We start from the raw sequence: 57,671 nt of genomic DNA on the forward strand, positions 1-57,671 counted from the left end.
TCCGGTATTAGCCCCGGTTTCCCGGAGTTATCCCAGTCTTATAGGCAGGTTACCTACGTGTTACTCACCCGTCCGCCGCTAACTTCTTAAGAGCAAGCTCTTAAGTGGTTCGCTCGACTTGCATGTATTAGGCACGCCGCCAGCGTTCATCCTGAGCCAGGATCAAACTCTCCAATAAAGTGTTTGTCTAGCATCATAAATAAAAATTGACGTTTCACGTTGTTTGTTTCGTTTAGTTTTCAAAGTTCAACATCGCGTTTCAGCGACTTTTATAATATAACATAACATTTCATGTTCGTCAACAACTTGTTGTAACATTTTGTTTCGGTGAATTGCTGACTCTGCCTATTATATAGACTTCACTCCTCCTATGCAAGCACTTTTTATAAAAAAAAAGAATAAGGAGAATCTCCTTATTCTTCTGAGCTTTCTTGATCTTCTTGTATGTCTTCTTCATCTTCTTTTTGTGCTTTTGCTACTGTCGCTACTTCTTGGTCGTCCTCTAAACGAATTAAACGAACACCTTGCGTATTACGTCCCATTTGAGAGATTTGGTCAACTGGCATACGAATTAACACACCTGCTGCTGTAATCAGCATAATATCTTCTTCACCATGTACAGACTTAACAGCAATTAACTTACCATTTTTATCTGTAATATTACATGTTTTAAGACCTTTACCACCACGACTTTGTAAACGATATTCCTCAACTGGAGTACGCTTACCATAACCATTCTTCGTAACAATTAAAACATCCATATTTTCTTCCACAATTTCCATGCCGACAACTTGATCGTCATCACCTAATGTAATGGCTTTAACACCCGCTGCATTACGTCCCATTGAACGGACATCTTCTTCATGGAAACGAATTAACATACCATTACTCGTACCAACAATCATATCTTTTTCACCTGTTGTTAAGCGAACAGAGATTAATTCATCTTCTTCACGAAGAGAAATAGCAATTAAACCATTGTTACGAATATTAGCAAATGAGGAAAGCGGCGTTCTTTTTGCAATACCATGTCTTGTTGTAAAGAATAAAAATTGATCATCATTAAATTCTCGGATTGGGATAATCGCATTTACCCATTCACCTTTATCCACTTCTAATAAGTTAATAATCGGTATACCTTTTGCTGTACGACTATATTCAGGAATTTCATAACCCTTCGTTCGGTATACTTTTCCCTTGTTTGTGAAGAATAAAATGTGATCATGAGTAGATGTTGTTAATAAATGTTCTACAAAATCATCATCGTTTGTCCCCATACCTTGGACTCCACGTCCACCACGATTTTGTGTTTTATACGTGGAAGCCGGTAATCGTTTAATATATCCATTATGAGTTAGAGTGATTATAATGTTTTGTTCTGGAATCAAATCTTCATCTTCAATAGCTTCCATGCCGCCAATTGTAATTTCTGTTCTTCTTGTATCATTAAAACGCTCTTTTATTTCTTCTAATTCTTCACGTATAATCTCAAGAACTTTTTCTTCATCTGCTAGGATTGCTTTTAACTCTGCAATCAATGCAAGTAACTCTTGATATTCTTGTTCGATCTTCTCACGTTCTAATCCAGTTAAACGTTGCAAACGCATATCTAAAATCGCTTGCGCTTGTTTCTCACTTAAACCAAAACGCTCCATTAATCCTTGTTTCGCAATTTCTGCTGTCTTCGAATTACGAATTAGAGTAATTACTTCATCAAGATGATCTAACGCGATGCGTAAACCTTCTAAAATATGAGCGCGAGCTTCTGCTTTCTCTAATTCATATGCAGTACGTCTACGGATAACGACCTTCTGATGCTCCAGGTAATGATATAGACATTCTTTTAAATTTAATACTTTTGGTTCTCCATTTACGAGCGATAGCATATTAATACCAAAGCTTGTCTGAAGTGCTGTATGTTTATATAAGTTATTCAATAACACATTTGCATTTACATCTCGTCGTAATTCCATAACGATACGCATACCATTTCGATCTGATTCATCACGTAAATCTGTAATACCATCAATCTTTTTGTCTCGAACAAGCTCCGCAATCTTTTCAATCAACCTTGCTTTATTCACTTGATATGGTAGTTCAGTTACAATAATAGATTGTTTCCCATTTGCCTTCTCTTCGATCTCTACTCTTGCACGAAGAATTACTGTACCACGCCCTGTTTCATACGCTCTTCGAATTCCACTTCGTCCAAGAATTTGACCAGCTGTTGGGAAATCTGGGCCAGGGATATACTCCATTAATTCTGCGATTGTAATCTCTGGATTGTGACTTAACGCTAATACCCCATCAATTACTTCACCAAGCTGATGCGGAGGAATATTCGTTGCCATACCAACAGCAATACCAGTTGCACCATTTACTAATAAATTAGGAAAGCGCGCAGGTAATACAATTGGTTCTCTTTCCGAACCATCATAGTTATCTTGATAATCAATTGTATTTTTTGTGATATCACGCAATAGTTCCATAGAAATCTTGGACATCTTTGCCTCTGTATAACGCATCGCGGCCGCCGAATCACCATCGATAGAACCGAAGTTACCATGTCCATTTACTAGCATATAACGTTGACTAAAGTCTTGGGCCATTCGCACCATTGTCTCATATACAGCTACATCACCATGCGGATGGTACTTACCAATTACTTCACCAACGATACGCGCTGATTTCTTATATGCTTTATCAGCAGTAATCCCTAAATCATTCATTGCATATAAAACCCTGCGATGTACAGGTTTTAGCCCGTCCCGAACATCTGGCAGTGCACGAGATACGATAACGCTCATCGCATAATCTAAAAACGAGGTACGCATTTCTTGGCTAATATTAATTTCTCGAATTCGGCCTTGTTGTTGGTTGTCTGACATCAACCAGCACCTCCTCATTACATTTCCGATCGATATACCATGTTCATTTATACGTAGAAGACAGGAATACTCCGATTCCTGTCATCAATCATTAAATATCAAGGTTTTTCACATATTTTGCATTTTCTTGGATAAAGTTACGACGTGGTTCAACTTTATCACCCATTAAAATTTCAAATGTTTCATCTGCTTCAATTGCATCTTGAAGCGAAACTTGAAGAAGTGAACGTACTTCTGGATCCATTGTTGTTTCCCATAGCTGCGTTGGATTCATTTCTCCAAGACCTTTATAGCGTTGAATACCTGGTTTTGGTTGTTTCGGAATCTCCACTAATATATTTTCAAGTTCTCTATCGTTGTAAGCATACTCAACTCTCTTACCTTGTTGCACTTTATATAATGGCGGCTGTGCAATATATATATAACCGTGCTCAATAATTTGACGCATATAACGGTAGAAGAATGTTAATAATAGGGTACGAATATGAGCGCCGTCGACATCAGCATCCGTCATAATAATAACTTTGTGATAACGCGCCTTTTCAATATCGAAATCTCCACCAATACCAGTTCCAAGCGCAGTAATAATTGTTCGCACCTCATCGTTTGATAAAATTTTATCTAAACGTGCTTTTTCTACATTAATAATTTTTCCTTTAAGTGGTAAAATCGCTTGGAAGTGACGATCACGCCCTTGCTTTGCTGAACCACCCGCGGAATCACCCTCTACGATATAAATTTCACTAATAGAAGGATCTTTAGAAGAACAATCTGCAAGTTTTCCTGGCAAGCTTGATACTTCTAGCGCACTTTTTCTGCGCGTTAACTCACGAGCCTTTTTCGCCGCTACACGTGCACGCGCTGCCATCGTTCCCTTATCTACAATTTTTCGAGCGACATTTGGGTTTTCAAGTAAAAACTTTTCAAGTGCTTCAGAGAAAACTGATTCTGTAATTGTTCTCGCTTCGCTATTTCCGAGTTTCGTTTTCGTTTGCCCTTCAAATTGCGGATTTGGATGTTTAATGGATACAATAGCCGTTAAACCTTCACGAACATCTTCACCCGTTAAATTACTATCAGCATCTTTTAAAATATTATTTTTTCGACCATAATCATTAATAACACGTGTTAATGCTGTTTTAAATCCAACTTCATGCGTACCACCTTCATACGTATGAATATTATTTGTAAATGAATAAATGTTAGTTGTATATCCTTCGTTATATTGAAGTGCAACCTCAACTTGAATTCCATCTTTTGAACCTTCTACATATACCGGTTCCTCATGTATCGGTTCTTTAGAGCGATTTAAATGCTCAACATAAGACTTAATACCGCCTTCATAATGGAATTCTTTCTTTTGTTTATGTTCACGTTTATCTTCAATTGTTAGTTTAATATTACGATTTAAAAACGCTAGTTCTCGTAAACGAGTTGCTAACGTATCAAATTCATATTCCGTAGTTTCAGTAAAAATTTCTGCATCTGGTTTGAAGCGCGTTACTGTTCCTGTATGATCTGTATCCCCAATCACCTTTAAGTCTGCAACTGGAATACCACGTTCATACTTTTGATAATGAATTTGCCCGTCACGATGAACAAATACCTCTAACTCCGTTGATAATGCATTCACGACAGAAGCACCTACACCATGTAAACCGCCAGAAACTTTATAACCGCCGCCGCCAAATTTACCACCCGCATGAAGAACTGTCATAATAACTTCTACTGCGGGGCGACCCATTTTCTCGTGCATCCCAACCGGAATACCACGGCCATTATCTGTTACTGTAATACTATTATCTTCTTCAATAGCTAGATTAATCTCATCACAATATCCTGCTAATGCCTCGTCAATACTATTATCAACAATTTCCCATACAAGATGATGAAGACCTTTTCCGCTCGTTGAACCAATATACATCCCTGGACGTTTTCGAACTGCTTCTAGTCCTTCTAACACCTGTATTTGACTTTCGTCATATGCGTTTTCTTCAATTTGTTTTTGTTCCATTGACACAAAGATCACCTACTTTTCCATTTAGACAGAAGCTATTTATCTTCTTCTCCACAATCCACTGTGCCGTTCGTTACATGAATTGTTTTTGCTTGTTTTAATGTATCATGCTCAATTCCATCAACACTTGTCGTTGTCACAAACGTTTGCACCTTTCCTTGAATTGTATTAAGCAGATGTGATTGCCTGTAATCATCTAGTTCTGATAACACATCATCTAATAAAAGGATTGGATATTCGTTAACTTCTGAATAAATTAATTCGATTTCAGCTAACTTTAGGGAAAGTGCGGTCGTTCGTTGTTGCCCTTGCGAACCAAAGACTTGAACATTTTTACCATTAACGAAGAATTGTAAATCGTCACGATGAGGCCCAATTAAGGTTGTACCACGGAAGAGTTCACGTTGTTTCACAGATTGGAAACTTTCATAGTATACTTCTTTTATTTTCGACAAATCCATGGATTCTGATACATCTATACTTGGTTTATAGACTATTTCTAGTTCCTCAAGTCCTCTGCTAATCCCCCGATGAATTGGAGCGGCCCATTCTTGCAATAAACGTAAAAATTCAAAGCGTTTTTTTAACACTTTTACACCATGTTCAACGAGTTGAACCGTAAACACATCTAGCATAGCTTCATCATTTTTACTGTTTCCTTGCATTTTTTTGAGCAAATGATTACGCTGTGTAAGAACTTTTTGGTATTGACTTAATTCATACAAATATACAGGAGCTATTTGTCCAAGCTCCATATCTAAAAAACGTCTTCGTACTTGAGGACTTCCCTTTACAAGATTTAAATCTTCAGGAGCAAACATAACAACATTCATTACGCCAATATATTGACTCAATTTTTGTTGCTCAAGTTGATTTAACTTTGCCTTTTTCCCTTTTTTGGAAACGTTCAGTTCTAAAGACAAAGAGTTATTTCGCTTTTGCAGTCTCCCTTTTATCTTACCACAATCTTCATCCCATCTGATGAGTTCACGATCGTTAGAAGTTCGATGAGATTTAGCCATCGCTAATACATAAATCGCTTCCATCAAATTTGTTTTTCCTTGCGCATTTTCGCCAATAATTACGTTTACTTTATCTTCGAAGGAGAGATTTAACTGCTCATAATTGCGATAGTTTTGTAAATGTAATTCTGTAATATACAAAGGGATCCCCCTTTATCCTTGAACTTGAAATGTTCCGATCCCCGGAATTTCAACAATATCATTTGTATATAATTTTCGGCCTCGTCTATTTTCAGACTCTTTATTTACATACACTTCATGCTCTTGTAAAAACCATTTTACTGCTCCGCCTGTATCAATCACGTCAGCCAGTTTTAAAAATTGTCCTAATGTAATATATTCTGTCGAAATTTGAATATGTTTCATACAAATCGCTCACTTTCTAAAAGTGTTCATTCTTTCATTGTACTAAATAAACAAGCATTAGGAAAGTAATAGGAAAAAATCAAAAGGGTTACCAGTACATCTACACTAGTAACCCTATCCTTTTAGTACGTACGTACTGGTAAAATTAATTGAATAATGGAATCATCGTTCACTGTACGAATTAAAAATGGTCTCATTGCACCAGTGAAGCTAATTTTAATCTCTGTACTATCTAATGCTTTTAATGCATCCATCATATATTTTGCACTAAAGGAGATTTTTAACTCTTCACCTTCAATTTTCTCGCATTGAACTTCTTCTTCTACTTTTCCGATTTCTGGAGAGTTCGATGAAATTTCTAACATTTGCTCTTCCAAAGTTGATAATTTCACAACATTATTACGTCCGTCTCTTGCTAATAAAGAAGCTCGATCAATTGCTTGTAAAAATTCTTTTGTATTTACAAAAATATCCGTTTTACTATCCGGCGGGATTAGTCTTGTTGTATCAGGATAGTTACCTTCTAACAGTCTAGAGAAGAATAATAAATGTTTCGTCCGGAATAACACTTGATACTCCGTTATAACAATATCTACCATTTCTTCTGATTCATCAAGAATTTTACTTAACTCATTTAAACTTTTTCCTGGAATAACAACATTTGCTTGAAATTCATTCGAAATAGTTTGTCCTGCAATTTTCGCTTTGCGCAGCGCCAAACGATGACTATCTGTTGCAATACAAATCAATTCGCTGTTATATACCTTCCAGTTTACACCTGTCAAGATTGGACGTGTTTCTGATGTAGATACAGCAAAAACAGTTTGACGAATCATATGTTTTAACAGATCTGTTGGAATTTGAAATACATGATGTTCTTCAATCTGTGGTAACAATGGATACTCAGCTGAGTCTAAACCATTTAAGTTAAACTCGGATTTTCCAGATTTTATTTTCGTCATAAAATGACTTTCGACAGAAATTTCAACTGTATCTTTCGGTAATTTTTTTACAATTTCACTAAAATATTTTGCTTGTAAAACAATACTTCCTGATTGTAGGATTTCTACCATTTCTTTTCCATCTTCTTCAATTGGAATAAAGGATTCGATCGATATATTAGCATCGCTACCCGTTAATGTAACACCTTCTTCATTTGCTACGATTTTAATCCCTGTAAGAATCGGAATTGTTGTACGAGAGGAAACAGCTTTCATTACATCTTGTACACTTCTGACAAGATAATCTTTTTGAATTGAAAAATGCATAACGAAAACCTCCGGCAAGTATAAAATTGATTTTATTTAATAATAATAAAAAATTAGTAGTAATAGTAATAGGTCCTGTGGATATGTGGATAACTCATTTAAAATACGGAAAAACAGTCTATCTACATGTGGATAGACTGTGTGTAAGATAGAGAAAGTTATTCACGTTATTCACATCATATTACTTTAAAATATCGTGAATGTCTTCAAGTTGCCTTTGTAATTGTGCATCTGTTTTTAACAGTTTGGAAATTTTTTCGTGTGCATGAATGACTGTAGTATGATCACGACCTCCAAACTCCTCACCGATTTTTGGTAAAGAGGAATCTGTTAGTTCACGAGACAGATACATTGCAATTTGACGAGGAAAAGCGACAGATTTTGTACGCTTTTTCGCTTTAAAATCTTCTAATTTCACTTGAAAAACATCCCCTACAGCCTTTTGGATGTCATAAATTGAAATAATTTTCGGCTTGGAATTTGGAATAATATGCTTTAGTGCTTCAGCAGCTAAATCGGCATTAATATCCTTGTTAATTAAAGATGAATACGCTACAACACGAATTAGGGCACCTTCTAATTCACGGATGTTAGAGTCAATTTGATTTGCGATATAGAGCATAACTTCATTTGGAATATCCAGACCTTCAGCTTTTGCTTTCTTGCGTAAAATCGCAATTCTTGTTTCTAAATCTGGAGGAGTAATATCTGTAATAAGTCCCCATTCAAAGCGTGAACGTAAGCGATCTTCTAATGTAGGAATTTCTTTTGGCGGACGATCGCTTGAAATTACAATTTGTTTACTTTCTTCGTGCAGCGCATTAAATGTATGGAAGAACTCTTCTTGTGTTTGTTCTTTTCCAGCAAGAAATTGAATATCATCTATAAGTAGAACATCGACATTCCGGTATTTATTCCGAAAATCAACGGCCTTATTATCACGGATAGAATTAATAAATTCATTTGTAAATTTTTCAGATGACAGATAAACAACTTTTGCGTTTGGATTATGTTCGATGACATAATGCCCAATTGCATGCATTAAATGCGTTTTTCCGAGCCCAACTCCTCCGTAAATAAATAAAGGATTATATGCTTTAGCCGGCGCCTCTGCTACAGCTAACGAAGCTGCATGGGCAAAGCGATTGCCAGAACCGATTACAAAGGTGTCAAATATATATTTTGGATTGAGCATGCTTTGCGGGAAATGATTAGGTTCATCATGCATTGCTTTATTCTTTTTAACAGGAGGATAGTCGAATTCCTCTTCTGTTTGACTTTGTGGAATGATAAAGCGAATCTCGAGTTCTGCTCCCATTAAATGAATGATCGTTTCCGAGATAAGATCTGAATAGTGGGATTCTAACCAATCACGCGCAAATTCATTTGGAGCTGTAATGGTTAGAACGTCCTTTTTTAAAGAATAAGCTTTTGTAGATTTAAGCCATGTTTCGTAGCTAGGCTTACTCACCTTTTTTTCTAGTTCTTTTAAGGTGCTATTCCATAAATCCGAAATGTTTTCCAAAGTTGTCCCTCCTTTACAAAAGATGATAAGTTAACAACGTGTTTAACGTTTGTACAACATAACAAAACAACACTGTATATTTATACGTAACACTTTTTAAAAGTGAAAAAGCGGTTTAAATATGAAATAGAGTTTTCGACAAAAAAACGCATTGTGGAAAACTCTTTATGCACATGTGATTATACATGTCCACAAGTTATTCACAAATTGTGGATAAATAATAATTGTGGAAAACTTGCCCAAGGTGAAAACACAACTATAATATCAAAAAAATATAGCAATAGCAATGTATTTCAAAAAGTTATCCACAAAATCAATACCTTGTGGAATAAACTTGTCCACAATACGATATACTGTGTAAAAACAAAAAATGATTTGTGGATATAAAAAAGTGTCGAAAAAAATTATCCACAACCGATAGGATGTATTGTGAACAACGCTGTGAATAGGTAGAAAATGAATATTTTATTAAAATTTTGAGAAGCATTGACATTCTCCTACCAAATTAACTATAATTTATAGGACTGTCTTTAACAGTTATTCCTCAGGGAGGTGTCATATAATGAAAAGAACTTATCAACCAAATAAACGTAAGCGCAGCAAAGTACATGGTTTCCGTAGCCGTATGAGCACAGCGAACGGACGTAAAGTTCTAGCAGCTCGTCGTCGTAAAGGTAGAAAAGTATTATCTGCGTAGGCCACTGATCGTTCAGTGGTCTTTTTTCTAGTAATTATGAATTTTCCGCTGGCGAAATACAGGAGTGTTCAATTGATATGAAGAAAAAGAATCGTGTAAAGAAGAATGAGGAATTTCAAGCTGTTTTTCAAAATGGAACATCAAATGCTAATCGTCAATTTGTTGTATACCAATTAGAGAAGCCTGATCAACCGTATTTTCGAATTGGTCTTTCCGTTAGTAAAAAGCTAGGGAATGCGGTTATGCGTAATCGAATTAAACGTATGATTCGTCAAGCTTTTACAGAATTAAAAGATGAGATAGATTCTGGAAAAGATTTTGTTATAATAGCAAGGAAGCCTTGTTCAGACATGGACTATGAACAATTAAAGAAAAGCTTAATTCACGCTCTGCGCCGCTCGGGAGTAAAACTGGCAAAAAGTAGCGAAATAAGAGGAAAATGAATTACACTATATACATATCTAAACAAGGAGGAGCAGGCTGTGAAAAAAAAGATAAGTTTACTGGTCATGCTTATTGCTGTAATGGCAATTTCTGCTGGCTGTAATCAAACAAATCAGCCGATTACACCGCAAAGTACGGGAATTTGGAATGAATATTTCGTATACCCACTTTCTCAGTTAATCACGTATTTTGCAAAATTATTTGGCAATAACTATGGTTTATCGATTGTTGTCACAACTCTTATTATTCGTTTTGCATTATTACCATTAATGATTAAGCAAACGAAGAGTACGAAAGCAATGCAAGCATTACAACCTGAAATGGCAAAGCTAAAAGAGAAATACAGTTCTAAAGATCAAGCGACTCAGCAAAAATTACAAAAAGAAATGATGCAATTGTATCAAACACATGGTGTAAATCCGTTGGCTGGGTGTCTACCAATTTTTATTCAAATGCCAATTTTATTTGCATTTTACCATGCAATTATGAGAACAGCAGAAATTAAACAACATACTTTTTTATGGTTTGATTTAGGTCATGCTGATCCATATTACATTCTTCCAATTGTTGCAGCGATTACGACGTTTATTCAACAAAAGCTCGCAATGGCTGGTACTGCTGGGCAAAATCCACAAATGGCAATGATGATATGGCTTATGCCTATCATGATTTTAGTTTTCGCAATTAATTTCCCAGCTGCATTATCTCTTTATTGGGTAGTAGGTAACATCTTTGGTATTTTACAAACATATTTGATCAAAGGGCCGGATATTAAGGCTAGTAAGGCAGGAGGATCAAGTAAGTGAGTATGATTACTGCTAAAGGACAAACAGTCGAACAGGCAGTGCAAACCGCATTAGAACAATTACAAGTATCAAGAGATAAAGTGGAGATACACATCATTGATGAAGGCAAAAAAGCTTTCCTCGGTTTCATTGGAGGGCGTCCTGCTATTATAGAGGTCATTGTAAAAAAAGATCCTGTCGAGGAAGCGGAACTTTACTTGAGAAGTATCATAAAAGAAATGAATGTTGATGTAACTATTGAAAAAGATGTAAAAGGACGTGACATTCATTTTACACTTTCCGGTAGTGAGGTCGGTGTATTAATTGGAAAAAGAGGACACATACTAAATTCTTTACAATATGTAACAAAGCTTGTTGCGAATCGTAGCACGAAACAATATATTGGTGTAACAATTGACGCTGAAAATTATCGCGATAAACGAAAAGATACGTTAGTGTCACTTGCACTTCGACTAGCAAAGCAAGCTAGCAATACAAAAAAAAGAATTGTGTTAGAACCGATGCCTTCTTTTGAAAGAAAAGTTATACATCAAGCCCTTGCGAATCATCCATATGTGATTACAACATCTGAAGGGGCAGAACCACATCGACATGTTGTCGTATCTCCAAAATAAAGCCAAACTTCCATCCTGAGGGATGTATCTTAAATGGTTGGCTAGTTGAATGAATTAGACTCTTATGGGCAACCTATCTGCTTTGAATCCTTTAGAAGATTGAAGCGGGAGTGTTATTGTCCTTTAGAGCGGGATAAACCGGTAACTCGTTTGAGTGCCGGTTTTTTACTGGATAAAGTGAAACTTCCATCAGTGGGGGTTTTTTTCATTCCCCACTGACGGAAAGCTCTCACCAATCGAGCTTTTACGGGCAGTTATTCTTCAATTATCTTCCTCGCTTCTCTCGGGGGCTTACTGCCCGTTAATGCGGGATAAAATATGAATACAGGAAATTACCTGTGGATAAATAAAACGCACTAAACTTATCCACTGTGTATAAGTTTAGTGCGTTTTATGAGAGGACATAATAAAATAAGTTATTATTCTTTTTTACACAGTTTCGTTATGGTATCCTAATAATTTAGTGAAAGAAAAAATCGTATTGAAATAGAGAGAAATAAGCAAGTGAGGTGAAAGAACATGGAATTTGATACAATTGCTGCAATTTCCACAGCTCTTGGGGAAGGTGCAATTGCCATTGTTCGAGTAAGTGGAGATGATGCGGTAGAGAAGGTAAATCGCATTTTTAAAGGGAAAGATTTAACAACAGTTCCATCTCATACAATTCAGTATGGGCATATTGTAGATTTAGATACAAATAAAGTTATTGAAGAAGTTATGGTTTCAATTATGCGGGCACCAAAGACATTTACGCGTGAAGATATCGTTGAGGTAAATTGTCATGGTGGCCTTGTTTCTGTAAATAAAGTATTACAACTTATCTTATCGCAAGGTGTTCGATTGGCAGAGCCAGGGGAGTTTACAAAGCGTGCTTTTTTAAATGGACGTATTGACTTATCGCAAGCAGAAGCGGTTATGGATTTAATTCGTGCGAAAACAGATCGAGCAATGAATGTTGCGATTAACCAAATGGAAGGGCGTTTATCAAAATTAATTGGTCGCCTGCGTCAAGAAATTTTGGAAACATTAGCTCATGTAGAAGTGAACATTGATTACCCGGAATACGACGATGTAGAAGAAATGACACATGGAGTTTTAATTGAGAAGGCGGAATATGTTCAATCAGAAATTGGGAAGTTATTGCAAACTTCAAAGCAAGGAAAGATTTTGCGTGAAGGAATTGCAACGGCTATTATTGGAAGACCGAATGTTGGAAAGTCATCTTTATTAAACAGTCTTGTGCAAGAAAAGAAAGCGATTGTAACAGATATAGCTGGAACGACCCGGGATGTTATTGAAGAATACGTGAACGTGCGCGGTGTACCTCTTAAACTGATTGATACAGCTGGAATTCGCGAAACAGAGGATATTGTAGAACAAATCGGTGTAGAGCGTTCAAAAGAGATGATGAATAAAGCGGATTTAGTTCTTCTAGTTATAAACTATAGCGAAGTGTTAACAAATGAAGATGAAGAATTATTCCGAGCGGTGCAAGGAAAAGACTTTATTGTCATTGTAAATAAAACAGATTTACCACAGCAAATTGATATGGAACGCGTTACACAATTAGCTGGTTCAGCTCGTGTTATTACAACAGCTTTAATCGAAGAAAAAGGTGTAGATGAGCTAGAGCAGGCAATTGCTGATCTCTTCTTTGAGGGAGCAATTGAGGCAGCAGATATGACATATGTATCGAATGCGCGTCACATTGGGTTGTTAACACAGGCAGAAAAGACGATTGGTGATGCAATTGCGGCTATTCATAGTGGCGTACCGATTGATATGGTGCAAATTGATTTAACAAGAACGTGGGAAATACTTGGTGAAATTACGGGAGACACTGTACACGAAAGTTTAATTGATCAGTTATTCTCTCAATTTTGTTTAGGTAAGTAATCCTAAGGAGGAATGGAAAATGGGATACAACGCTGGTTATTATGATGTTATTGTAATCGGTGCAGGTCATGCGGGGTGTGAGGCTGGTTTAGCGGCAGCTCGTATGGGAGCAAAAACATTAATGTTAACAATTAACTTAGATATGGTTGCGTTTATGCCGTGTAACCCTTCGGTTGGTGGACCTGCAAAGGGAATTGTTGTTCGCGAAATTGATGCGCTCGGCGGTGAAATGGGAAGAAACATTGATAAAACACATATTCAAATGCGTATGTTAAACACAGGAAAAGGTCCAGCCGTACGTGCGCTTCGTGCTCAAGCAGATAAATTTGCGTATCAACATGAATTGAAAAAAACAATTGAAGAAACACCAAATTTAACATTGCGTCAAGCTATGGTTGAGCGCCTAATTGTAGAAGACGGTGTGTGTAAAGGTGTTGTGACACAAACAGGAGCGGAATATACAGCAAAAACAGTTGTTATTACAACAGGTACGTTTTTACGCGGTGAAATTATCGTTGGGGATTTAAAATATTCAAGTGGACCAAATAACCAACAACCATCTGTGAGATTATCAGAGCATTTAGAAGAACTTGGATTTGAACTTGTGCGCTTTAAAACAGGTACGCCTCCGCGTGTAGATAGTAGTACAATTGATTATAGCAAAACAGAAATTCAACCAGGTGATGATACACCACGTGCATTCTCTTTCGAAACAACGAAGTTCATCATGGATCAAATTCCATGTTGGTTAACATATACAAGTGAAGAAACGCATCGTTTAATTGATGGGAATTTACACCGTTCTGCCATGTATTCTGGCATGATTAAAGGAACAGGCCCAAGGTATTGTCCTTCAATTGAAGATAAGGTTGTTCGTTTCCATGATAAACCACGTCATCAAATCTTCTTAGAGCCAGAAGGACGAAATACACAAGAAGTATATGTACAAGGTTTATCAACAAGTCTACCTGAAGACGTACAACGTGAGATGTTAAAGACCATTCCTGGCTTAGAAAACGTAGAAATGATGCGTACGGGATATGCAATCGAATATGATGCGATTGTACCAACGCAACTGTGGCCAACACTTGAAACAAAGAAAATAGAAAATTTATATACAGCAGGACAAATTAATGGAACATCTGGTTACGAAGAAGCTGCAGGTCAAGGTTTAATGGCGGGGATCAATGCGGCGTGTCGTTCATTAGGTAAAAAAGAAGTGATTTTAAATCGTTCAGATGCGTATATTGGTGTTTTAATCGATGATTTAGTAACAAAAGGTACAAATGAGCCATACCGCCTATTAACATCTCGCGCAGAATACCGTTTATTATTACGTCATGATAATGCGGATCTTCGTTTAACAGAAATTGGACATGAAATTGGTTTAATTCCAGAAGAACGTTATGAACGTTTTACAGTAAAAAAAGAGCAAATTGAAAAAGAAAAAGAACGTTTATCAAATATTATTATTAAGCCACGTCCTGAAGTACAAGAGTTAATTCGCGGAGCTGGCGGAAGTGAACTAAAGGATGGTATACGTGCGAGTGATTTATTACGTCGTCCAGAAATGACATATGAGCATATTCAGCTTCTTGTTCCAAGTGAAGAAAAGATTAGTGATGAAGTGACAGAGCAAGTTGAGATTCAGCTTAAATATGAAGGATACATTGAAAAATCTTTACAACAAGTAGATCGTATGAAGCGTATGGAAAGCAAAAAAATCCCAGTTGATATTGATTACGATGCAATTTCTGGAATAGCTTCTGAAGCACGTCAAAAATTAAAGGATGTCCGTCCGCTATCTATGGGGCAAGCATCTCGTATTTCCGGGGTAAATCCAGCTGATATTTCCATTTTACTTGTGTATATAGAACAAGGAAAAATTGCACGAGTATCGAACAAATAAATAGTTAGGAGATATAGCGAGATGAATATAGAACAATTTCAATCTATGCTAGTAGAAAGAGGTATTACTCTTTCTACTAGGCAGTTAGAGCAATTTGAAATCTATTTTGAGACGTTAGTTGAGTGGAATGAAAAAATGAACTTAACAGCAATTACAGAGAAGGAAGAAGTATATTTAAAGCATTTTTTTGATTCTATTACAGCTGCTTTCTATCATGATTTTTCAAAGCCATTATCTGTTTGTGACGTTGGTGCAGGAGCAGGATTTCCTAGCATTCCTTTAAAAATTTGTTTTCCAAATTTAAAAGTCACAATTGTGGATTCCTTACAAAAACGTATTACGTTTTTAAATCATTTGGCAACAAAATTAGAATTAACCGACGTAGCGTTTTGTCATGATCGTGCTGAAACATTTGGAAAAAAAGAAGGCGTACGTGAATCTTTTGATATTGTAATGGCACGCGCTGTGGCTCGTCTCTCTGTCTTAAGTGAATTGTGTTTACCGCTTGCGAAAGTAGGGGGAACATTTATTGCAATGAAAGGTTCCGCCGCAAACGAAGAAATTGAGAATGGCAAATATGCTCTGCAAGTGCTTGGCGGCGAATTGAAAGGAATTGCTACATTCCAATTACCATTTGAGGAAAGTGAACGTAATATCTTATCGATTGAGAAAAAGAGAAAAACACCAAATAAATATCCGCGTAAGCCAGGGACACCGAATAAATTACCTATTGAAAAATAAATCTTATTAGACGTAAGATTAAGTTATACAAAGTGAAACTTCTATCAGTAAATTTGTTTATTATCACTGATGGTTAGTTGAACGACTCGGGCTTTTTACAGGCAGTTATCCACCACCTATCTTTTTTGATTCTCATAATATTGAGGCGGGGGGCATACTGCCCGTTAGAGCGGAAGAAATAAAAACGTAAATGTTTCACATGGAACATTTTTGTATAGAGTATTCAATAGGATTCAAAGGTGGTGGAATATGTATGAGAAACACGTTTTCTCGTTTATTTGGCTTTGGAGATAAAGAGGCTGAATTAGCACTACAAGAAGAAAGCCAAGAAGAAAGCCATGAAGAGATAAAGCAAATTTCGTTAGCAAAAATTGTTCCAAATCGTTATCAGCCACGTACAATTTTTGATGATGCTCGTATTGAAGAGCTTGCTCTTACAATTCATACGCATGGATTAATTCAACCGATTGTTGTTCGTCAGTATGAAGAAGAGAAATATGAGATTATTGCTGGTGAAAGACGTTTTCGAGCTGCAACAAAATTAGGGTGGGAAACTGTCCCTGCTATTGTTAAAAATTTGAATGATACTGAGACTGCTTCTGTTGCACTAATTGAAAATTTACAACGAGAAGAACTTACGGCAATCGAAGAAGCTGTTGCTTATCAAAAGCTAATTGAATTACATAATTTAACACAAGAAGCACTAGCGCAGCGATTAGGTAAAGGGCAATCTACAATTGCGAACAAACTAAGGTTATTAAGGTTGCCGGAAGATGTTAAACAAGCGTTATTAGAGAAGAGTATTACAGAACGTCATGCTCGTGCCCTTATTCCACTTAAAAATGAAGAGCTTCAATTAAAGGTTTTACAAGAAATTATTGAAAAGCAATTTAATGTGAAGCAAACGGAAGATCGAATTGCTAAATTGTTAGAAGAAGCGAAGCCGAAACGAAAAGCAAAGCAAAAAGCAGTAAGCCGCGATATGCGTATTGCAATGAATACAATTCGTCAATCTTTACAAATGGTTGCGAATAGTGGCTTGAATGTGAATTCGGAAGAAGAAGAATTTGATGAATACTATCAAATTACAATTAAAATTCCAAAAAAGAAGTAAGAAAGATAGAAACATAGAAAAAAGACCTCAACCGTTGGAAGAGGTCTTTTTGTTTTGTCACGTATTAATGTAAGACCTGTCTGATGGAAGTTTCACTTTATAAGTACTATATTTTCTTTTAAAATTAAGAAGGAGTTTGTAAATAAATTTTGAAGTTTAATATACAGAAACAAAAGAAACATGATTGTTTCATGTTAAAATAAAAACAATCATTTGTAGAATAAGACTGAAAGGTTGAAAGTAGGTGACATCATGGGGAAAATCATTGCCATTGCTAATCAAAAAGGTGGTGTTGGGAAAACAACAACATCCGTAAATTTAGGAGCTGGATTGGCACAAGTAGGAAAAAAAGTACTTCTTGTTGATATTGATGCACAAGGGAATGCAACGACAGGGGTCGGAATTGAAAAATCAGATTTAAATGAATGTATTTATAATGTGCTTGTAGAAGATACGGATGTTCGTGGGGTTATACAGAGAACAGCAACTGAAAATCTAGATGTGCTTCCCGCTACTATTCAGCTAGCAGGAGCTGAAATAGAACTTGTACCGACAATTTCCCGGGAAGTTCGCTTGCAGCGTGCGCTGCAGCCAATCCGTAATGAGTATGATTATATTATTATTGATTGTCCCCCTTCTTTAGGTTTATTAACCATTAACGCATTAACTGCTGCAGATTCTGTTATTATTCCTGTTCAATGTGAGTATTACGCCTTAGAGGGGTTAAGTCAATTGTTGAATACAGTTCGCCTTGTACAAAAGCATTTAAATAAAAATTTAGCAATTCAAGGTGTTTTACTAACAATGTTGGATGCTCGTACAAACTTAGGATTACAAGTAATTGATGAAGTGAAGAAATATTTCCGAGATAAAGTATATAGTTCGATTATTCCGCGTAATGTACGTTTAAGTGAAGCGCCGAGTCATGGTAAACCAATTATGATGTATGATGCTAGGTCGAGGGGGGCGGAAGTGTATTTAGATTTAGCAAAGGAAGTGATTACAGGTGGCTAAAGGACTAGGAAGAGGAATTAATGCGTTTTTTCCAGATTTGGATGTGAAAGAGGAAGAAACAGTTCAAGAATTGCAAGTAAACGAATTACGTCCTAACCCATATCAGCCGCGTAAATATTTTCACAAGGAAGCAATTCAAGAGTTAGCATCATCCATTAAAGAACATGGAATTTTACAACCGCTTATTGTTCGAAAAAGTATTAAAGGATATGAAATTGTTGCAGGAGAACGAAGATTTCGTGCCGCCAAAGAGGCAAATTTCGAAACAGTTCCTGTTGTTGTTCGAGATTTAAACGAGCAACAAATGATGGAACTTGCGCTACTAGAGAATTTGCAACGTGAAGATTTAACGCCTATTGAGGAGGCGTTAGCGTATCAAATGCTCATGGAACAACTTAAGGTAACACAAGAACAGTTAGCAAAGCGGCTTGGAAAAAGTAGGCCACATATTGCCAACCATATTCGTTTACTATCCCTCCCACCTTTTGTACAAGAGATGATTTCAAATGGAACGATTTCTATGGGGCATGGACGAACATTACTTGCTTTAAAAGATAAAACACAAATCAATAGTTTATTACAACGAATTGAAAAAGAAGGATTAAATGTCCGTCAGTTGGAACAAATTATTCAGCGGATGAATGAATATGTTTCACGTGAAACAAAGAAACAAAAACCAGCAAGAAATATCTTTTTCGAGGAACAAGAAACGGTGTTACGAGAGCGATTTGGAACTGCTGTGAAAATTAAAGAGTCGAAGCAAGAAAAAGGAAAAATTGAAATTCAATTTTTCAATAAAGGTGATTTACAACGTATTTTAGAACTTTTAGCAGGAGAACAATAAAAATAAACCATCTCTACTTATAGATGGTTTATTTTTTTCATTACAGCAAGTTTTTTATCTGTTTCAATAATACTTTCTGCAATGCTAGTAGCCATGTTCATAACAAGGTTTAGCCTAGTGTTTTGCAGTACAAAAAATTCCATAAATCCATTTAAATTTACAATACCGTGGATATGCATATCACCAATTGCAGGGAGTTTTTTATTCATAGCGGCTCCAGGTTTACTAGGTCCTTTTCCAATTGTAATGGAACCAATATTTTGAGATTTTCCTAGACAGGCATCAATAGCGATAATAAAAGGATTTATAAATGTTTTGTGTATTTCTGTAATCGTTTCTTCTAAGTTTAAAGCATGGACTGGTGATTCTAGTGTTCCGTATAAGTGAAAATGTTGAATGTTATAATCTTGTAGTTTTGAACCAACAAGGGGACCTAATGCATCGCCTGTTGATCGGTCTGTCCCAATACAAAGTACAATAAGTGGAGAGTCTTTTTCGATTGGGAGATGAGAGAGCAGAAAACTACTAATTGTTTGATTGCAATTTGCATCATGATACATGACTTGTTCCGAATCTTTTTCAAAAAAAGGTAAGCGAAAACTTCCAATATTCACGAAGCATCCATCCTTTAATAGAATTTATCGAATTCATATGAATTTGATTTTCCTAAAAACGATTGCATGTCATACATTCTTTTGAATGTATGAATTATATTGCGTGTATTGTTAGGGGAACTTCATTATGATGTTATGTAGAGATTGAGAAATATTTTTAATTTTCCCTATTGGTGAGATTGTACTCTGTTGTAAAAAGATGAAGTATGAGTAGAAAGAAATGTACATTTTTGTATCTAGATACTCATAAAATGTGAATGCTTGTAAAGTATGTCGTGTAGCCTAAATAATACTAGTACTAGTATATAAAAAAAGCTGTTATTTTATACCTTATAGAGTGTGAAAAAAAAGCGCATGAAAGAACTTTTTTCGTAAAATATAGGAGAAATTCTGTTACAATAAATAATGAATATGAAGTAGAAAGGTAGGTCGCGATGAAAGGACTTCACGACTTATATACAAAATTGTTAGATGCAGGATTATGGGAAAATATTGGTCTTGGTTTACTACAAATTGCACTTATTTTGCTTGTTTCAAGCATAGTTATTCGAATTGGCAGGGCAATTATCAGTAATGCTTTCAAAATAAAGACAAAATCACCAATTCAAATTTCTGAAAGAAGAACGATGACGTTAGCAAAGTTATTAGAAAATATTTTTACGTATGTTATCTTTTTCGTTGTAATAATCGCTATTTTAGGGGTATTTGGAATTGATACCAAAGGATTATTAGCTGGTGCAGGGGTTGTTGGTTTAGCGGTTGGTTTTGGTGCACAAAACTTAGTCAAAGATGTTATCACTGGATTCTTTATTTTATTAGAGGATCAATTTTCAGTAGGGGACTATGTACGCTTAGGCCAATTTGAAGGAGTTATTCAAGAGATTGGATTACGTACAACGAAAATGAAGAAATGGACAGGTGAAATTCATATTATTCCAAATGGAAATATTAAGGAAGTAACAAATTTCTCTGTTACTAATAGTGTTGCCTTTGTAGATGTATCTATTTCATATGAAAGTGATATCGAACATGCAGAACAAGTTCTTGAAAAGTTATTGGATGAATTACCAACAAGGTATGAGCAAATGGTTGCTCGTCCGCAATTATTAGGTGTACAGAGTTTGGCAGCATCAGAAGTTGTTTTGAGGGTTACAGCTGAAGTAGAACCGATGCAACATTTTGTAGTAGCGAGAGCGCTTCGTAAAGAAATTAAAAATCGCCTTGATTTACATGGTATTGAAATTCCATATCCACGTATGGTTCTATATAACCGTGAAGAGCTGATGAGTGAAAAGGCAAATTAGCAGTGAGAGGAGTTTAGAGAGTGGAGCAAAAGCAATATAACTTGTACGATGTAGTAGAAATGAAAAAAGCTCATCCATGCGGTGAAAATCGTTGGAAGATTATTCGCATGGGAATGGATATTCGTATTAAGTGCGAGGGGTGTGACCATTCGGTACTAATTCCTCGAAGAGAATTTGATCGTAAGGTGAAGAAAATACTTATAAAGCATGAAGAATAGATGAAAAAATAAACAGTGGCTGATGCAGCTGTTTATTTTTTTTCGCTAGTACGATTTGAAAAAACTCGATTGATTTAACTAATAATCAGTGCGGGATAAAGTACCTTCTCTACTTGATACAGTTTCATTTTATGAAACTGTATGAAGCTTGTCATTTTATTCGTTACTATCTATAATGATGGAAGATTGAGACATAGGAGTGAAGAATATGGGATTAACGGCTGGTATCGTTGGATTACCGAACGTAGGTAAGTCAACATTATTTAATGCAATTACACAAGCAGGTGCAGAATCTGCAAACTATCCATTCTGTACAATAGATCCAAACGTTGGAATTGTAGAAGTTCCAGATTATCGTTTAAATAAATTAACAGAACTTGTTGAACCAAAGAAAACAGTGCCAACTGTCTTTGAATTTACGGATATTGCAGGTATTGTAAAAGGCGCGAGTAAAGGTGAAGGATTAGGAAATAAATTCTTATCCCATATTCGTCAGGTAGATGCAATTTGCCAAGTAGTTCGTTGTTTTGAAGATGAAAATATTACACACGTAGCGGGTAAGGTAGATCCGATTTCAGATATTGAAACAATCAACTTAGAGCTTATTTTAGCGGATTTAGAATCTGTTGATAAGCGCATTGATCGCGTGGCAAAATTAGCGAAGCAAAAAGATAAAGATGCTGCATTCGAACACGAAATTTTAGTTCGTTTAAAAGAAGCATTTGAAGAAGGAAAGCCAGCTCGTACAGTTGAATTTACAGAAGAGCAAATGAAAGTAGTAAAAGGTCTTCACTTATTAACAGTAAAAGAAATGTTATATGTAGCAAACGTTGGTGAAGATGATGTAATGGATCCATCTGAAAATGAATATGTACAAATTGTAAAAGAATTTGCTGCAAAAGAAAACTCTCAAGTAATTGTTGTTTGCGCAAAAATTGAATCAGAAATTGCTGAGTTAGATGAAGAAGAAAAGAGAGTCTTCCTTGAAGAACTAGGCATTGCGGAATCTGGTCTAGATCAATTAATTCGTGCAGCGTATGATTTATTAGGGTTGGCTACTTATTTTACAGCGGGTGTACAAGAAGTACGTGCTTGGACATTTAAAACAGGAATGAAGGCACCGCAATGTGCTGGAATCATTCATACAGATTTTGAACGTGGATTTATTCGTGCAGAAACAGTATCTTATGATGATTTAATGGAAAATGGTTCTATGACAGCTGCCAAAGAAGCTGGAAAAGTACGATTAGAAGGAAAAGAATACGTTATGAAAGACGGAGATGTTGTGCACTTCCGCTTTAATGTGTAATTTTTTTATTTCCTAGGAAAAAAATAAAGTATTTAACTTGGCAAATTCATTAGGTTTGCCAAGTTTTTTATGTTTCCGTGAGTTGCTTCCTCTAACTTACTATGATATAATCTAAACTCGTGAGTAATTACTATAAATTAATTGCTCCTTGCCCAGTATGGGCCGTTTAGACCAAAAGGAGGTGAAAGTGTAATGAAAAAGTACGAAATCATGTACATCATTCGTCCAAACATGGAAGAAGAAGCTCAAAAAGCTTTAGTTGAACGTTTTGCAGGCGTTTTAACTGAAAAAGGTGCAGAAATCATTAACACAAAAGATTGGGGTAAGCGTCGTTTAGCTTACGAAATCAACGACTTACGTGACGGTTTCTACATGATCTTAAACGTAAATTCTAATCCAGAAGCGATTAATGAATTCGATCGTTTAGCTAAGATCAGCGAAGATATTATTCGTCACATCGTTGTTAAAAACGAAGAATAATCATTAAGATATATAGGGAGAGTGGTTCGATTGATGAATCGTGTTATACTCGTTGGTCGTTTAACTAAGGACCCTGACTTACGTTACACGCCAAACGGTGTTGCAGTAGCTACTTTCACGTTAGCTGTGAATCGCGCATTTACGAATCAGCAAGGTGAGCGTGAAGCTGACTTTATTAACTGTGTAATATGGCGTAAACAAGCAGAGAACGTGGCGAATTATTTGAAAAAAGGTAGCTTAGCAGGCGTAGATGGACGTCTTCAAACTCGTAATTACGATGGACAAGATGGTAAGCGTGTATATGTAACAGAAGTTCTAGCGGAGAACGTACAATTTTTAGAACCGCGTAATAGCGGTGGTGAGCAACGCGGTTCATTCAATCAGCAACCATCGGGAGCAGGATTCGGAAATCAGGGCTCTCAAAACCCATTTGGTCAATCTGGTAACAATGGCAATAATGCTGGCTTTACTAGAAATGACGATCCATTTGCAAATGTAGGTCAACCAATCGATATTTCGGATGATGACTTACCATTTTAATGGTATAGAACGAATATTTTAAAACAGAATGGAGGGAAATGAACATGGCAGGTGGACGCAAAGGTGGACGTGCGAAACGTCGTAAAGTATGTTTCTTTACATCTAACGGTATCACTAACATCGATTACAAAGATGTAGATTTATTAAAACGCTTCGTTTCTGAGCGCGGTAAAATTTTACCACGTCGTGTAACAGGTACTAGCGCAAAATACCAACGCAAATTAACAGTTGCAATCAAACGTGCTCGTCAAATGGCACTTTTACCATATGTTGGTGAATAATAACGCATGAAATGCACAGTAGAGTGTCACTCTACTGTGCATTTTGCTATTCTTTTCTTTTTTATCCCGCATTAACGGGCAGTGAGGGATGAAGAAAAATCCATTGAAGGAAGTTTCACTTTATAAGAAAGAAGGTGTGGATAATGAAGCGCACACGACTCATTACAGAAGGAGCAGTTTTACTTGCTTTATATGCCGTCTTGCTTCTTGCTTCTCTGTATATGCCCATTTTAGGGATTATATGTATATTTGCATTGCCGTTACCATTTCTTATTTTTACGATAAGATACCCATTAAGTGGTGCTTGTATATTATTAGGGGCAGCGATGCTTGTAACACTTATTGTTAGTTCGCCTCTTAGTATTGTGAATACAATTATGTTCGGAATAACAGGTATTGTATTAGGACATATGTATAAAAAGAAAAAAAGTATTATTGAAATTTTATTAGTAGGGACACTTGTATATCTTGTAAGTTTTGTATTGCTGTATGTTGTCAGCGTGAAGTTTTTTAATATCGATTTTATTAAACAAATGGAAGACATGTTTAAGCAATCCATGGAACAAAGCGAGAAATTTATGAAAATGGCAGGTACATCTGTAAATGAAGGGCAACTAGCTGAATTGAAAAAAGTGGGTAATACAATTCGCCTGCTTGCACCAACTTTACTTGCTATGGGATCACTTTTTTATTCTTGGATTACGATTTTAATTTCTAATCGTGTCTTAAAACGATTAAAGTACACGGCGGAATCTTGGCCGAAATTTCGTGATATACAAATTCCTAAGAATATTGTTTGGTTATACGTCGTTGTTGTTTTACTTTCCTCTTTTACAAAAATAGAAGCGGGATCATATTTAGAAATGGTGTTTTTAAATTTATCGGCAATTTTCTCCTTGTTACTGCTGTTTCAAGGTTTTTCATTCCTTGCTTTTTTTACAAATGCAAAAGGATATAATAAAGCTATTCTAATCTTAGCTTTTGTTGTGGGTTTGTTTGTACCAGTTTTGTTCCCTCTTGTGACAATCTTAGGTATAATTGATTTAGGCTTTTCGTTACGGTCGAAAGTACAGGTAAAATAAGTAGTTGAAAAAAAGTGCTTTTTATAAGCATTTTTTTGTAACGAAACATAGAAATATAAACTTTTATCCTGCACTTAATGGGACTGTAAGACTCTGTAAATGGGGATAAGTCTGGTGGATTTAACTAAATATCAGCAGAGGAATGAAGGCCTAGCTGATAGAAGTTTCACTTTATAGGAGTTGTATATATGCCTGAATTTTATAAGAAACAGCGGTTTTTGTATCCTGTTTATGTATTGGCATTTTTAGCGTTCGTACTCATTACAATTCTTCTCTATTTTCATTGGTTAATGGGGATGATTTCCTTTGTTATCTTTTGTATCGTTTTATTTTTCACTATTAAATATGAGCTTGCATTTCAAAAACGTTTTGAAAAGTATACGAATGATACGATTACAAGAGTTAAAAAGGTAAGTAATGAGGCTTTCAATCAAATGCCGATTGGAATTTTACTATATAATAAGGATTATGGAATCGACTGGGCAAATCCGTATTTATCTTCCTGTTTAGGGCAACATTCGTTAGCTGGATGGCATCTGTATGATTTATCAGAGACCCTACTTTTATTTACAAAAGGCGAAACAGCGAATGATATTGTATCTTTGAATAATAGGAAATTTCGTGTGTTTGCCAGAAAAGAAGAGAAATTAATTTACTTCTTTGATGTGACAGAACAAGCAGAAATCGAGAAAATGTACGAGGACCAAAGAACGGTACTCGCTGTCATCTATTTAGATAATTATGATGAGGTAACGCAAGGGCTAGATGATCAATTGCGTACAAACATTACAAGCCATGTTACATCTTTGTTGACTGAATGGGCTGTGAAACATGGAGCGTATTTGAAACGTGCTTCATCTGAGCGGTTTTTCGTTGTGCTAAATGAAAGTATCTTAGCGCAAATGGAGAAAGGAAAGTTTGATATTTTAGACCAAGTACGTGAAGAAACGTCTAAACGAAATATTCCACTTACATTGAGCATTGGTGTTGGTTCTGGTGATTTATCGCTAGCGGAGCTCGGAGCTATGGCACAATCAGGTCTTGATTTGGCACTTGGACGAGGTGGAGATCAAGTGACAATTAAACAAGCTACAGGGAAAGTAAAGTTTTATGGCGGGAAAACGAACCCGGTCGAAAAACGTACTCGTGTACGTGCACGCGTTATTTCTCATGCTTTAAAAGATCTTGTTTTAGAAAGCAGTAATATTATTATTATGGGGCATCGGGCACCAGATATGGATGCTATCGGAGCGGCAATTGGGATTTTAAAGGTAGCACAACTTAACGAGCGAGAAGGATATATCGTATTGGATGAAAATGATTCTGATAAAGGAATTAAACGTCTAATGGATGAAGTTAAACAGCAAGATGAATTATGGTCTCGATTTATTACACCACAGCAGGCACTTGAATTCGCGAATGATGATTCACTCCTTGTTGTAGTAGATACACATAAACCGTCCATGGTCATGGAAAAAAAGTTGCTTGATAAGATTGAAAATGTAGTTGTAATTGACCATCATCGTCGCGGGGAGGATTTTATTGAAGACCCATTGCTTGTCTATATGGAACCATATGCGTCTTCCACGGCAGAACTTGTAACAGAGCTATTGGAATATCAGCCTAAGCGCTTAAAAATGAATATGCTAGAGGCGACAGCTTTACTCGCGGGTATTATTGTGGATACAAAGAGTTTTACATTCCGCACCGGAGCTCGCACGTTTGATGCAGCCTCTTATCTTCGTTCGCATGGTGCTGATACTGTATTGGTACAAAAGTTATTAAAAGAGGATATGGAGCATTATTTACAGATTGCAAAAACAATCCGAAATGCGTACCTTTATAAAAAGGGTATTGCAATTGCAAAGGTAGATGGTGATGGGTTTTATGATCAAGTATTAATTGCACAATCAGCTGATACATTGCTGACAATGACAGGAATAGTAGCTTCTTTTGTAATTGCACAGCGTAGTGAAACTGTTATTGGTATTAGTGGACGTTCTTTAGGAGAGGTAAATGTACAGCTTATTATGGAGCATTTAGGTGGAGGCGGTCATTTAACAAATGCTGCAACGCAAATGCAAGACATATCAATTGATGACGCAGAAAAAAAACTACAATCTGTTATAAATGAGTATTTAGAGGGAGGAACACAATCATGAAAGTAATTTTTCTAAAGGACGTAAAAGGTAAAGGTAAAAAAGGGGAAATGAAAAACGTACCGGACGGTTATGCAAATAACTTTTTATTAAAACAAGGTCTTGCAGTTGAGGCAACAAATGCAAATATGAAAACATTAGATGCAAAAAAACGCAAAGAAGAAAAAGATGCAGAATTAGAGCTTCAAAAATGCAAAGAGTTGAAAGAAACTCTAGAAAAGTTAACAGTAGAATTAAAAGCAAAATCAGGTGAAGGCGGCCGTTTATTCGGCTCTATTACAAGTAAACAAATTGTAGATGGTTTACAAAAAGCTCATAATATTAAACTTGATAAACGTAAATTTGAAATGGATGATGCAATTCGTGCGTTAGGATATACGAATGTTACTGTGAAATTACATCCGCAAGTAACAGCGACAGTAAAAGTACATGTTACTGAACAATAAACAAAAGATTGAAGAGGAGGTTTGCGCATGAGTGACGTATTTGCTGATCGTACCCCTCCGCATAATATTGAGGCTGAACAAGCCGTTTTAGGGGCTATTTTTCTCGATCAAGAAGCATTAACATCAGCTTCGGAAATGCTAATGCCAGAGGACTTCTATCGAACGGCGCATCAAAAAATTTATCAAATGATGCTTGATCTCTCTGATAAAGGAGAGCCAATTGATTTAATTACTGCAACAGCAGCGCTTGCTGATCAAAATTTGTTAGAAGAAATTGGCGGTGTTTCCTATTTAGCTGAACTAGCGGAAGTTGTACCGACAGCTGCCAATGTCGGATATTATGCGCGCATTATCGCCGAAAAATCGATTTTGCGCCGGCTTATTCGAACAGCAACGCATATTGTGTCGGATGGTTATGAACGAGAAGATGATGTAGAGAGCTTGTTAAATGAAGCAGAGAAAAAAATATTAGAAGTATCTCAGCGCACGAATACAAAAGGATTTCAAAACATTAAAGATGTTCTTGTGACAGCTTACGATAAAATTGAATTACTGCATAATCAAAAAGGAGAAATTACAGGTATTCCAACTGGGTTCACAGAGTTAGATCGTATGACGGCAGGTTTCCAGCGTAATGATTTAATTATTGTAGCAGCGCGTCCATCTGTAGGGAAAACAGCATTTTCTTTAAACATTGCCCAAAATGTTGCTACGAAGACGGATGAAAATGTTGCGATTTTTAGTTTAGAGATGGGGGCTGATCAGCTCGTTATGCGTATGCTTTGTGCAGAAGGAAATATTGATGCGCAGCGTCTTCGTACAGGATCTTTAACTTCAGAAGACTGGGCGAAACTGACGATGGCAATGGGGAGTCTCTCAAATGCAGGTATTTTTATTGATGATACACCGGGGATTCGCGTTAGTGAAATTCGAGCAAAATGCCGTCGCTTAAAACAAGAACACGGTCTTGGAATGATTTTAATCGATTATTTACAGCTTATTCAGGGTAGTGGAAAATCGGGTGAAAACCGTCAACAAGAAGTATCAGAAATTTCTCGTACACTAAAAGGGCTCGCTCGTGAACTGGAAGTTCCAGTAATTGCCTTATCTCAGCTCTCTCGTGGTGTTGAATCTCGTCAAGATAAGCGCCCGATGATGTCTGATATTCGTGAATCAGGAAGTATTGAGCAGGATGCTGATATAGTAGCCTTTTTATATCGTGAAGACTACTATGACCGGGAAACAGAAAACAAAAATACAATTGAAATAATTATTGCTAAGCAGCGTAATGGCCCGGTAGGTTCGGTTGAACTGGCGTTTGTGAAGGAATTTAACAAATTCGTAAACTTAGAACGGCGTTTTGATGAGGGTCATGCACCGTCAGCTTAGTGAGAGTATAAAAAAGAAGCACATTTCTTATAATAAAATGTGTTTCTTTTTTTGTTTATGTAAAATAAGACCAGCATAATAAGAAAAAAGATTTCTTACGAACGAAAGGGATAAAAGTAAAAAAAATGTTCGTTTTTAAATTGACTTCTCTTTGCATTTTGGTACAATTATATTGTTTGAAAAGTTCGTTTGAAAATTGCGGAGGTGCTTAAATAATGTCTTCAGTAGTAGTTGTAGGAACACAGTGGGGCGATGAAGGAAAAGGTAAAATTACTGATTTTCTTTCTGAACATGCGGAAGTAGTTGCAAGATATCAAGGTGGAAATAACGCAGGACATACAATCGTTTTCGGCGGTGTTAAGTATAAATTACACTTAATTCCATCTGGTATTTTCTATAAAGAAAAAATTTGTGTTATCGGAAACGGTATGGTAGTAGATCCGAAAGCATTACTTGAGGAATTAAAATATTTACATGATCGTAATGTAAGCACTGATAATTTACGTATCAGCAACCGTGCGCACGTTATTTTACCTTATCATTTAAAACAAGATGAGTTAGAAGAAGAGCGTAAAGGTGATAATAAAATTGGTACAACGAAAAAAGGTATCGGCCCTGCATACATGGATAAAGCAGCTCGTGTTGGTATTCGTATGGCAGACCTTTTAGATCGTGAAGCATTTAAAGAAAAACTTGAGCGCAACCTTGCGGAAAAAAATCGTTTATTCGAAAAAATGTACGATGCAGAAGGTTTCAATGCTGACGAGATTTTTGAAGAATATTATGAGTATGGACAACAAATTGCACAATACGTATGCGATACATCTGTTGTCTTAAATGACGCATTAGATGAAGGTCGCCGCGTATTATTTGAAGGTGCACAAGGCGTTATGCTTGATATCGACCAAGGTACGTACCCATTCGTTACATCTTCTAACCCAGTAGCTGGTGGTGTAACAATTGGTTCTGGTGTTGGTCCTTCTAAAATTCACCGCGTTGTAGGTGTATGTAAAGCATATACAAGCCGTGTAGGTGATGGTCCATTCCCAACTGAATTACATGATGAAATCGGCAATCAAATTCGTGAAGTTGGTCGTGAATATGGTACAACAACAGGTCGTCCACGCCGTGTTGGTTGGTTCGATAGCGTTGTTGTAAGACATGCTCGTCGCGTTAGTGGTCTTACAGACTTATCTTTAAACTCTATTGACGTATTAACAGGTATTCCAACTTTGAAAATCTGTATTGGATATAAATATAACGGAGAAATTATTGATGAAGTTCCAGCAAACTTAAATATCTTAGCAAAATGTGAGCCAGTATATGAAGAGCTTCCAGGTTGGACAGAAGATATTACAGGTGTAAGAACATTAGCTGATCTTCCTGAAAATGCAAGACATTATGTAGAGCGCGTGTCTCAATTAACAGGTATCCCATTATCTATGTTCTCTGTTGGCCCAGACCGTAACCAAACAAACATTGTTCGTAATGTATACGGCCTATAATCTTGTCTTTTTCTTAAGAATACGGTATATTGAAAAAAGGACTCATGTTCAAATGGGTTCTTTTTTCATGTTTTTATAAAAAAATGAAAAAAAGTATTGCAAAAATAAAATACTTTATGGTATTATAATTCTTGTCGTCACGAAAGCATCATATTGGTGAGTATGAGCCATTAGCTCAGTTGGTAGAGCATCTGACTTTTAATCAGAGGGTCGAAGGTTCGAGTCCTTCATGGCTCACCATTTTATTTTCGTGGCCCGTTGGTCAAGTGGTTAAGACACCGCCCTTTCACGGCGGTAACACGGGTTCGAATCCCGTACGGGTCACTTTTTTATATATTATTTTTGGTCCCGTGGTGTAGTGGTTAACATGCCTGCCTGTCACGCAGGAGATCGCCGGTTCGACCCCGGTCGGGACCGCCACTTTTGTTTAATACCACAATTAGTGGTTTTATATATATGTTTTGGCTCGGTAGCTCAGTCGGTAGAGCAGAGGACTGAAAATCCTCGTGTCGGCGGTTCGATTCCGTCCCGAGCCACTCTCAGGATATTAGGTGGGCCCACTTAATATCCTTTTTATATTGTTCAATTTTACAAATGAGAGTAGTTCTTTTACAATAGAATGAGGGAGCCTCTAGCAGTTGAAGCTAGGGGCTTTTCTGTAAAGAAGGCATTAAACATGCAGGAGGAAACTAAAATGATGGGAAAGAAAATTTTAGTCGTTGATGATGAGAAGCCAATTGCAGATATTTTAAAGTTTAACTTGGAAAAAGAAGGTTTTGAAATTGTGATGGCACACGATGGTGATGAAGCAATTGAAAAAGCAAATGAGGAACAACCGGATATGGTTTTATTAGATATTATGTTACCGGGAAAAGACGGTTTAGAAGTTTGTCGTGAAATACGAAAAAACTATGAAATGCCGATTATTATGCTAACAGCAAAGGATTCTGAAATTGATAAGGTGCTTGGGCTAGAACTTGGTGCAGATGATTATGTAACGAAGCCGTTTAGTACACGTGAGTTATTAGCGCGCGTAAAAGCGAATTTACGTCGTCATCAGCAAGGTGGAACAGCTGAAAAAGAAGAAAATGCAGAGATGATTATTGGTCCAATTGTAATTAATCCAAACGCATATAGTGTAACAAAACGAGAAGAAAGTATTGAGTTAACACATCGGGAATTTGAATTACTTCATTACTTAGCGAAGCATTTAGGACAAGTTATGACACGCGAGCATTTATTACAAACGGTTTGGGGTTATGATTATTTTGGTGATGTACGTACAGTAGATGTAACTGTTCGTCGCTTACGTGAGAAAATTGAGGATAATCCAAGTCATCCGACTTTAATTGTGACAAGACGCGGTGTTGGATATTACTTACGTGATCCAGAGCAGGAGTAATATATGAAGAAAGTTGGTTTTTTTCAGTCTATTCATTTAAAGTTCGTATTAATTTACATGTTATTAATTTTAATGGCGATGCAAATTATTGGGGTATATTTCGTTCGTGAGTTAGAAAAGAATCTTGTGAAAAGTTTTAATGAGTCATTAACACAACGAACAAACTTACTCGCTTACAACTTAAAGCAGGAATTTGCGAAAGAAAGAGATAAAACAAAAGATCCCACTCTTGAACAAGCGATTAAAACGAGTATAGAAGATTTTTCTTCTGATCGAAAAGCTGATATTCAAGAAGTTCGGGTAATTGATGAGAGTAGTCGCGTGTTAGCGACATCACATCAATATAATCAAGGTATTGTCGGAAAAAAAACAACAGATTTATTGGTAAAGCGAGCCTTAGTGCAAGCAAAACCTGCTGAAAAAATGGAAATAGACCGCAGTACAGGAAATCGTGTACAAGTTGTTGCTACTCCTGTTCAAGGAAATAATAAGAAACCTTTTGTAATCTATATCGTTGCTTCTATGGAAGATGTTTATAAACAAATGAAGCTTATTAATCAAATCTTTGCAACGGGAACGGTTATTGCATTGTTGGTAACGGCTGTACTAGGTATCTTATTGGCACAAACCATTACAAGACCAATTTCAGATATGAGAAAGCAAGCCATTGAAATGGCAAAAGGAAATTACTCTCGTAAAGTAAAAGTACATGGTCATGATGAAATTGGTCAGTTAGCATTAGCATTTAATAACTTATCGAAGAAATTGCAGCAAGCTCGTTCTTCTATGGAGAGCGAGAGAAGAAAGCTTTCCTCTGTATTATCCCATATGACAGATGGAGTAATTGCAACAGATCGAAAGGGAGATATTATCTTATTAAATGATCCGGCAGAAAAAATGCTAAATGTTTCACGTGAAACGGCGTTAGATCAATCTATTTTAGAAATATTAGGAATTCAAGAAGAATATACATTAGATAATTTATATGAAGAGCCGGATTCCGTTATATTAGATTTTAGTACAAGAGATGAGCCATATATTTTAAGAGCTAGTTTTTCTGTTATTCAAAAAGAGAATGGAAAAGTAAATGGTTTAATTGCAGTTTTATATGATGTGACGGAACAAGAGCGAATTGATGGGGAACGCCGTGAATTTGTGGCAAACGTTTCGCATGAACTTCGTACACCATTAACAACGATGCGAAGCTATTTAGAAGCACTGGGTGAGGGGGCTTGGCAAGATCCGAATATTGCACCGCAATTCTTACAGGTAACACAAGAAGAAACGGAGCGAATGATTCGACTGGTCAATGCATTATTACAGCTGTCAAAACTAGATAGTACAGAATATCGTTTAATGAAAGAATGGGTGGACTTTACACAGTTCTTTAGTAATATCATTGACCGTTTTGAGATGTCAAAAGAACAAAATGTATCTTTTAATCGTTCATTTTCTAAGAAATCACGTTTTCTTGAAATCGATGAAGATAAAATTACACAAGTTCTTTATAATATTATTTCAAATGCATTAAAGTATTCTCCAGAAGGTGGAACAGTGACATATCGGTTACGAGAAAGGGAAGATATGTTAGAAATAAGCATTAGCGACCAAGGGATGGGAATTCCAAAGGAGAACGTTGATAAGATTTTTGAACGTTTCTATCGCGTTGATAAAGCGCGTTCGCGTAAGTTGGGCGGAACGGGATTAGGTCTAGCAATTGCCAAGGAAATGATCCAAGCTCATGGCGGTTCTATTTGGGCAAAAAGTGAAGAAGGAAAAGGAACAACCATTTATTTCACGCTTCCAATGGAAAAGGAAGAAGAGGATGACTGGGAATGAATATTGAGAACTTAAAATCAGTCTTGCTGGTTAACTTGGTTGTTATTAGTGTATTTCTTACTTTTAATTTATGGACCTATGTACCCGATTCTAGTAAGTTGCAAAATGCAAAATATTTACAAGATAATACAGAGATGGAACAAAAGAGTCTTACGAATGTAATTTTTCCTTCCGTAGTTCTTTTTCATAAAGAGAATACACATCTTGGAAGTGAAGATATAGACAGTATTGATCCATTGTATAAATTACTTGAGAGAGGAGAATTGTATGATTTTAGGGATATATCAAATGATATCCCAAAACATCAATTCCTCTCCTTTGTTCGTGGTAAAGATAAGATTGAAATGATTTTTCCTACACATATACCTTTGGATTCTATGAAAGACGTTTTTACAATTAAAGAAAAAGTCCCAGAGTCATATAGTTTTAATCGTATACTTATTGATCTTCAAGGAAGGCGGGATGGTAATATTCCTGTATATTTCATTTCGTATGAAAATCGCAAAGTATATCATATGGTATTAAAAGGAATTTCGCTTAAAGAGCTTGAAACAGCACGTGATCAATTTGCAGCTAAAGCAAGGGACTACTCTCAATACACATTAAGTGATACGAGAGAGATATTTTTGCCAGATACGAAAACTGATAAGCAGAGTATGGTGTATTTAACAAGTAATATATCTGAGGATATATTTATAAATGCATTATTTACAGATCCTCGTTATGTAAAAAAAATGTCCGATGATCAAGAAGACACATATACAGATGGAATTCGTCTTATGCAAGTATTAAAGAAAAAGCAAATGTTGCAGTACACAAATTCAGCTATATCAGACCAATCACATATATTTGGAAGTACGCTTGTTCAACGCAGCTTTGATTTTATTAATAGTCATGGTGGTTTAACAGATTCTTATCGTTTTGATTATATGAATTCTAAAAAAGGAAAAACAACGTATCGTTTATATGTTGATAGCTTACCTGTATTTAATGAAAGTGGTATGGCAACATTGGAACAAGTATGGGGTGTAAATGAATTAATTTCGTATAAGCGTCCATTGTTTAAGTTATCGGAAGTAAAGTATGGCGATGATCAAACAATTTCTCTTCCAGATGGTAAGACGGTGATACAATCTTTAGAGAAAAATAAAAACATAGATATGAAATTAATTCAAGATATTCGTTTAGGATATAAGCTTACATCAGAGCCAGGAGCAGGGTCGAACGGAAAAAACATTGCTGCAGTAAATTTAAAACCTATTTGGTATGTGGTATATGGTGAAGATGATAAAGTTTTAGAATGGAGCGTGGAGAAAGGGGGAGAGCTCATTGGATTGGAATAGGATTAAAACAATTTTTATTGTTACCTTTTTCATTTTAGATCTCTTCCTTGTTTTTCAGTTCGTTCAAAAACAAGATAGTGATCAACTTGATTATATGACGGAAACGAATATTGAAGAACAATTGAAAGCGGATAAAATTACATCTGAGGATTTGCCGAAAGAACCGACGAAAGATACGTATATTATGGCAAAAAATAAGAGTTTCTCTAATGAAGATATACATTCTTTAAAAAATCAAACGGTGTTTTTACAAGATTCTAATACCATTGTAAGTAAGCTTAAAGAGCCATTTTGGAATGCAAAAGCAACAACAAGTGATAATTATAGTGAATTTCTGCGTTCTTATGTAATTGATGGACAAAAATACAGTGCTGCAGGAAAAGCGGAAGGATCGAAAGTGTATTTTTTTCAAAAATATAAGGATAAGCCGCTATTTTATAATCAACATGGTATGATTGTTGCTGAACTAAATGAAAAGAAAGAAATTATATCGTATACGCAAACAATGCTATATGAATTTAAAGAGATGGGAGACCAAAATAAAGAGTTAGATATTATTTCTGCTCGAAATGCATTAGAAACGTTGTATACGAATACGAAAAATGAATTGAAGCAAGGGAGTCATATAAAAGGGGCAAAATTAGGATATGCAACGGTGGTAGCTCCTTCTTCCTCAAATATACAAGTTCTTGTTCCGACCTGGAATTTGTATACAGATAAAATGGATTACTTTGTAAATGCAATAGAAGGACAAATTATTAAATTGGGCAAGGACAATGAACAATGGAGTGAAGGCAAATGAGTTTGCATTTTAGTGTACTTGCAAGTGGCAGTACGGGAAATGCGCTGTATGTAGGGACAGAACGCCAAAAATTATTAGTAGATGCAGGGCTAAGCGGAAAAGCAACAGAAGCTTTGTTTCAGCAAGCTGAAATAGATATAAATAACATATCTGGCATTCTTGTCACACATGAACATAGCGACCATATTAAAGGACTAGGTGTGTTAGCACGTAAGTATCATTTGCCTGTTTATGCGAATGAGAAAACATGGAACGCGATGGAACATTTAATCGGTAATATTCCAACGGAGCAAAAATTTATTTTCTCAATTGGAGATGTTAAAACGTTTGGAGATATTGAAGTGGAATCATTTGGTGTTTCACATGACGCTGCTGAGCCAATGTTTTATGCGTTTCATCATAATGGAAGGAAGTTAGTGGTTATTACAGATACGGGATACGTTAGCGACCGAATGAAAGGAATTATTAAGGGAGCTAATGCTTTTGTATTTGAAAGTAATCATGACGTTGAAATGCTACGAATGGGACGTTATCCATGGAGCATTAAACGAAGAATTTTGAGTGATGTAGGACATGTTTCTAATGAAGATGCAGCTCTTGCGATGACTGATGTAATTACGGATGAAACGAAGCATATTTATTTGGCTCACCTTAGTTTAGACAATAATATGAAAGAACTTGCCCGTATGTCTGTTGAACAAGTACTTGAAGAAAAAGGACTTGCTGTAGGAGAAGCATTTCAGCTGCACGATACAGATCCAAAAACGCCAACTAAAATTCAATACGTATAATTCTTCATTTTGGTAAACAATAAAGGAGAATATAGATGCTTTCGGAAGGCTAGGTGAGCATAAATGTCCTTTATTGATGAAGAAGATTTACAGATGAAACGAAAAAGAAAACAAAAGCATAAACACATTTTCGTTTCTGGTGTAGCAGGAACTATCATTGGTGCTACATTATTTGCTTTTGCGATTCCAACGTTTTCAAAACTTGGTTGGACTACAATACGAGAAACAGAAGCAAGTGAAGAGAAACAGTATATAGCGCAGTCTACTCCTCAAGTTGTGAATACAGGAGATGGCTTTGTTAAAGCTGTTGATCGTGCTTCAGAAGCAGTTGTTGGTGTTATTAATATCCAGCGCGATAATTTTTCAGAAGCAGATTCAGAAGCAGGAACAGGGTCTGGTGTAATTTACAAGAAAGCAAATGGACATGCATACATTGTGACAAACAATCATGTTGTAGCAGGAGCAAATCGTATTGAAGTAAGTTTGAGTGATGGAACAAAAATTCCTGGAAAGATTTTAGGAACCGATGTTGTAACAGATTTAGCTGTCTTACAAATTGATGAAAAATATGCGAAAAAGGTCATTGAACTTGGTGATTCTACGAAAGTAAAACGTGGTGAAGCTGCGCTTGCAATTGGGAACCCTCTTGGTTTAGAATTTTCAGGTACTGTAACGCAAGGGATTATTTCAGCAAATGAACGCATTGTACCGGTTGATTTAGATCAAGATGGGCATTATGATTGGCAAGTGGAAGTATTGCAAACAGATGCAGCCATTAATCCAGGTAATAGTGGCGGGGCTCTTGTAAATGAAGCAGGGCAGCTTATTGGAATCAACTCCATGAAAATTGCTGCAAAAGAGGTAGAGGGAATTGGACTTGCAATTCCTATCACAAGAGCTGTTCCAGTTATGAATGAGATTGAAAAGTATGGGAAAGTAAGAAGACCTTACGTTGGAGTTGAATTAAGATCTTTAAATGAAATTCCAAATTATTATTGGGATAAAACCTTACATCTTCCATCTAATATAACAGAAGGTGTATGTATTTTAGATGTGAAAAGCCCATCTCCTGGTGTGGATGCAGGTTTACACGAATATGACGTCATTGTAGCAGTGGATGGAAAAGCAGTTCAAGATATTATTGCATTCCGAAAAATCTTATACAATAAGAAAATTAATGATAAAATGACAGTCACATTTTATCGTGGTGCAAAACGAGAAACAACAACTGTAAAATTAGGCAGTCAGCAGTATTAAAACAGGAGGCAGCCCCTCCTGTTTTCTGTTGTGGATAAGTGAGGTGAAATTATGAAATTACCTTGTTGTTTAGAACATGTGGAACTAGCGTTAGATATTATTGTGGATGAATGTGAAGTGCCACCGTTTATCCACACTGTGGATAATAAAGATAATGAGCAAAAAACGTGTGAATTTTGTCAAAATAAGGCGACATATGTTGTATCGAACACAGATTCCCACACAATATGTGGATGATGAATGTGGATATGTGGATAACTTCTGTGGATAATGTGTTTGTAAGGTGGGGAATATATGTGAATATCTTAATTATCTCAATCGGAAAATTAAAAGAAAAATATTTAAAACAGGGCATTGAAGAGTATTTAAAACGATTATCGGCCTATGCAAAAGTGGAGATTGTTGAGTTACCAGATGAAAAAGCACCGGAAAACTTAAGTGAAGCCGAAATGCAAATGGTGAAAGAAAAAGAAGGAATTCGTATCTTAGATAGAATTTCTGATGATATGCATGTAATTGCATTAGCAATTGAAGGGAAACAAAAATCATCAGAAGAGTTTGCTGCAAGCTTAGACCGCCTTGCTACATATGGAAAGAGTAAAGTGGCATTTGTTATTGGGGGATCGCTTGGGCTAAGCCAAGAAGTAATGAAGCGCTCTAATGAGTCATTGTCGTTTTCAAAAATGACGCTGCCTCATCAGTTGATGCGCTTGGTACTGGTAGAGCAGGTGTATAGAGCGTTTCGAATTAATCGTAATGAACCGTATCATAAATAGATGCAATTTTACTGGCTTTATAATGATTTTGAAGGACAAATTTATTTTATTAAGATAGGATCACTTTTCATTAGCCCGCTTTAAGCGGGCTTTTTTAATACTAAGAAAGCCTTAAGGTTTATATAAAAAGTTTGTTTAGATTTGATTAGTATCATTATCTTAGATGAATAAAAAGAACAGTTCAATGTTTTTGATACTTTTTCTCTGTATGTTGGTGAACAGATATATATTTTGATTTTTCAGGCGATACTATTTCCGATTAATACACTAACTCTAAAATCGTATGAATATCAGCCATTGCCGATTTAGAGCTAGGGTTACAAATTAATCTGAGCCATATTTTTGATATCGTTCTATTCTTTTCTTTTTTACTATCGACAATGAATGTAATGAGGTTTTCTTTTAAGGCAGTGTTCTTTATAAGGAGATTTGCTTTCTCTATCAAATCGAGGATATTTAACCGATTATCATCATTATAAAGTTTAATAACATCTAAATGATCACTAAAAGATAGATGATCATGATCTTTTATACGCATATCTACTACTAGAGTGTTTTTGAGTTGAATTTCTTCATTAAAATAACTTTGATCTATTACGTAGATCGGTAAACTCTTTTCTACCACTTTTAGGGATAATCTACCTTTCCTTTTTTTGATTGTTAAGCGTAGCCTTTTCATATAATTAAATGCATAGATTGTCCATTCTGTAAATAATGCCAGTAACAAGCTCGCAAATGGAATAATCATAAAAGGCTTTAAAATAAAATCAATTGGATTAAAAGTTATATTCCATAAATGAATATTTAAAAAATTTAGAATGGCAAATGGCATGATAAGATTTAGGATGATATAAAGAATGATTGAGTATTCTTTCCAACTATTTTTACCTAAAATATTAATCAAATTAACCATCTCCTTTTTTAGTAAGTCCGTTCATCAATTGTCTCCATTTTAACATAAAAGAACTTATTTTCTATAAAAACTATTAATCAAATTCTTTCATATATAGATAAGAATCTACATTCAATTTACATAATAGGATTGATTTTGTCTAAGTATGATTATTAGTATCGAATAAAGAGATTTACATATTTAGTAAAGCTCTCCGTGAGGCTTTCCACAGGCTCGATTGAAAACGATGTTCCTAATAAATCTCAACAAGCTCGAGTAGCCATTGTAAACAATAATACTGTCAATGCTACCGTTCGGGTTAAGGTATTCTCTTTGGATGGACTGAACATTTTAATCTTTGACAGGGGAAACCTCATTCTCTCCCCAGATTCATCAATTGAGAGCGTGGTAAGTGAAATTGGGGGGGAAGCGAATGGGAGATTCAATGCTCCAGTAATAAAGGTAAGGTGTTTTTCGACATTTTTGGTCAAGATGCGAACCAACGCTTTAATGTAAACCATCGGATAGTGCATGCCGAGATGAACATTACTTAAGCTGGGATGAAGACAAAACAGCGTGAGAAGGAAAGCCGGAAAGAAAGGCTTTCCTTTTTCTACATATACGCGTACTATGTCAAACAATTTTTTTAAAAATGGCTAGGGGAATCTTTTGCTGTACAACAAATCGTTTAGTCAGATGATTTTCTTTTAGTAGTGGTGAACATCCTTTAGTAGGGCTCATGAAGTTTCCAAAATGTGGCGCTGGTATGGTTCTGGGCAGAACGCAATCAAGTCTAAGTACAATATCTAAACAACAACGTCAAACACTTGAGCAAAACTATCCAAAATGGAAAAGTAAAGACATTACAGGCGTTGAGTTTATGGGAATGTTAGAGCTTAAGAAGAATTCCTTTTACAAAATCATTGGGGAGTATGAAAAAGCTTTGTAGGCACTCAAAAAGGGTGTCTATTGGGCATGTTATCACCAATAAAAAAAGTTTATTAAGCCAAATATGCCATAGCTCTTCCCTCCCCACAAGCTGGCATAATATTTAAGTTAGGAGGTTGTTCAAATAGAAATCCCCATAAAATAATATGGGGATTTAGTCTAAATACATATAAATACTTTAAGTTCAAAATCAACTATGTTCTTAGGTGATGTTCGCTGAACCATACCATAAGTAAATGTAAGGATATCTACTGAATGAAAGGGAGAAGAGAAATCAGGAATAATGATTTCTCTTTTTTTTGTTGTGAGACTTAAAAAAGAATAAAAAATTGAACTCTTTTAGGTGATTGCTAAAAAATTTGTAACTAAATTTGAATATTGAATTCAATCATCATCGCATCGGTTTTGTTTACTGTCATTTGTTTTTACGGTGTTTATGACAGTCAAAACATTGAGAAAAGGAATTATCACTGCATTGTTCTGGAATGCGTTCACATGGATTAAAGGTAGAATTAGTTAGAACCTCGTACGGTCTCATCATATCGTGATCTTCGTGTTCAAGAATGTGGCAGTGCCACGGATAGGTTCCAGTAAATGGACCAAAACGTGCAATAATTCGAGTAACTTCCCCGGGATTGGCACGAACAGTATCTTTCCATCCTCTCTCGTTTGGATCGGGTGGTATTGGTGGCCCGACTTTGAGGTTGGAACCATTTGGATCGCCAGTAAATACAGCACGATTCAAAATTTGAAAATTGACGAGGTGCAAGTGAATCGGGTGAGTGTCCAGTGTAGTATTATACAGCTCCCAAATTTCTATGGTTCCATTATATGGGGTTTCTGTAATGGGCTGATCCCACTCTAGGTTGTTTAATAATAGTTTTGGCCGCCCAAAATCATCGGTAGCTTCAACTAAAGTGTTTTTTCGTATGGTTATAGCATCCTGGGGATTCAGGTGTTCTAAACAGCTTAACTTTTGTGGGATTTGGCTTTTGTCAGGTTTGCGGCATGTTTGTTTGACGCGAAATTGCATGATCTGTCTGAGATCTTCAGAAGGACTATCACCGTTAGGGAACGGGGTTGATGCGTCATTTGTTAAGATAATACTTTGACCATTATGGTTTGAAAAATCGACAATGACATCGGCACGTTCAGCAGGTGCAAGGATGAGTTGAGATACTTTGATAGGTTTTTCTAAAAGTCCTCCGTCTGTGCCAATTTGGACAAAACTTTGACCAGAGCTCAACTGTATACGATAAAAACGAGAATTGGAGCCATTTAGGATGCGGAACCGGTATTTCCGTGGCTCAACCTCAAGATAAGGCCATACTTTTCCGTTGACTAAGATTGTACTACCAAAAAACTCTGGGACAATTGATGGATTTGGTAATGTAGGATCTGCTGGTGGGGGCGGTTGTGGTGCTGGCGGTGGCATATTTCCTGGCTGGGATGGATAGAATAGTTCACCATTAGCATAGAACGAACGATCTTGGATGACCAGCGGAATTTCAAATTTCCCACTAGGAAGACACAATTTTTTCTCTTCTTCATCTCTGAGAAGATAGAAGCCCGCAAGGCCTGCGTAAACGTTCAAACGAGTGATTCCAAGGGCGTGATCATGATACCAAAGTGTTGTAGGACGTTGACAGTTTGGATAGTAGTAGACTTTATTCACGAATGTCGGTCCAACGTTTTGAAAATCTCTTGTGAACCATGCCTCTGGATATCCGTCACTTTCTGGACGAACCCGACCTCCATGTAAATGGACAACCGTCCTAACAGGAGGTTTGTCTGGTTGCGCACCATGAACGGTTTGATCAACGGGCAGCAGGTGTTCAAAAGGCAATTTATTTTTCCATTGTACAAAAATAGGGTGATTTCTTTCTACTTCGAATGTAGGGCCAGGGTACATACCGTTGTAACCCCAGACGGTAGTTGGCGGCAAATCGCGATGTAATTTTTGTTTGACTTGCTCCATCGCTACTTCATAGAAGGGGATTCCATCACGGGTACCTTCTGGTTTTAAGACAGAAGGTATTGGTAATGCATCTACAAATTTTTTTAAAGACAATTAACTGCCTCCTTTTTAAAGAATCAAATATTGTTTATTATATATAATATGAATTTAATTGAAGTGGGTATAGACGAACTTCTAATAGGAAATGAGTGAAAAAGGCCTGAATTGTAAAAAAATAAAGAGTTTGGAACTATTTCCAAACCCTTTTTAGATTTAAGCCTTCTTGAATATAACCCCACACTGAAACTGGGCTCATTATCATCTGGTAAATTAGAATATAAGCTAGAAACCCTAAATTATTTTTTCTTATTTTTAAATCAAGATTTTTAAAAATGCGTTTTTGATATCGATACATAAAATAATTTTGTAAAATAGTTAAAGGTAGGACAAATAAGGTTGTAGGGCCAACAATCCAATAGTGTCCAAAAAATGCAAGAATAAGACCTGGCAACCAACAGAAAGTATACACTGTATCTAAATACGGCATAATAATATTACATCCTGTGAGATAGCGTACGTAAGAAATAGGATGTTCCCATGGTTTTATTAATTTTAAGCCCTCTATCATTCCTCTTGCCCATCTGCTTCTTTGTCTGCAAAAATGCTTCAATGATTCTGGCACATCAGTAAAAGCGACAGCAAGCGGCTCAAAATAAACTCTCCAATTATTGGATAAAAACTTCCATGTTAATACAATATCTTCCCCAATGGCGTCTGGCCATCCTCCTACTGCACGAACGGAATCTGTTTTATAAAGGGAAAAAGCTCCTTGTGCTACTAGAGTGCCTTGAAAAAGCCCTTGTAATCGTTTAACGCTGGCAATTCCCAAAAAATAGTCCCATTCTTGAATTTTTGCTAAAAAACCACCACGACTATTGCGAACAAGTACACTTCCAGCAACTGCACATACGTCTTGAGGGGCTGACATCATTCGGGCAACAATATATCGAATGGCTGATTTATGTAGTAAAGTATCTGCATCTAATGTAATTACAAGGTCTGTCTTTACATGTGAGAGACCAGTATTCAAGGCATGGTTTTTGCCAGGAGTAGATTCATGAACAATTGTTACATCTAAATTAAATTTTTTACCTGCAACCTTAGCCATTTCTGCGGTTTTATCTGTAGAATTATTATCAATTACAATAATATTTACCTTTCCTTGATAATCCTGATTTGCAATATAGCGAATCGTATCAAGAATTCCTTTTTCTTCGTTCCAACATGCTATAAGTATAGTAATGGGGTTTATTGGATTAGGCTCTTTTAATGGGGGCTGTCTATCAAGTAATAAACTAGACACCATAAACGCGTTCATATAACCAGGTATATAGGCAATTCCTGCAATAATAAGAATAGCAAATGGGACAGTTATGAAGAAACCCAAGTCTTTTACCCACGGTATGGAAAACCAAATAGATAAACACATCCATATGAACGCTACAATATGACTGATATAAAATTTATTTTTTATTGGAATATACAAATTTTTCGTTTTCTTAGGTTTTATATTTCGTAGAGTTTCCTCATTTGTCACTGGATTCATTTTATTTTCTCCTCTATCGATTTTATTTGAATAAATGTTTTATTCAAGATATATATTGTTTGAATATTGAGTATTATGGATGTTTATTGTAATTGTATCAAGTTATTGCCAATATTTCCATATTCATTCTCTCTTATTGTTTATATATCATATGAGAAGATGACATTAGAATTCAATAGGTGTAAGATATTTAAATTGTTTTGGATTTACTAAGTAACTTAGACGAAGGAGATAGGTGGGGGGGAAAAAACTCCCACTATGGGGAGTTTCATTTTATCAGATTTATTATTTTTTATTTCCAAAAGGTAGTCCAGATATGTAGCCAACTCCTCCGGTCTCCTGAATGCCTATACCTTGTTTCATTGCTTCTTCTAATTTAGTTTTGTCGACGGCTGTAATTTGTTTGCCCTCAAGGTCTTCACCTGGATGCTGATAGTTACTTAAGATATAACGGAAGCCGTTAGCATCGTCAACTGCTCTTAATCCTGTTGCTTCTGCGCCAGCAGTAACTGAAAGAATTCTTGATAGTTGCTTAGTTTTAACGTTATAAGCCCATACAAAGTTATTTGTGTGCATAGAGCTGTCTTCTCCAATGAATAGCGTGTTTAAATCGTTTGAGAAGGTTAAGTTATCAGGATTTGCTACCTTGTCTGGTGCAGCTGTATTTCCGTAGGCATCTGGAGCTTTCAAATCTTCCCCAATAATAAGTCCTTTCATACTAGCAGGTACGAATTCGCTCTCGATATGACGACCGCTGTTATCTTTTTGCCCTTCGTTTAAGTCTATCTGCCAAGTTACTCCAGAATTAATGGCAGGTAGTTGAATATCGTCTTGAATGCTGCCTTCTTGTTTTTGCATGCTTCCATTTTGATAAGACATTGCAATATACGCTTTTTTATCTTTCTCATTGACAGCGATTCCTTCCATTTTATTAAATTCAGATGTTGCACCTAATATAGCGCCATATCTGCGAGATTCTAGGAATGCAGCTGCTTTTTCCATTCCAGGTTTTACTTTAATGTACTCGACATTTTTATTTGCTGATGTTTTGATCGCTGTATAGCCAGCAGTAGGTTGAGTTGCTGTATCAAAAATATCACTGAACTTAACGCCTTTATCAATAATAGCTTTTATTTCCTTATCGGTTGAATGCCCCAACTTAATCCATTCTAAGTTTCCTGCACCGCCATTTTCAGTACTTGTTTGTTTAAATTTAGCTGCGTATAGCGTTCCTGCAGAAAAATCTTTCTTTTTATCTGCCACATACATAAACATCATCGTATTTCCGCCATCATCACCAAATATTGCTGTTTTATCATCAGGTAAAACTTGCATTAGTTCATGAGAAAATCTTCCCGTACTATAATGCTTAACAACAGAAGGTTCTCCTTGTGCATTGACGGAGATTTCAGGAATCCAGCCATAAAAGTAAGGGTTTGCTTTAGATTTATCACCAAAGTAGTAGTTAGCAAAGTTAGTAACAGCTTTATAAGAACTGGATGTAGGATCTTCAAATGAGCGTGCGTCAGGTTCATATTCTTCTGAACCAAGGTGAGTGTTCCAATCCGTTGTAGTTCCATTACATGGAGTCCAGAGACCATTTACGTTTGAAAAATCAATTTTTTTGGCGTTATTAACGGTTAATTCGCCAGTTTTTTTATTTTGATCAACTTGTGTAAGAGTCATAGATGCCGGTAGACCAGAAATTGAGTTTCCTGCATTATCTATTGAATCATATTCATAATGAGAGATGATGTAAGACTTTCCCGCGATCGTAATAAAACTATTGGAGTCAGGTGCATCAGAAATAAAATAAGAAGGCTTGTCTGGAACACTTTTATCGACAATTGGATTCCCTTTCACGTCAATAGGTGTGCCCGCTGGGATCATTTCACCTTTATTTTTTACAATTTTATCTTTGGATAAAAAAAGAGAGTTATAATCAAGAGGAGTTTCTTTCACACTTCCGTCTTTATAGGTGATTTTTACCTTAGCCTCTGAATAAGTTTTGACCATGTTTTCAATAGTAGTTGGAGCTTTCATAGAAGTAAATTCTACACGCTCTATTTGGTTGTGTTTTTGGGACTTAGAATTGTGATCAAAATCGGATGCAAAAGCCGGAATTGCAGCGGAAGCCATTATAGCCATAGAAAGACCAACTGAAACTGCTTTTTTCATAATGATTTGATTCCTCCTAATATTTTTAATAATTTTATTACAACATTAAATTATTAAGAGGGTATTAAGAAATATCTTGTAGTGTTGAGGATTTATTAAAATAACAATAAATTTATATAATGATTAATTGGACCTTCTAATAAATCATTTAAGGAGAAACGTTGAGATTTCAATTTATTAAAGCCACCGAGGAAATAGGTGGCTTTTTTAGTAGTTCACGAATTAAAAATAAATAGAATTAGGAATTCTTCATTTCATCCACTATTTTTTCTGCTAAACGTCGATACATGTTACTCATGGTTACGAAAGATGTAAGCAATAAGAACTTCTCAAAATTTTCATTTTCGAAGATAGCTGCTTCTGCTTTCACTTCGTCTACTCGATTGTTTACATCATTTTTAAAGTTTTTGATATTTGTTTCTGTTAGATGGAGGTAACTTTTATACAGAGCATCTAGTTCAAAATCGTCTTCGTGTACTAATTTTTCATTAATTTCAACTAATGAACTTTTTATGTCGTTAATAGAAAGTGCCCCTTTTAACTGATAAATTAAACTAATTAAGATTATATGCTCTTTAGAGTATTTTTTATTTTTAATAGGAAAAAACAGTTTTCCTTTTGCATAGTTGTTAATCATGGTTTTCGTTAGAACTTTTTCATCTTCATTTCTAGTTGTCATGTTGTAGCTATTTTCAAATAGCTGAACGACTTGATCTACATATAAATCTACGTTGGGGATATCCTCAAGTGTAATTTTTTGTTCTAAATGTAATGTTTCTAGTAAATCTTTTATATTTTCCATATGAAACCCTCACTTTTATAGGAATGATGTAAATTTTTATGCCGATATGCTCACCTCAAGGTTATGAGAAAACAAGGTGAGGGTGGCTGCTGGCATGTGCTAATTATCAGTAGGTGATAAAAGACGCTCACTGATGAAAGTTTCGCTTTATTAGTGATTATAACTTTCTGTGGTTATTCCTGTATATTTAATTATAGTATTATGAAACATATTTCTTGTAAATGTTGACCTTTAGGAATGATCACTATATAATTACATGTAGTTATCAAAACTACGTGTGATTATATAGGGGGTTGTTAATGTGAATTCTTATGTGAGAGAACCGGTTAATGCATTTACGCATTTTGGAGGTGCAATTTTATCATTTGTCGCACTTCTTGCCATGTTAGTGAAAGTTTCTATAGAAATGCCGTCTGTCACTACAGTTTCAGCGGTAATTTTGTTTGGAATGGGGATGATGATCCTCTACACTGCATCCACTGTATACCACATGGTTGTTGCAAATGATCGTGTTATTTATTTTTTTAGAAAACTGGATCATTCCATGATTTTTATGTTAATCGCAGGTACATATGCACCTTTTTGTTTAATTACGTTACAAGCTGACAAAGGTTTGCTATTGTTCATATTGGTGTACGCAACTGCTGTATGCGGAATTATTTTTAAAATGTTTTGGTTTAGCTGTCCTAGGTGGTTATCGACATCTATTTATCTTTTAATGGGATGGCTGATTATATTCTTTTTTGCTCCATTATCAGAAAATCTCAGTACAAATGGCCTCTTGCTATTGATATTGGGAGGGGTATTTTATACGATTGGCGGAGTTATTTATGGTGCAAAACCGAAATGGTTAGAATTTAAATATATGGGCCACCATGAAATTTTTCATATTTTTGTGTTACTCGGTAGCCTTGCTCACTTTTTATGTGTTTACTTCTATGTAATTTAGTATTTGGATAGGAATAAAGGTTAAGAAGCGATAAGAAACTTTACAGCTTAATGAATTTTTGTGTATAGAGTAGATGGATAAACTCACAAATATTGCGTAGAAAACTCCTATCCAAGGAAAAAAGGTAGGAGTTTTTTCGTTAAAAAAGAGCTATATTTTTATCCCGTATTAACGGGCAGTAAGACCCCCACTGATAGAAGTGCCATCTGATTGTAATGATTTTATAAATAAAGGTATTTTGTGGATTATATACTATTTTTTTTATCATTTATTTTTATACCGAATGCTGTTATTATATTGATATCGTTTTCATAATTTTAATGCATACCCTTTTGGAAGCGTTTAAATGGAAAATTATATGTACTTCAAATGTATTGTCTGTTGTAAGTTTTTCTAAATACAAGCAGTTCCTCTGCTACATGTTATTGGAGAAGAGGAATTGCTTTTTGTTGTTAAAACTATAAAAAATGAATGTATAATGTGAGGAGGTATCATTGTGAAAAACTGTTTTGTTTTTCACAAGAATATATATGGGTGATGTTGGATTATTGCTTTCCGGTGCAGTGCTTTTTTTAAATAGCCTTGTAATGCTAGGAAAAGCGGAAGAAAAGAGTATTGGTGTTTTTAATTTATTTGTAGGGATACTACAAATTATTATTCCTTTCTATTTAATTGTAGTTTCCGATCAAAGTAATTGGACAGTGTATTTATATGCAGCTACTTTTTTATTTGGTCTAACTTATTTATATGTAGGAGTTACTTTCATTGCCGGATTGAAGGGTGATGGTTTAGGCTGGTTTTCTCTTTGGGTAGCGATTATTGCGCTATTCTACATGATTGTAGCGATCGTACATTTTCACGATATCGTTAATGCGTTAACTTGGTTCATGTGGGCATTTTTATGGTTCTTGTTCTTTGTTTCTAATGTACAGAAAAAGAACATCAATCATTATATTGGAAAAATAGCTTTTGTACAGTCATGGGTTACGTTAACTTGCCCTGCTCTTCTTTCCCTTATAGGTGTATGGGAAACTTCTTATGTATATAATTTATGGATATGTATATCGATTCTTTCGATTATATATTTCTGTGTTTGTACGTTTAAGTTGAAAGGAAATGTAAACACTGTTCATAAAAATATAGATACGCACACGAGTTATTAGTCAATAGCTTTAAGTGAGCACTTTATAACCCTCCTACGAATTAATGAGTGTAAAATATTAATTCATAGGAGGGATTTTCTATTCCTTTTCTCAATTTTGTTTTAATTGCGGAAAATTCTAATTATTCCACGCTATCTTTACTATTTAAAAAGAAAAGACTTACAATAGATGAGGCGATATTTACTAATATTTAAAATTATGGGACGAAGGATGGATAAAATGAAAAAGATAATTTCTCGCTGTTTGTTAACTACAGCGTGTGTAATTGGATTTTCACAAACCCCTGCTTTTGCAGCGGAAAAAAATGAAGTTCCTAAATTACAAATACCAGTAATGAGTGACACACATATTTCTGGTGCAAATCAAGCTGATAATTTTGCTAAGGCATTACAGGAGTATAAGGAATTAGCTCCTAACTATAAAGCCTTGGCTGTTGTTGGTGATCTAACAGATCAGGGACTTGATTCGCAGTATGATGAATTTAATAGAATTTTAAATATGAATATGAACCCAAATGCGGAAAAGGTGCTTTCAATTGGGAATCATGAGTTATTTGAAATGAGATTTTGGCCTAAGCCTTGGATTACAAATAAAACATTAACAGATCGATTTGTTAATAAAACAGGCATGCCGGGTGTTTATTATGATAAATGGATAGAAGGGTATCATTTTATTTCACTTGGCGGAGAGGAAATGAACGAGAATGATTATGCAATCATTTCTGATGCACAGTACAGCTGGTTAGAAAAAACATTGCCAGTCCAAGCTGACCCGAAAAAGCCAATATTTGTTTTTTTACATCAACCTATTGATGATACAGTATATGGTAGCGATGAGTGGGGCGGTGGCCTAAGAGACGGTAGATTAGCTAATTTATTAAAAAAATATCCGCAAGTAATTTTATTCTCTGGTCATTTACATTATATGGCTGATCATGCAAAAACGGCATATCAAGATGGATTCACGATGGTGAATACAAGTGCAATTGCCTATACTGTGTATGAAGGTGGGTATGGCCCAGATAAATCTTCACAAGGACTACTTGTTAATGTTTATGATGATAAAGTAGAAATAAAAGCAAGAGAGTTTAGTAATCATACATGGGTTAACTCGTATACGATAAAAGTACCTTATGAGAAAACCATTGATGATACGGAAAAGCCTTCTTTCCAAAGTAATGCGAATATAAAAGTTGAAAATATAGTCGGGGATGAAATGACGATTTCGTGGGATCCTGCAATTGATAATACGCAAATTGATAAATACTACATTAAACAAGACGGTAAGAAGATACAAACTACATATGTGAAGTTTTGGGATAAAAACGCAAAAAATAACAGGGTTTCGGCAACCATTCCAAATATAAAGCCTAATACGAATTATCAATTTGAAATTGTAGCAGTAGATGCATGGGGCAATGAATCTAGTAATTCTTTAACTATTCAAGGTACGGCAACAAAACAAGCAGGCTGGATACAAAGGGATGGAAAATGGTATTACTTAGATGAAGTCACTGGTGAAAAGAAAACAGGTTGGGTTCAATCTGACGGAAAATGGTACTACTTAGATAAAGATGGAGTTATGCAAACAGGCTGGGTTGAACAAACTTGGAAGTGGTATTATTTCGGACAAGATGGAGCGATGCAAACGGGTTGGATTCAATCTAATGGAAAATGGTATTATGCCACGGATACAGGTATGATGCAAACAGGGTGGCTTAATCTGAATGGGAAATGGTACTATCTTGCAGAGAACGGAGCAATGCAAACGGGTGTACTTTCATATGGAAGTTCTAAGTATTATTTAGATAAAGATGGAGTTATGCAAACAGGCTGGGTAAAAGAAGGGAACATGAGATACTACCTAGACAGCAATGGAATCATGCAAACAGGTTGGATGCAAGACGGTAATACGAAATATTACTTAGATAGTAGCGGAGTAGCGAAAACAGGTTGGTTGTTGCTTGAAAACAAATGGTATTACCTAGACAGTAATGGAGCAGTGCAAACAGGTTGGTTACAAAGCGGAAATACATGGTATTACTTAGATAAAGACGGAGCAATGAAAACAGGTTGGTTACAAAGCGGAAATACATGGTACTATCTAGATAAAGATGGAGCGATGAAAACAGGTTGGTTACAAAGTGGAAATACATGGTACTACCTAGATAGTAATGGAGCAATGAAAACAGGTTGGTTGCAAAGCGGAAACAGTTGGTATTATTTAGATAGTAATGGGGTCATGCAAACAGGTTGGTTAGAGATAAACGGAAAATATTATTACTTTGATCATACAGGTGTATGGCGCCCTTAAAAAGTATCTTAATAGTTTAGAAGATATTATGTAAGAGAGAAAAGAATGAATAGCATTCTTTTCTCCTTTTATTTCAAATTGATGATATTAAGATTTTCAGCTTTTGATTATGGTTTTGTTATTCATTACAATTCGGAAGAAGGAATATCGGGTAAAGGATCAGGAATGTTATTTCGTGTTCTAGAATTTCATATGAATGAGCCTTTTATAAGGATAACAAACTATTGGTAGAAACAGATTTCTATTAATAGTTTGTTTTTTTATGTTACATTGATTTAGATAATATCTTTTTAATTGAAATTTACCAGTAAAACTTTTTGTTCAGTTTACAAGAATGCGTTCTGAAAGTACCTTTTATATTGTAAAATGAAATTAGTATGAATTATAAGGACAGGAGAGGTTAAGCTTCGATTATGCAAATAAAAAACCTGTTTCAAAGTAAAGGATTTCAGAGGTTAGCTATATTAGGGTTACTTGTGCTTGTTTTATATGGATTGAAAAGTATGTTTAATTTAATCTTAATTACATTTATTTTTACGTATTTAATGGACCGGTTTCAAAAATTTATTTCTCGTAAACTGGAACATTTTTTACCGATTAATAGAAAAATGATTATTGCATTTCTATATATAGCATTAGTTAGTGGGATTGTTATCACATTATACAAATATGTACCAGTTCTAATGATACAAATTACACAGCTCGTGTATCAGTTTAATGTATTTGTACGAAATCCACCTGATAATGAAGTAATTAGATATTTAGTTTCTACAATTGATCATATAGAATTATCGAAGTATGTGAATCAAGGTGTGAACATCATTTATAGTTCGTTAGCAAACGTTGGGAAAGTAAGCTTGCAAGTTTTACTTTCACTCATTTTAAGCTTATTTTTCTTGCTAGAGAAATCAAGAATTGTTGCGTTTACATCAAAGTTTAAAGACAGTAAATTAGCTGTTTTTCATAATGAAATTGAGTATTTTGGAAGAAAATTTGCTCGCTCATTTGGAAAAGTGATTGAAGCACAATTTCTTATTGCTATTGTAAATTGTGTGTTGTCTGTTATCGGGCTTTGGATTTTAGGTTTTCCACAGTTGCTCGGATTAGCTTTAATGATTTTCTTACTTGGTCTGATTCCTGTTGCGGGTGTCATTATTTCACTATTTCCTCTTTGTGTGATTGCTTACAATATTGGTGGTATTGTATATGTCGTATACATTTTAATTATGGTGACAATCATTCATGCAATTGAAAGTTATTTCTTAAATCCAAAGTTTATGTCAGAGAAAACAAATTTACCTATTTTTTATACATTTATGATTTTAATTTTCTCTGAACATTTCTTAGGGGTTTGGGGATTAATTATAGGGATTCCAGTCTTTATGTTTTTACTAGATGTGTTAGAAGTAACGAGTGATGAAAAAGAAGAGTCTGTAAATAAGGAATAAATAACTGTTAAAAAAGCATCTGTTCTTGATGCTTTTTTTAATCCCACTATTCACGGGCTGAGAAAACAAAGAAAATAGGTGTGGGATAACTGCTGGCATGTGTCCGATTGATAGAAGTTTTTTATCATTGGGGAAGGAAAAACCTCCCTAATGAGGGAAGTTTCACTTTATAATTTATACTTTGATATGCCATACTGTAAGAAAAAGATAGTGGGGTGTAGAAATGACTGTAAACGAGAAATATAAACTTGCAACATTTGCTGGGGGATGTTTTTGGTGTATGGTGTCGCCATTTGAAGAGATGGACGGCATTATAAAGGTTGTATCTGGGTATACAGGTGGTCATAAGGAAAATCCAACGTATAAAGAAGTTTGCTCAGAGACAACGGGACATTATGAAGCTGTACAAATTACTTTTGATCCGAATCGTATGCCATATGAACAATTACTGCATTTATATTGGCAACAAATTGATCCAACAGATGTTGGAGGTCAATTTCATGATCGTGGACAATCTTATGAAACAGTCATTTTTTATCATAGTGAAGAGCAGCGTGAAAAGGCTGAAGCATCAAAGCTTGATTTAGAGAAAAGTGGGCGATTTTCAAAGCCAATTGTTACGAAAATTTTACCGGCTGCAACATTCTATCTTGCTGAAGAATATCATCAAGATTATCATAAAAAAAATTCGTTTCGATATGCATTATATCGTCAAGGATCTGGGCGTGATGCATTTATAAAAAAATATTGGCCAAAGGACAATTCTCATCTAAAAGAAGGATTAACAGAGATGCAATTTTATGTTACGCAGGAAAATGGGACAGAACCGCCTTTTCAAAATGAATATTGGAACCATAAAGAAGAAGGTATTTACGTTGATGTTGTTTCAGGAGAGCCTTTATTTAGTTCATTAGATAAATTTGATAGTGGTTGTGGATGGCCAAGCTTTACAAAACCGATGTTATCAGCAAGTATAAAAGAGAAAATAGATGTAAGCCATAATATGACGAGAACGGAAGTGCGCAGCAAAGATGCAGATTCACACTTAGGACATGTATTCCCGGATGGACCAGGACCAAATGGTCTACGCTATTGCATTAACTCTGCTGCACTGCGCTTTATCCCTAAAGAGGATTTAGAAAAAGAAGGATACGGAGATTTTCTAATTTTATTTGGAAATAAAAAATAATCTCATTTTGAGGTTATTTTTTTATTTAATTTTATCCCGCTATTCGAGGGCAGTAAGACCCCCACTGACGGAATTTCACTTTATAGAGGTTACGGTTTAGTTTCTGTATAGAATTCATAATTAAAGGGGAAAAATTACATTTTTATATGTTAAATTTTTCATAATTTTGATATTATAGTTAAGCTGAAGAGGGAGAAGAACATGATAAAAAAAGTGTTAGGAATATTATTATCAGCTACGTTTATTATTCCAACTATTTCTTATGCACAAACAGATGTAAAGGCTTCTACAGGTCAAAGGATATAGTTGTTCAAGCGGCAGTTCAGAAAACAGGTTGGCAACAAGAAAATGGCTATTGATATTATTACGGAGCAGATGGCAAGAAGAAAAAAGGCTGGTTTTATGATGAAAAGAATACGTACTATTTAGATGAATATACTGGTGCGCGTGAAACAGGCTGGATACAACTAAATGGTAATTGGTATTATTTGGATGGTTCTGGAGCAAGACAAAAAGGATGGAAATATATCGGGGGTAGCTAGTACTATTTCAATAGATATGATGGGTCGATGGAATCAAATACATATATTGATGGATACTATTTAGGATCTACTGGTGCAATGCAGTAAGAATGATAGTAGAGAACACCAATGAAAGATTTTCATGAGTGTTTTTACATATGTAATGATGGAAGGAAGATATCAACAACCACCTGTTTTCTTTATACCAGTAAGAAAACAGGTGGTTAGTATTAGTAAGATAGTAATATTATTTTTTAGATGCGAATATCTTTGGTATCAATTGGTGAATAACGTATATACCATAGCTTTGAATAATGAAAAAGCTAGGGATGATGAAATAACGGTATCTTGTTTGTACTTCGATTAGGAAATGAACGCATACATATCCAATAATGAGAAGCAAGAACAAGGTATATTGAAGGTTTTTTTCGTTCTGTACAAGCAAAGATAGTAATCCGACCACGCCGAACAGCATAGTAGCAACGTATATGTATTTCTCATATTCCATAGATTTATCTTTTAACTTCTCTTTATTTAACTGGCCTAAGCTCCAGTAACCAGAAGCATCAATATCTCCCCACATATAAGAAAACTTATCTCCAAAGAGCTCTAATACTTTTTCCTTATCTGCAAGTCGTTTTTTAATGATTTTCTTTTCTTCTGCTTTTCGTTCTTCACCTATCTCTAGGTTCATAACATGGTTTGCATCTTCAGTGGAGTATGTTCCTTTTGTTTCGTGATTAAATCCTAATACAAATTTCCAAAGGGGATCACGATTTGATAAAGGATATTTTGTAATTCCTGCTGCTATAAAAGATGCGATTATAAGATAATGAACAGTATAGAATATGATAATAACACCAGTTAGTTTTTTTGTAGTGCTGAGCATGGTTTGTTTATCTTTTCCAAGAAGGCCATCGAGGAAGAAGTAAATTGCGACTGCTAATAAAATGAGCATACCTAGAGGACGCATTAAATCACCAAAGGATAGGATAATACCTATGAAAATCCACATATACTTACTGCTTAATCCTCTTGTTATCAATAAGTAGAAGCCTAAATAAAATAGAAACGTGGCAAGATGTTGGTTTGTTAATATAGAACTCATCATGATGCTCGGAATATAGAAGGCATATAAAATTCCAGCGATACGCCCAGACCACTCATTAAAAATTTTTGATGTAATGCTGTATACAAATAGTGTAGTTCCTGTGCAATACAAGATATTTAAAAATTTTAAGATGAACGTACTGTCACCAAATAATTTTATAATGAAAGCTTCATACATTGTGAATCCAAGTTGATACACCCATGTGGTATAGTAGGAAGAATTTGTAAAACTGAAATCACCTTTAGCAGCTTGTATAGCACTTTCATACATGACCGCAAAGTCGGATTCGATGGGTGTAGGAACTTTAATAATCCAAATAAATCGAATCGTAAAAGCACAAACTGTTAGTAAAAGAATAAAAGTAAATCGCGAGAGAAATTTATTAGCGAGGTAACTTAATAAGACGAGTAGAATCATAATAAATATAATAATTGGTCCACTTATAAGAGTTCTAATTTGTAAAATTTCTTTTATAGCCCAATAAGAGTTCCATATAGCAAAGGAAAAAATAATAAGACACAATACAATTAAAAATTTTCCTAATAAATGGCTTAATCGACTCCATTGTATATTTAACATAGATTTTTTGACACTCCTTATCGTTGTGAGTTTCTAAGTTAAATCCATTACTTACATTTTTAGCGATATGTGTAAAAGAATATATCATACATAAGGATACTGTTTTTCAATAAATAGGTAAAACGTCATGAAATCATACTATTTTTTACTTCTGTTTTTGCTTTATGCTTGTAAAGTAAAATTTCTATTGTTGAGAGAATTACCGCTCATTATTAGTAAGATAAACATGAAAATAGGCTGTTAAGAAGAAACTCTTAACAACCTACGCATATAGTAAATTTCAATTAAGATTATTTGTGTACTTATGGAACGAGTTTGTTTAAAACAGGAATCTTTTTCAAAATCCATGCAATCAGGGTACTTATGACTAATGTAATGATTACCTTACAAGGAATGGAGAAGATTGGGTGCATTGCATTTCCAATAGATTGGAATAAATTTTTTTCAAATACTATGAGTACTAGCATATGAGCTAAATAAATTCCAAAGCTTGTGTTATTAATAATATTTCCGATAAAAGAAAGCTGCTCTTTTTTACGGGATAACTCATATTTTCCAAATAAGAATAGCCCAACTGTTACTAAAAATACATTAGGTGAGAAGTATTCATACCAATATTCATTCAGTTGTCCGCCAGCTTTTCTTGTATAATAATAGGTTAATACAAATGTAGCAACTAGTCCGAGCAGACTGCCTACATAAGATAACTTTCTCCATTTTGGTGTAATTTCATAATTTGCTAAATAATATCCTAAGATAAAATAACCTACATAATTTGATACATAATATAGTTCAACGTTAAAGCTATAACCAAAGAAATAGTTCATCCATTTTACAATAATAGATGCATAAAACCAAAGAAGTAAAAAATAGTGAATATCTTTTTTTGAAGCGTGCTGTATAAAGATTTTTACTAATGGTGCAATCAAGTATAAACCAAGTATCATATAAAGGAACCAAAGGTGATAGCTAATTCCATTTTTCAGGAATGCCTTAATGAATGTCTTGATAGAAAGATCAAAAGCACCTTGGGAATACCAATATAAAAAATAAATAATACTCCATCCTATTAATGGAATGAAAACTTTGCTAATACGTTTTGATAGGAATTGGGTATATGCGATTTCTTTAGAACTACTTAATAATAATGTTCCGCTAATCATGACAAACATAGGAACTGCGAAGCGTGAGAAACTTTCAAATAAATTACCAGATAACCAGTATGATCGCCCGTCGTATAAATTAGCAGATACGGTTGAAGATGAAACATGTATTGTTACAACAGCTATTGTAGCAATAACTCGCAACCAATC

At 35.4% G+C, this 57,671-nt stretch carries 49 protein-coding genes, 4 tRNA genes, 1 rRNA gene and 1 pseudogene (1 of these 55 running past the window's edge); 40 read left to right on the top strand and 15 right to left on the bottom strand.

What is annotated here, in order from left to right:
* From ACFQZ1_RS01195 to dnaA, 7 genes are all read right to left on the bottom strand, one after another.
* Window positions 1-178, bottom strand: a 16S ribosomal RNA gene (locus tag ACFQZ1_RS01195); the annotation flags it as partial.
* A 235-nt stretch (window positions 179-413) separates the two neighbouring features.
* Window positions 414-2,888, bottom strand: coding sequence for a DNA gyrase subunit A (gyrA, locus tag ACFQZ1_RS01200; RefSeq protein WP_377880280.1), 2,475 nt, complete (start codon window positions 2,886-2,888; stop codon window positions 414-416).
* Window positions 2,889-2,979: 91 nt separating this feature from the next.
* Entirely contained in the window at window positions 2,980-4,902 is a 1,923-nt protein-coding gene (gene gyrB / locus ACFQZ1_RS01205; protein ID WP_377880281.1) for a DNA topoisomerase (ATP-hydrolyzing) subunit B, read from the bottom strand.
* 38 nt (window positions 4,903-4,940) lie between these two features.
* The gene (gene recF, locus ACFQZ1_RS01210; RefSeq protein ID WP_377880282.1) at window positions 4,941-6,068 is read right to left on the bottom strand and encodes a DNA replication/repair protein RecF; all 1,128 of its coding nucleotides are present in this window, start codon (window positions 6,066-6,068) and stop codon (window positions 4,941-4,943) included.
* 12 nt (window positions 6,069-6,080) lie between these two features.
* Window positions 6,081-6,293 carry a S4 domain-containing protein YaaA gene (gene yaaA, locus ACFQZ1_RS01215; RefSeq protein WP_377880283.1) on the bottom strand — a complete coding sequence of 71 codons (213 nt, stop codon included), beginning with the start codon at window positions 6,291-6,293 and terminating at the stop codon, window positions 6,081-6,083.
* A gap of 122 nt (window positions 6,294-6,415) precedes the next feature.
* Window positions 6,416-7,561: a DNA polymerase III subunit beta gene (dnaN, locus tag ACFQZ1_RS01220; protein WP_377880284.1), complete on the bottom strand. Its 1,146-nt coding sequence runs from the start codon at window positions 7,559-7,561 to the stop codon at window positions 6,416-6,418.
* A 181-nt stretch (window positions 7,562-7,742) separates the two neighbouring features.
* Window positions 7,743-9,086 (bottom strand): chromosomal replication initiator protein DnaA, encoded by a 1,344-nt coding sequence (gene dnaA / locus ACFQZ1_RS01225; RefSeq protein ID WP_377880285.1) that lies wholly within the window; start codon window positions 9,084-9,086, stop codon window positions 7,743-7,745.
* Window positions 9,087-9,648: 562 nt separating this feature from the next.
* On the opposite strand from dnaA, the gene rpmH reads away from it, so the two are divergent.
* The 10 genes from rpmH (at window position 9,649) to ACFQZ1_RS01275 (ending at window position 19,165) form a co-directional block, all read left to right on the top strand.
* Window positions 9,649-9,783, top strand: a complete 135-nt coding sequence (gene rpmH / locus ACFQZ1_RS01230) for a 50S ribosomal protein L34 (protein WP_000831901.1) — start codon at window positions 9,649-9,651, stop codon at window positions 9,781-9,783.
* Window positions 9,784-9,860: 77 nt separating this feature from the next.
* Entirely contained in the window at window positions 9,861-10,226 is a 366-nt protein-coding gene (gene rnpA, locus ACFQZ1_RS01235) for a ribonuclease P protein component (RefSeq protein WP_377880286.1), read from the top strand.
* Window positions 10,227-10,265: 39 nt separating this feature from the next.
* Window positions 10,266-11,033, top strand: a complete 768-nt coding sequence (gene spoIIIJ / locus ACFQZ1_RS01240; protein ID WP_377880287.1) for a YidC family membrane integrase SpoIIIJ — start codon at window positions 10,266-10,268, stop codon at window positions 11,031-11,033.
* Window positions 11,030-11,647 (top strand): RNA-binding cell elongation regulator Jag/EloR, encoded by a 618-nt coding sequence (gene jag / locus ACFQZ1_RS01245; protein WP_377880289.1) that lies wholly within the window; start codon window positions 11,030-11,032, stop codon window positions 11,645-11,647. Before spoIIIJ ends, jag begins: the two co-directional genes overlap by 4 nt.
* 519 nt (window positions 11,648-12,166) lie before the next feature.
* Window positions 12,167-13,543, top strand: a complete 1,377-nt coding sequence (mnmE, locus tag ACFQZ1_RS01250; RefSeq protein WP_377880290.1) for a tRNA uridine-5-carboxymethylaminomethyl(34) synthesis GTPase MnmE — start codon at window positions 12,167-12,169, stop codon at window positions 13,541-13,543.
* A 19-nt stretch (window positions 13,544-13,562) separates the two neighbouring features.
* Window positions 13,563-15,452 carry a tRNA uridine-5-carboxymethylaminomethyl(34) synthesis enzyme MnmG gene (gene mnmG, locus ACFQZ1_RS01255; protein ID WP_377880292.1) on the top strand — a complete coding sequence of 630 codons (1,890 nt, stop codon included), beginning with the start codon at window positions 13,563-13,565 and terminating at the stop codon, window positions 15,450-15,452.
* Window positions 15,453-15,473: 21 nt separating this feature from the next.
* Entirely contained in the window at window positions 15,474-16,193 is a 720-nt protein-coding gene (gene rsmG / locus ACFQZ1_RS01260) for a 16S rRNA (guanine(527)-N(7))-methyltransferase RsmG (RefSeq protein WP_377880294.1), read from the top strand.
* 253 nt (window positions 16,194-16,446) lie between these two features.
* Window positions 16,447-17,307, top strand: coding sequence for a nucleoid occlusion protein (gene noc, locus ACFQZ1_RS01265; RefSeq protein WP_377880295.1), 861 nt, complete (start codon window positions 16,447-16,449; stop codon window positions 17,305-17,307).
* Window positions 17,308-17,559: 252 nt separating this feature from the next.
* Window positions 17,560-18,321, top strand: a complete 762-nt coding sequence (gene soj, locus ACFQZ1_RS01270; protein ID WP_377880297.1) for a sporulation initiation inhibitor protein Soj — start codon at window positions 17,560-17,562, stop codon at window positions 18,319-18,321.
* On the top strand, window positions 18,314-19,165 hold the full coding sequence (locus tag ACFQZ1_RS01275; protein WP_377880298.1) for a ParB/RepB/Spo0J family partition protein: 852 nt from the start codon (window positions 18,314-18,316) through the stop codon (window positions 19,163-19,165). Before soj ends, ACFQZ1_RS01275 begins: the two co-directional genes overlap by 8 nt.
* A 17-nt stretch (window positions 19,166-19,182) precedes the next feature.
* Here the strand turns inward: ACFQZ1_RS01275 and yyaC are convergent, their stop codons facing one another.
* Window positions 19,183-19,779 carry a spore protease YyaC gene (gene yyaC / locus ACFQZ1_RS01280; protein ID WP_377880299.1) on the bottom strand — a complete coding sequence of 199 codons (597 nt, stop codon included), beginning with the start codon at window positions 19,777-19,779 and terminating at the stop codon, window positions 19,183-19,185.
* 434 nt (window positions 19,780-20,213) lie between these two features.
* Between yyaC and ACFQZ1_RS01285 the strand changes: the two genes are divergently transcribed.
* The 23 genes from ACFQZ1_RS01285 to rlmH all read left to right on the top strand — a co-directional run bounded on the left by ACFQZ1_RS01285 (window position 20,214) and on the right by rlmH (window position 38,702).
* Complete coding sequence (locus tag ACFQZ1_RS01285) at window positions 20,214-21,083, top strand: mechanosensitive ion channel family protein (protein WP_377880300.1); 870 nt, start codon at window positions 20,214-20,216, stop codon at window positions 21,081-21,083.
* A 20-nt stretch (window positions 21,084-21,103) separates the two neighbouring features.
* Window positions 21,104-21,301, top strand: coding sequence for a DUF951 domain-containing protein (locus tag ACFQZ1_RS01290; RefSeq protein ID WP_377880301.1), 198 nt, complete (start codon window positions 21,104-21,106; stop codon window positions 21,299-21,301).
* 208 nt (window positions 21,302-21,509) lie between these two features.
* A complete protein-coding gene (gene ychF / locus ACFQZ1_RS01295; protein WP_377880302.1) occupies window positions 21,510-22,610 on the top strand; it encodes a redox-regulated ATPase YchF in 1,101 nt (366 codons plus the stop codon).
* A gap of 192 nt (window positions 22,611-22,802) precedes the next feature.
* The gene (gene rpsF / locus ACFQZ1_RS01300) at window positions 22,803-23,090 is read left to right on the top strand and encodes a 30S ribosomal protein S6 (protein WP_377880303.1); all 288 of its coding nucleotides are present in this window, start codon (window positions 22,803-22,805) and stop codon (window positions 23,088-23,090) included.
* 30 nt (window positions 23,091-23,120) lie between these two features.
* Window positions 23,121-23,630, top strand: a complete 510-nt coding sequence (ssb, locus tag ACFQZ1_RS01305) for a single-stranded DNA-binding protein (protein WP_154710359.1) — start codon at window positions 23,121-23,123, stop codon at window positions 23,628-23,630.
* A 44-nt stretch (window positions 23,631-23,674) separates the two neighbouring features.
* On the top strand, window positions 23,675-23,911 hold the full coding sequence (rpsR, locus tag ACFQZ1_RS01310; protein ID WP_098310141.1) for a 30S ribosomal protein S18: 237 nt from the start codon (window positions 23,675-23,677) through the stop codon (window positions 23,909-23,911).
* 143 nt (window positions 23,912-24,054) lie between these two features.
* Window positions 24,055-24,993 (top strand): YybS family protein, encoded by a 939-nt coding sequence (locus tag ACFQZ1_RS01315; protein ID WP_377880304.1) that lies wholly within the window; start codon window positions 24,055-24,057, stop codon window positions 24,991-24,993.
* Window positions 24,994-25,181: 188 nt separating this feature from the next.
* Complete coding sequence (locus ACFQZ1_RS01320; protein ID WP_377880305.1) at window positions 25,182-27,155, top strand: DHH family phosphoesterase; 1,974 nt, start codon at window positions 25,182-25,184, stop codon at window positions 27,153-27,155.
* On the top strand, window positions 27,152-27,598 hold the full coding sequence (rplI, locus tag ACFQZ1_RS01325) for a 50S ribosomal protein L9 (protein ID WP_377880306.1): 447 nt from the start codon (window positions 27,152-27,154) through the stop codon (window positions 27,596-27,598). The genes ACFQZ1_RS01320 and rplI overlap by 4 nt, the downstream gene beginning before the upstream one ends.
* A gap of 27 nt (window positions 27,599-27,625) precedes the next feature.
* Complete coding sequence (dnaB, locus tag ACFQZ1_RS01330; protein WP_377880307.1) at window positions 27,626-28,987, top strand: replicative DNA helicase; 1,362 nt, start codon at window positions 27,626-27,628, stop codon at window positions 28,985-28,987.
* A gap of 215 nt (window positions 28,988-29,202) precedes the next feature.
* Window positions 29,203-30,492 carry an adenylosuccinate synthase gene (locus tag ACFQZ1_RS01335; RefSeq protein WP_377880309.1) on the top strand — a complete coding sequence of 430 codons (1,290 nt, stop codon included), beginning with the start codon at window positions 29,203-29,205 and terminating at the stop codon, window positions 30,490-30,492.
* A gap of 164 nt (window positions 30,493-30,656) precedes the next feature.
* A tRNA-Lys gene (locus tag ACFQZ1_RS01340) sits at window positions 30,657-30,732 on the top strand.
* A 12-nt stretch (window positions 30,733-30,744) separates the two neighbouring features.
* A tRNA-Glu gene (locus ACFQZ1_RS01345) sits at window positions 30,745-30,816 on the top strand.
* A 20-nt stretch (window positions 30,817-30,836) separates the two neighbouring features.
* Window positions 30,837-30,912 (top strand) — tRNA-Asp (locus ACFQZ1_RS01350).
* A gap of 43 nt (window positions 30,913-30,955) precedes the next feature.
* Window positions 30,956-31,028, top strand: a tRNA-Phe gene (locus ACFQZ1_RS01355).
* A 158-nt stretch (window positions 31,029-31,186) separates the two neighbouring features.
* The gene (gene walR / locus ACFQZ1_RS01360) at window positions 31,187-31,894 is read left to right on the top strand and encodes a cell wall metabolism DNA-binding response regulator WalR (RefSeq protein ID WP_377880310.1); all 708 of its coding nucleotides are present in this window, start codon (window positions 31,187-31,189) and stop codon (window positions 31,892-31,894) included.
* Between the two features lie 3 nt (window positions 31,895-31,897).
* The gene (gene walK / locus ACFQZ1_RS01365; RefSeq protein WP_377880311.1) at window positions 31,898-33,733 is read left to right on the top strand and encodes a cell wall metabolism sensor histidine kinase WalK; all 1,836 of its coding nucleotides are present in this window, start codon (window positions 31,898-31,900) and stop codon (window positions 33,731-33,733) included.
* Window positions 33,730-35,076, top strand: coding sequence for a YycH family regulatory protein (locus tag ACFQZ1_RS01370; RefSeq protein ID WP_377880312.1), 1,347 nt, complete (start codon window positions 33,730-33,732; stop codon window positions 35,074-35,076). The genes walK and ACFQZ1_RS01370 overlap by 4 nt, the downstream gene beginning before the upstream one ends.
* Entirely contained in the window at window positions 35,063-35,878 is an 816-nt protein-coding gene (locus ACFQZ1_RS01375; protein ID WP_377880313.1) for a two-component system regulatory protein YycI, read from the top strand. Before ACFQZ1_RS01370 ends, ACFQZ1_RS01375 begins: the two co-directional genes overlap by 14 nt.
* Window positions 35,875-36,669, top strand: coding sequence for an MBL fold metallo-hydrolase (locus ACFQZ1_RS01380; protein WP_377880314.1), 795 nt, complete (start codon window positions 35,875-35,877; stop codon window positions 36,667-36,669). The genes ACFQZ1_RS01375 and ACFQZ1_RS01380 overlap by 4 nt, the downstream gene beginning before the upstream one ends.
* 63 nt (window positions 36,670-36,732) lie before the next feature.
* Window positions 36,733-37,926 (top strand): S1C family serine protease, encoded by a 1,194-nt coding sequence (locus ACFQZ1_RS01385; RefSeq protein ID WP_377880315.1) that lies wholly within the window; start codon window positions 36,733-36,735, stop codon window positions 37,924-37,926.
* A 51-nt stretch (window positions 37,927-37,977) separates the two neighbouring features.
* On the top strand, window positions 37,978-38,163 hold the full coding sequence (locus ACFQZ1_RS01390; protein ID WP_098310129.1) for a CxxH/CxxC protein: 186 nt from the start codon (window positions 37,978-37,980) through the stop codon (window positions 38,161-38,163).
* Between the two features lie 59 nt (window positions 38,164-38,222).
* Entirely contained in the window at window positions 38,223-38,702 is a 480-nt protein-coding gene (rlmH, locus tag ACFQZ1_RS01395) for a 23S rRNA (pseudouridine(1915)-N(3))-methyltransferase RlmH (RefSeq protein WP_377880316.1), read from the top strand.
* Window positions 38,703-38,961: 259 nt separating this feature from the next.
* Here the strand turns inward: rlmH and ACFQZ1_RS01400 are convergent, their stop codons facing one another.
* Window positions 38,962-39,606, bottom strand: a complete 645-nt coding sequence (locus ACFQZ1_RS01400) for a hypothetical protein (RefSeq protein ID WP_377880317.1) — start codon at window positions 39,604-39,606, stop codon at window positions 38,962-38,964.
* A gap of 727 nt (window positions 39,607-40,333) precedes the next feature.
* On the opposite strand from ACFQZ1_RS01400, the gene ACFQZ1_RS01405 reads away from it, so the two are divergent.
* The gene (locus tag ACFQZ1_RS01405) at window positions 40,334-40,543 is read left to right on the top strand and encodes a hypothetical protein (protein ID WP_377880318.1); all 210 of its coding nucleotides are present in this window, start codon (window positions 40,334-40,336) and stop codon (window positions 40,541-40,543) included.
* A 414-nt stretch (window positions 40,544-40,957) separates the two neighbouring features.
* Here ACFQZ1_RS01405 and ACFQZ1_RS01410 read toward each other — a convergent pair whose 3' ends face one another.
* From ACFQZ1_RS01410 to ACFQZ1_RS01425, 4 genes are all read right to left on the bottom strand, one after another.
* Window positions 40,958-42,613 (bottom strand): multicopper oxidase family protein, encoded by a 1,656-nt coding sequence (locus tag ACFQZ1_RS01410; protein WP_377880319.1) that lies wholly within the window; start codon window positions 42,611-42,613, stop codon window positions 40,958-40,960.
* Window positions 42,614-42,749: 136 nt separating this feature from the next.
* The gene (locus ACFQZ1_RS01415) at window positions 42,750-44,105 is read right to left on the bottom strand and encodes a glycosyltransferase family 2 protein (protein WP_377880320.1); all 1,356 of its coding nucleotides are present in this window, start codon (window positions 44,103-44,105) and stop codon (window positions 42,750-42,752) included.
* Window positions 44,106-44,390: 285 nt separating this feature from the next.
* Window positions 44,391-46,283: a PhoX family protein gene (locus ACFQZ1_RS01420; protein WP_377880321.1), complete on the bottom strand. Its 1,893-nt coding sequence runs from the start codon at window positions 46,281-46,283 to the stop codon at window positions 44,391-44,393.
* A gap of 238 nt (window positions 46,284-46,521) precedes the next feature.
* Complete coding sequence (locus ACFQZ1_RS01425; protein WP_377880322.1) at window positions 46,522-47,085, bottom strand: DUF1836 domain-containing protein; 564 nt, start codon at window positions 47,083-47,085, stop codon at window positions 46,522-46,524.
* 301 nt (window positions 47,086-47,386) lie between these two features.
* Between ACFQZ1_RS01425 and trhA the strand changes: the two genes are divergently transcribed.
* The 6 genes and pseudogenes from trhA to ACFQZ1_RS01455 all read left to right on the top strand — a co-directional run.
* The gene (gene trhA, locus ACFQZ1_RS01430) at window positions 47,387-48,034 is read left to right on the top strand and encodes a PAQR family membrane homeostasis protein TrhA (RefSeq protein ID WP_377880323.1); all 648 of its coding nucleotides are present in this window, start codon (window positions 47,387-47,389) and stop codon (window positions 48,032-48,034) included.
* Window positions 48,035-48,564: 530 nt separating this feature from the next.
* The gene (locus ACFQZ1_RS01435; RefSeq protein WP_377880324.1) at window positions 48,565-49,197 is read left to right on the top strand and encodes an AmiS/UreI family transporter; all 633 of its coding nucleotides are present in this window, start codon (window positions 48,565-48,567) and stop codon (window positions 49,195-49,197) included.
* Window positions 49,198-49,416: 219 nt separating this feature from the next.
* Window positions 49,417-51,510 (top strand): fibronectin type III domain-containing protein, encoded by a 2,094-nt coding sequence (locus ACFQZ1_RS01440; RefSeq protein ID WP_377880325.1) that lies wholly within the window; start codon window positions 49,417-49,419, stop codon window positions 51,508-51,510.
* 413 nt (window positions 51,511-51,923) lie between these two features.
* Entirely contained in the window at window positions 51,924-52,958 is a 1,035-nt protein-coding gene (locus ACFQZ1_RS01445; protein ID WP_377880326.1) for an AI-2E family transporter, read from the top strand.
* A gap of 223 nt (window positions 52,959-53,181) precedes the next feature.
* Complete coding sequence (msrB, locus tag ACFQZ1_RS01450; RefSeq protein ID WP_377880327.1) at window positions 53,182-54,147, top strand: peptide-methionine (R)-S-oxide reductase MsrB; 966 nt, start codon at window positions 53,182-53,184, stop codon at window positions 54,145-54,147.
* Window positions 54,148-54,599: 452 nt separating this feature from the next.
* A pseudogene (locus ACFQZ1_RS01455) lies at window positions 54,600-54,689 on the top strand (hypothetical protein); the annotation flags it as partial.
* Window positions 54,690-54,915: 226 nt separating this feature from the next.
* Here the strand turns inward: ACFQZ1_RS01455 and ACFQZ1_RS01460 are convergent.
* Both ACFQZ1_RS01460 and ACFQZ1_RS01465 read right to left on the bottom strand, forming a co-directional pair.
* On the bottom strand, window positions 54,916-56,358 hold the full coding sequence (locus ACFQZ1_RS01460; RefSeq protein ID WP_377880328.1) for a glycosyltransferase family 39 protein: 1,443 nt from the start codon (window positions 56,356-56,358) through the stop codon (window positions 54,916-54,918).
* A gap of 302 nt (window positions 56,359-56,660) precedes the next feature.
* Window positions 56,661-57,671 carry the 3' portion of an acyltransferase gene (locus ACFQZ1_RS01465; protein WP_377880329.1) on the bottom strand. 21 nt of this gene lie beyond the right edge of the window, so only the last 1,011 of its 1,032 coding nucleotides appear in the window; its start codon lies off the right edge, out of view; its stop codon occupies window positions 56,661-56,663.

Source organism: Bacillus sp. CGMCC 1.60114 (genome assembly GCF_042676365.1).
In the GTDB taxonomy this organism is placed as follows: Bacteria; Bacillota; Bacilli; order Bacillales; family Bacillaceae_G; genus Bacillus_A; species Bacillus_A rhizoplanae_A.

Excerpts from the sequence above, each read along its gene's own strand:
- gyrA (WP_377880280.1), bottom strand. The coding sequence starts at position 2,888 with ATGTCAGACAACCAACAACAAGGCCGAATTCGAGAAATTAATATTAGC.
- gyrB (WP_377880281.1), bottom strand. The coding sequence starts at position 4,902 with ATGGAACAAAAACAAATTGAAGAAAACGCATATGACGAAAGTCAAATA.
- yaaA (WP_377880283.1), bottom strand. The coding sequence starts at position 6,293 with ATGAAACATATTCAAATTTCGACAGAATATATTACATTAGGACAATTT.
- dnaN (WP_377880284.1), bottom strand. The coding sequence starts at position 7,561 with ATGCATTTTTCAATTCAAAAAGATTATCTTGTCAGAAGTGTACAAGAT.
- rpmH (WP_000831901.1), top strand. The coding sequence starts at position 9,649 with ATGAAAAGAACTTATCAACCAAATAAACGTAAGCGCAGCAAAGTACAT.
- rnpA (WP_377880286.1), top strand. The coding sequence starts at position 9,861 with ATGAAGAAAAAGAATCGTGTAAAGAAGAATGAGGAATTTCAAGCTGTT.
- mnmE (WP_377880290.1), top strand. The coding sequence starts at position 12,167 with ATGGAATTTGATACAATTGCTGCAATTTCCACAGCTCTTGGGGAAGGT.
- mnmG (WP_377880292.1), top strand. The coding sequence starts at position 13,563 with ATGGGATACAACGCTGGTTATTATGATGTTATTGTAATCGGTGCAGGT.
- rsmG (WP_377880294.1), top strand. The coding sequence starts at position 15,474 with ATGAATATAGAACAATTTCAATCTATGCTAGTAGAAAGAGGTATTACT.
- noc (WP_377880295.1), top strand. The coding sequence starts at position 16,447 with ATGAGAAACACGTTTTCTCGTTTATTTGGCTTTGGAGATAAAGAGGCT.
- soj (WP_377880297.1), top strand. The coding sequence starts at position 17,560 with ATGGGGAAAATCATTGCCATTGCTAATCAAAAAGGTGGTGTTGGGAAA.
- ACFQZ1_RS01285 (WP_377880300.1), top strand. The coding sequence starts at position 20,214 with ATGAAAGGACTTCACGACTTATATACAAAATTGTTAGATGCAGGATTA.
- ychF (WP_377880302.1), top strand. The coding sequence starts at position 21,510 with ATGGGATTAACGGCTGGTATCGTTGGATTACCGAACGTAGGTAAGTCA.
- rpsF (WP_377880303.1), top strand. The coding sequence starts at position 22,803 with ATGAAAAAGTACGAAATCATGTACATCATTCGTCCAAACATGGAAGAA.
- rpsR (WP_098310141.1), top strand. The coding sequence starts at position 23,675 with ATGGCAGGTGGACGCAAAGGTGGACGTGCGAAACGTCGTAAAGTATGT.
- ACFQZ1_RS01315 (WP_377880304.1), top strand. The coding sequence starts at position 24,055 with ATGAAGCGCACACGACTCATTACAGAAGGAGCAGTTTTACTTGCTTTA.
- ACFQZ1_RS01320 (WP_377880305.1), top strand. The coding sequence starts at position 25,182 with ATGCCTGAATTTTATAAGAAACAGCGGTTTTTGTATCCTGTTTATGTA.
- rplI (WP_377880306.1), top strand. The coding sequence starts at position 27,152 with ATGAAAGTAATTTTTCTAAAGGACGTAAAAGGTAAAGGTAAAAAAGGG.
- dnaB (WP_377880307.1), top strand. The coding sequence starts at position 27,626 with ATGAGTGACGTATTTGCTGATCGTACCCCTCCGCATAATATTGAGGCT.
- ACFQZ1_RS01335 (WP_377880309.1), top strand. The coding sequence starts at position 29,203 with ATGTCTTCAGTAGTAGTTGTAGGAACACAGTGGGGCGATGAAGGAAAA.
- walR (WP_377880310.1), top strand. The coding sequence starts at position 31,187 with ATGATGGGAAAGAAAATTTTAGTCGTTGATGATGAGAAGCCAATTGCA.
- walK (WP_377880311.1), top strand. The coding sequence starts at position 31,898 with ATGAAGAAAGTTGGTTTTTTTCAGTCTATTCATTTAAAGTTCGTATTA.
- ACFQZ1_RS01370 (WP_377880312.1), top strand. The coding sequence starts at position 33,730 with ATGAATATTGAGAACTTAAAATCAGTCTTGCTGGTTAACTTGGTTGTT.
- ACFQZ1_RS01380 (WP_377880314.1), top strand. The coding sequence starts at position 35,875 with ATGAGTTTGCATTTTAGTGTACTTGCAAGTGGCAGTACGGGAAATGCG.
- ACFQZ1_RS01385 (WP_377880315.1), top strand. The coding sequence starts at position 36,733 with ATGTCCTTTATTGATGAAGAAGATTTACAGATGAAACGAAAAAGAAAA.
- ACFQZ1_RS01390 (WP_098310129.1), top strand. The coding sequence starts at position 37,978 with ATGAAATTACCTTGTTGTTTAGAACATGTGGAACTAGCGTTAGATATT.
- ACFQZ1_RS01405 (WP_377880318.1), top strand. The coding sequence starts at position 40,334 with ATGAAGTTTCCAAAATGTGGCGCTGGTATGGTTCTGGGCAGAACGCAA.
- ACFQZ1_RS01415 (WP_377880320.1), bottom strand. The coding sequence starts at position 44,105 with ATGAATCCAGTGACAAATGAGGAAACTCTACGAAATATAAAACCTAAG.
- ACFQZ1_RS01420 (WP_377880321.1), bottom strand. The coding sequence starts at position 46,283 with ATGAAAAAAGCAGTTTCAGTTGGTCTTTCTATGGCTATAATGGCTTCC.
- ACFQZ1_RS01425 (WP_377880322.1), bottom strand. The coding sequence starts at position 47,085 with ATGGAAAATATAAAAGATTTACTAGAAACATTACATTTAGAACAAAAA.
- ACFQZ1_RS01435 (WP_377880324.1), top strand. The coding sequence starts at position 48,565 with ATGGGTGATGTTGGATTATTGCTTTCCGGTGCAGTGCTTTTTTTAAAT.
- ACFQZ1_RS01440 (WP_377880325.1), top strand. The coding sequence starts at position 49,417 with ATGAAAAAGATAATTTCTCGCTGTTTGTTAACTACAGCGTGTGTAATT.
- ACFQZ1_RS01445 (WP_377880326.1), top strand. The coding sequence starts at position 51,924 with ATGCAAATAAAAAACCTGTTTCAAAGTAAAGGATTTCAGAGGTTAGCT.
- msrB (WP_377880327.1), top strand. The coding sequence starts at position 53,182 with ATGACTGTAAACGAGAAATATAAACTTGCAACATTTGCTGGGGGATGT.
- ACFQZ1_RS01460 (WP_377880328.1), bottom strand. The coding sequence starts at position 56,358 with ATGTTAAATATACAATGGAGTCGATTAAGCCATTTATTAGGAAAATTT.